Origin of the sequence: Pseudomonas sp. NBRC 111127, assembly GCF_001320345.1 — a bacterium.
Classification (GTDB): Bacteria; Pseudomonadota; Gammaproteobacteria; order Pseudomonadales; family Pseudomonadaceae; genus Aquipseudomonas; species Aquipseudomonas juntendi.
In genome coordinates this window covers 56,010-108,600 of record NZ_BCBD01000002.1, presented here as the reverse complement: position 1 = coordinate 108,600, position 52,591 = coordinate 56,010, and the positions used below count along the sequence as shown (strand labels likewise).

Below are 52,591 nucleotides of genomic sequence, written 5' to 3'. Positions count from 1 at the left end.
CTGCTGCTGGCCTGGCTGAAGCACGGCGAGGGTTCCGGGGCCTGGTGCGATGCCGTGCAGACCATGGACACCCTGCTGCTCAGCGTTACCCCGGGCCGTGAGCCGCAAACCCTGTTGCAGCAGGTGCCAGGCCTGCTCAAGGCGTTGCGCGACGGCTTGGCCAGCGTGGCGCAGGACTCGCTCACGACCCGCGCATTCTTCCAGCAGCTTGAGCGGTTGCACCTGTGCGCCTGCGGGGGAGGCCAGTGGCAACCCTTGGACCAGGTGCGGGTGACGCAAGCGATTGTCCTGGCAAGTGCCGAAGAACCACGCTGCCCGCCGCCAGGGGGCGACAGCGGGCACGCTGCGGCAGTGCGCCAGGCGCAGCGCCTGCGCGTCGGTACCTGGGTCCAGGTGCTGGATGAAGACCCACCGCTGCGCTGCAAGCTGGTAGCACGTGTCGAGAACAGCGACAGGCTGGTGTTCAGCAACCGCACCGGCCTGAAAGTGCGAGAGTGGAGCAGCGCCAGCCTGGCCAGGGCACTGCAGCGCGGCGAAGTGCGGGTGCTGGGGGACGGGCTGTTGTTCGAGCGTGCACTGGAGGCCGTACTTGACGGCCTGCGCCCGTGATCATTCACCTGCACAGGGCGTGAGCCGCAAGGCATACTGTTGTCCTGTTCAAGGCGTTTTCAGGATCTGCCCCATGCAATTGGACCGTGCCACTGGCTGGTTCCACGGAAACGGAATCACCCATTGCCCTTCGCCCAACTTCAATGCTCGGCCGGAGGGCGAAGCGATTTCCCTGCTGGTGATTCACAACATCAGCCTGCCGCCGGCGTGTTTTGGTACCGGCAAGGTTCAGCAATTTTTCCAGAACCGCCTGGACCCCCAGGAACACCCGTACTTTGCCAGCATCAGCCACCTGACCGTGTCCGCCCACCTGTTCGTCGAGCGTGATGGCGCGGTGACCCAGTTCGTGTCGCTGTGCGACCGCGCCTGGCACGCAGGTGTTTCGTGTTTCGACGGGCGCGAAGGCTGCAATGACTTCTCCATCGGCATCGAGCTGGAAGGCACTGACGACCTGCCCTATACCGATGCCCAGTACACCGTGCTGGAACAGCTTACGCGGCACATCTGCGGTGCCTGGCCGGCCATCGACCTGGGCCGTATCCAGGGCCATAGCGACATTGCCCCGCAGCGCAAGACCGACCCCGGCCCGGCATTCGACTGGCCGCGCTACCGTGAAGCGCTGCAGCACAACGAGGACAAGGCATGAGTTTTCTGGTGTTGGTGCTGGCGCTGTGGGTCGAGAAGTTCTCGGCCCTGCGCCATCAGGTGCAACGTGACGGTTTTTTCCTTGGTGAGCTGGTGCGCCTGGAACGCAGCGGCAAGGTTCACCCGTGGTGGACGCTGACGCTTCTGGTGCTGGCACCGGTCGCCCTGCTGGTCTTGCTGTTGCACGTACTGGAGCCCGTGGCCTATGGCCTGCTGGCGCTGCCGGTGCATCTGCTGGTGTTGGTCTACAGCCTGGGCCGCGGTGACGCCAAGGCGTCGCTTGGCCCGTTCCGTGACGCCTGGCGCCGGGGCGATGACCAGGCCGCCTTGCACGTGGCAGAGCGCGACCTTGGCCTGGCGGCCGATGAGCCGCACACGTTGTTGGTGCGGGTGCAGGGCAACTTGCTGTGGCAGGTGTACCAGGGCTTCTTCGCCGTGATCTTCTGGTATTTCGTGCTGGGGCCGGGGGCAGCGTTGGCGTATCGGTTACTGGCGCTGTGCGCTGGGCACAGCGGGCAAGCGGTGCTGAAGGCGCGCGCCGAGCAGTTGCGGCACATCATGGACTGGCTGCCGGTGCGCGTGCTGGCGTTGAGCTTTGCCTTGGTGGGTAATTTCCTGGCGGTGACGCGGGTGATGCTGCACGAGGTGCTCAACTGGCACATCAGCGCCGCACACCTGGTGGCCCGGGTCGGGCGCGTTGCCGACGACATTCCCGACGATGAAGACAGCCAGCGTGGGTTGGGGCGCCTGGACAGCCTGTGGGAGCTGCTGCTGCGCTGCGCGGTGTTGTGGTATGCCGCGTTCGCGCTGTGGACGGTGCTGGCCTGAAATCAGGCGGGCGGCAGCGCGGCTACCAGCCGAACAGCTCACACGCGTTGCGGGTACTCGCTGCAGCCAGCTCGCCGGCCTCGACACCCATCACTTGCGCCAGCGCACCGGCTATCTCGGGCAAATGCTCCGGGCTGTTTCTTACCCCTGGGAACATGGCCGGGGCCATGTCTGGCGCATCGGTCTCCAGCACCACGCTGTCCAGCGGCAGGCGCGCCAGGGTCTTGCGCAGCCGCAATGCCTGCGGCCAGGTCGCTGCACCGCCCAGCCCCAGCCGAAAGCCCAGCTTGATGTACTCGCGGGCCTCTTCATAACTGCCGGCAAAGGCATGCACCACCCCCGCCCGTGCCGGTTTGTAGCGCTTGAGCGTGGCAATTACCTGGGCATGGCTGCGGCGCACGTGCAACAGCGCCGGCAGCTGGAAATCACACGCCATCTGCAGTTGCGCTTCGAACAACGTCTGTTGGCGGGCCTTGTCCAGGTGTTCGAGGTAATAGTCCAGGCCAAATTCGCCCACTGCACACAGCCGTGGGTCACCGCGCAGGCGCTCCAGCCACTCGCGCAATTGTTGCAGGTGCTCGGGCCGATGCTGCTCCAGGTAGACCGGGTGCAGGCCCAGCGCGGCGTACAGGCCTGGTTCGGCGCCGGCCAGCGCCCACACCCGCTGGAAGTTCGCCTGGTACACCCCGAGCACGACCATTCGCTCCACCCCGCGCGCCGCTGCGTTGGCCAGCAGGCGCGCGCGGTCGGCGTCGAAGTCGGGGAAGTCCAAGTGGGTGTGGGTGTCGATCAGGCGCATGTTCAGCCTGCGGCGATACGTTGTTTGAACGTACGGCCTATGGCATGCACGCCGGGTTCGTAGCGCTTTTCCTCGATGGCGGCCAGGGCCAGTTCCAGCGCAGTGGCGGCGATCAGGCCGTGCTGCTGGGCCATGGCATTGACCGGCAGTGGCAGGAAGTCCAGCAACTGGTTGTCGCCAAACGTGCCCAACTGCAGCTGCCGGGAGCCGGCGGGGCGCGCCTGCAGTGTGTCGAATACCCCTTGCAGCAGCACATACGAGGTGGTCACCAGGGCATCGGGCAGGCCCCCCAGGTCGTCGATCAGTTGCTGCATCAGGCGCTGGCCGCATGCCCGGCTGAAGGCTTCGCCCTGGTAGCGGCGCACGTCACCGGCATAGCCTTGCAGCGCTTCATCGAAACCACCTGCACGGGCCTGGCTGACCGACAGCTCCGGGCGGGCGCCGAGCAAGGCAATGCTGCGTGGCGCGGCGCGCAGCAGGCTGGCGGCCAGCTGGCGGCTGGCGTCGCGGTCGTCGCTGATCACCGAACAGAAATGCGCAGGGTTCAGGCGGCGGTCGATGGCGATCACCGGCAGGCCTTTGTTCTGCAGTTCGCGGTAGCTGTCATCTTCGGCTGGCAGGCAACTGGCGACGAACAGCGCATCGCAACGACGGGCGCGGAACAGTTGCTGCAACTGGCGTTCGCTTTCGGGTTGGTCATCGCTGCTGGCGATCAGCAACTGGTAGCCGCGGGCGCGGGCGCCCTGTTCCAGTTGTTTGGCAATGCGCGCGTAGCTGGGGTTCTCCAGATCCGGGAGAATGAACCCCAGGGTACGGGTATGCCGGCTGCGCAGGCCAGCAGCCTGTGGGTTGGGGGTGAAGCCGTGGGCCTCGACCACCGCGCGCACCCTGTCGACCGTGCTGCTGCTGATGCGTTGCTGTTCAGCCTTGCCATTGATGACGTAGCTGGCGGTGGTCACGGACACACCGGCCAGACGGGCGATATCGCTGAGTTTCACCGAATTTTCCTTGTTGTTACCGGGGCTGGCGGGCAGGCCGGGCCGGCTAGTTTGACCGCCTACCGGCCATCCGCGCAGACGACTATTGTCGCAATTGTCCGACAAGATGGGGCTTTTTCCTTGGCAGATTATCGAGTAACGTGGCCGCCTGGTCAGATTAAACGTTTCAGCTGCCGATTTTCTGCCTCGGCCGAGAAAGCTGCAAGCGTTAGGCTGGCAGCCCCAAGCTGCAAATTTCAACTTGCAAGCTATAAGAAAAAGCGTGTCGGTGCACTGTCCGCTTTCGCTTGCAACGCGCAGCTCGAGGCCTGCAGCCCGCCGCTGGCCGTTACGTGAATTTCACAACAATACTCCAGTACCCCAACGGGAACTGCATAAGGAGAAGGTCATGCTCGAGCTCGCCAAGGAGCAGATAGCCATGGGTCAGACGGCAGCCGACAAGGCTGAGGCCTTGCGCCTGCTGGCCGACCGGCTGGTTACCGATGGCCTGGTTGCCGAAGGGTACTTGCAAGGGCTGCAAGCCCGTGAGGCGCAAGGCTCTACCTTCCTTGGCCAGGGCATCGCCATTCCCCATGGTACGCCGCAAACCCGTGACCTGGTGTATGCCACCGGCGTACGCCTGTTGCAGTTCCCTGAAGGGGTGGACTGGGGTGATGGGCAGATGGTCTACCTGGCCATCGGCATCGCTGCGCGTTCCGATGAACACCTGCGCCTGCTGCAACTGCTGACCCGTGCACTGGGCGAAACCGACCTGGCCGAAGCGCTGCGCCGCGCCAGCTCCGCCGAGGCGTTGCTCAAGCTGCTGCAAGGCGCGCCGCAAGCGCTGGCCCTGGATGCGCAACTGGTCGGCCTGAACCTGCCGGCCGAAGACTTCGACGAGCTGGCCTGGCGTGGGGCCCGGCTGTTGCAGCGCGCCGACTGCGTCGACAGCGGTTTTGCCGCCGTGCTGCAGCAGGCCGAGCCGCTGCCGTTGGGCGAAGGCCTGTGGTGGCTGCACAGCGAGCGCCAGGTGCGCCAGCCAGGCCTGGCCTTCGTCACCCCGCAACAGCCGCTGCGCTACCGTGACCAGCCGCTCAATGGCCTGTTTTGCCTGGCTAGCCTCGGCGCGGCCCACCAGGCCTTGCTGGAGCGGCTGTGCGAAGTGCTGATCGAAGGCCGCGGGCAGACGCTCTACCAGGCCACCAGTAGCCGTGCGGTGCTGGAGGTTCTGGGAGGCGAGGCGCCGCCAGACTGGCCCTGCGCCCGCGTGGTGCTGGCCAACCCGCATGGGCTGCATGCCCGCCCGGCCAAAGTGCTGGCGCAACTGGCCAAAGGCTTTGAAGGGGACATCCGCGTGCGCCTGGCCGACAGCGCCCAGCCAGCGGTGTCGGTGAAGAGCCTGAGCAAGCTGCTCAGCCTGGGCGCCCGCCGTGGCCAGGTGCTGGAATTGCTGGCCGAACCCGCGGTTGCCGCCGATGCCTTGCCAGCGCTGCTGGCCGCCATCGAGCAGGGCCTGGGCGAGGAAGTCGAGCCGCTGCCACAGGGCACCAGCGCTGAACCGGAGGCCGCGCCCGAGGTGGTACAAGCGCCACCGGCCGGGAGCCGCATTCAAGGCGTGGGCGCCGCCCCAGGCATCGCCAGCGGCCCCGCGCACGTGTGTGTCGAGCGCGAGTTCGACTACCCCCTGCGTGGCGAGTCGTGCACGCAGGAGCGGCAGAAGCTGCGCGACGCCCTGGCGGTCGTGAGCAGTGAACTGCAGGCGCTGGTGCAGCGCAGCGACAAAGCCATTGGCGAGATTTTCGTCACCCACCAGGAGATGCTTGCCGACCCCGCCCTGACCGACGATGTCGAACAGCGCCTGGCCCAAGGCGAGAGCGCCGCCGCCGCGTGGATGGCGGTGATCGAGGCCGCGGCCCGCCAGCAGGAGGCCTTGCACGATGCCTTGCTGGCCGAGCGCGCCGCCGACCTGCGTGACGTGGGCCGTCGCGTGCTGGCGCAGTTGTGCGGGGTGCAGGCGCAAGTGGAACCCGAGCAGCCCTACGTGCTGGTCATGACCGAAGTGGGCCCCTCCGATGTCGCCCGGCTGGACCCGAGCCGGGTGGCCGGTATCGTCACCGCCCAGGGCGGCGCGACCGCGCACAGCGCCATCGTCGCCCGGGCCCTGGGTATCCCCGCGGTGGTTGGCGCAGGGGCCGCGATACTGCTGCTGCAAAGCGGTACACCGCTGCTGCTCGATGGCCAGCGCGGTACGGTCAGCGTGGCGCCGCCGGCCGATGAACTGCAACGCGCGCTGGCCGAGCGCGACCAGCGCGAGCAGCGTTTGCAGGCTGCCTGGGCCAGCCGTTTCGAGCCCGCGGTTACCCGTGATGGGCATGCAGTCGAGGTGTTTGCCAACATCGGCGAAAGCACTGGCATCGCCAAGGTGGTGGACCAAGGTGCCGAGGGCGTGGGCCTGCTGCGCACCGAGCTGATTTTCATGGCGCACCCTCAAGCGCCGGACGTGGCCACCCAGGAGGCCGAGTACCGCCGTGTGCTCGATGGCCTGGACGGGCGGCCGCTGGTAGTGCGTACCCTGGATGTCGGCGGTGACAAACCGTTGCCGTACTGGCCGATTGCCGCCGAAGAAAACCCGTTCCTTGGCGTGCGCGGCGTGCGCTTGACCCTGCAGCGCCCGCACGTCATGGAAGACCAGTTGCGCGCGTTGCTGCGGGCCGCCGACCAGCGGCCGCTGCGTATCATGTTCCCCATGGTCGGCCAGGTGCACGAATGGCGTGAGGCGCGGGCCATGGTCGAGCGTTTGCGTGCCGAAATCCCGGTCGCCGACCTGCAACTGGGCATCATGGTCGAGGTCCCCTCGGCAGCCCTGCTGGCGCCACAGCTGGCCCGCGAAGTGGACTTTTTCAGCATCGGCACCAACGACCTGACGCAGTACACCCTGGCCATCGACCGTGGCCACCCGAGCCTCTCGGCCCAGGCCGACGGCCTGCACCCGGCGGTGCTCAGCCTGATCGACATGACGGTGCGTGCCGCCCATGCCCATGGCAAATGGGTAGGTGTGTGCGGTGAGCTGGCGGCCGACCCGCAAGCGGTCGCCGTGTTGCTGGGCCTGGACGTGGATGAACTCAGCGTCGCCGCGCGCAGCATTGCCGAAGTCAAGGCCCTGGTCCGCCAGGCCGATCACCAGACGGCCCGCGCCCTGGCGCGCGAGGCCCTGCAACAGGACAGCGCGGCAGCGGTACGCGCGCTGGTGGAGCGTTACTGAATGGCCAAGATCCTCACCCTTACCCTGAACCCGGCGCTGGATATCACCATCGGCCTGGGCACCTTGCGCCCAGGGCAAGTCAACCGCAGCCAGGCGCAGCACAGCCACGCCGCCGGCAAGGGGCTGAATGTCGCCCAGGTGCTGGCCGACCTGGGGCACAGCGTAACCGTGGGCGGCTTCCTCGGGGGTGACAACCTGCAACCGTTCGAGGCGCTGATCGAAACCCGCGGCTTCGCCGACTGCTTTGTCCGTGTGGCGGGTGAAACCCGCAGCAACATAAAGCTGGTCGAAGCCGATGGCCGCGTGACCGACATCAACGGCCAAGGCCCGCAGGTGGACCAGGCGGCGCGCGATGCCTTGCTCAGCCGCCTGGCCCAGGTCGCGCCAGGCCACGATGCGGTAGTGGTGGCCGGCAGCCTGCCGCGTGGGGTCAGCGCCGAGTGGTTCCAACAATTGCTCGAACAGCTCAGGGCCCAAGGCCTCAAGGTGGCCCTGGACAGCAGCGGTGAAGCTTTGCGGGCCGGTTTGCAAAGCGCGCCGTGGCTGGTCAAGCCCAACACCGAAGAGCTGGGCGAAGTGCTCGGCGAGGCTGTGGTTACCCAGGCGCAGCAAGGCGCCGCTGCCGAGCGCCTGTTGGCCAGCGGCATCGAACACGTGGTGGTATCGGCGGGTGAGCAGGGGGTCAGCTGGTACATGCGCGACCGCGTGCTGCACGCAGTCCCGCCCACGGTGCGGGTCGCCAGCACGGTGGGGGCAGGGGATTCCCTGGTCGCCGGCATGGTGCATGGCCTGCTGCAGGGCGAAGCGCCCGCGCAGACCTTGTCCCGGGCCACCGCCATCGCCGCCCAGGCCGTCACCCAGGTTGGCTTCGGCATCTGCGACCGCGAGCAAATGGCTCGGCTGCAGGCGGCCGTGCAACTGACAGAACAACAAGAGGGTTGCCGATGAACATTGCCATTGTCACCGCCTGCCCTAATGGCCAGGTGTCGAGTTTGCTGAGTGCCCGCTTGCTGTCTGCTGCAGCCCAGCGGCGCGGTTGGAGCACCAGTGTCGAGGTGCAGGATGCCGAACACCCCGAGCGGCAACTGAGCGCGACGCAAATCGCCGAGGCCGACTGGGTGCTGGTGGTCAGCACCGGCCCGGTTGACCTGTCCCGCTTCGTCGGCAAGCGCCTGTTCCAGAGCACGCCGTCGCAGGCCCTGGCTGACCGCGAAGGTTTCCTCGATGAGGCGGCGGCCAACGCCCGCTTGCTGACGGATGTGCCAGGCAAGCCGGCGCTGGAAGAGCGTTCTGCCGGCGTTAAGATTGTTGCAGTCACAGCCTGCCCGACCGGTGTGGCTCACACCTTCATGGCCGCGGAGGCTTTGCAGCAGGCAGCGCAACAAGTGGGCTACCAGCTCACCGTGGAAACCCAGGGCTCGGTCGGCGCACGCAACCCGTTGTCTGCCGAAGCCATCGCCCAGGCCGATGTGGTGCTGCTGGCCGCCGACATCGAGGTGCCCACCGCCCGCTTTGCCGGCAAACGTATTTACCGCTGTGGTACCGGGGTCGCCCTCAAGCAGGCGCGGGCCACGCTGGACAAGGCCTTGGCCGAAGGCAAGGTGGAAAACAGCGCCGATGCCGCGGCGGCCGCGCCCGCCAAGGGTGAAAAGACCGGGGTGTACAAGCACCTGCTGACTGGCGTGTCGTTCATGCTGCCGATGGTGGTGGCGGGCGGCCTGCTGATCGCGCTGTCATTCGTGTTCGGCATCGAGGCCTACAAGGAGCCCGGCACCTTGCCGGCGGCGCTGATGCAGATTGGTGGCGAAGCGGCCTTCAAACTGATGGTGCCACTGCTGGCGGGCTATATTGCCTGGTCTATCGCCGACCGCCCCGGGTTGGCGCCGGGCATGATCGGTGGCCTGCTGGCGAGCACCCTGGGTGCCGGCTTCATTGGCGGTATCGTGGCCGGTTTCCTGGCGGGCTACAGCGCCAAGGCCATCGCCCGCTGGGCTCGTTTGCCCAGCAGCCTGGAGGCGCTCAAGCCGATCCTGATCATCCCGTTGCTGGCGAGCCTGTTCACCGGCCTGGTGATGATCTACGTGGTCGGCCAGCCGGTTGCAGCCATGCTGGAAGGCCTTACCCGCTTCCTGGACAGCATGGGCACCACCAACGCCATTCTGCTGGGGCTTTTGCTGGGCGGCATGATGTGTGTCGACCTTGGCGGGCCGATCAACAAGGCCGCCTATGCGTTCTCGGTGGGGCTGCTGGCCTCGTCGAGCTACGCCCCCATGGCCGCTACCATGGCGGCGGGCATGGTGCCGCCCATCGGCCTGGGTATCGCCACCTTCATCGCCCGGCGCAAGTTCGCGCAAAGCGAGCGCGAGGCCGGTAAGGCGGCCCTGGCGTTGGGGCTGTGCTTCATCTCGGAAGGGGCGATCCCGTTTGCTGCCAAAGACCCGCTGCGGGTTATTCCGGCCAGTGTCGCCGGTGGTGCGTTGACCGGGGCATTGTCGATGTACTTCGGCTGCAAGCTGATGGCCCCGCATGGCGGCTTGTTCGTGCTGCTGATCCCTAATGCGATCAACCACGCGCTGCTGTACCTGTTGGCGATCGTCGCGGGCAGTTTGCTCACGGCAGTGGTCTATGCCGTGATCAAGAAGAGTGAGCGGGTAGAGCTGGCTGTGGCGCCCGTTAAAGGCTAGCGGTTTGTATAGGCAGTACTGGCCTCTTCGCGGGTAAACCCGCTCCTACAGGAACTTCGCAGGCTTGCAGATTGCGCGGGCCACCTGAGGGAGCGGGTTCACCCGTGCTTCTGCCGCAATGGCTTTAGCAGATCACCCAGGCCGTTATGGTCGATCTCATGCATCAACGCCAGCAACCCCCCCAGTTCCCCCGTAGGGAAACCCTTGCGTGCGAACCAGGCCAGGTAGTCTCCCGGCAGGTCGGCAATGCATCGCCCCTGGTATTTGCCGAAGGGCATCGTGCGGGTCACCAACAGTTCCAGGGTTTCGGGTTTCATCAGAAGAGACCGGGTTGTGACGAAGCGCCGACCATACTGCAATCTGCACGAGCGCCCAAGCGGTAATCATGCAGAACACCGGTATCCGGCTTTTTTGCGTATGATGTAAGTCATTGATACTAAAGGGCATTCATGATAGTTCCAGGTTGGCATGAACACTGCTCCTATCCAGATGACTATCACCTGCCAAGGAGCTTTACCATGAGCAACCCGAACAAAGACGTGATCGATGTACTGAACGACCTGATCGAGTACAGCAAGGACGGCGAGAAAGGTTTTCGTGAGTCGGCCGATGATGTCAAGAATCCAGAGCTGAAAGCGTTCTTCGTACAGCGTGCTGGAGAATGTGCCAATGCGGCTGCTGAGCTGCAGAGCGAGGTTCGCCGCCTGGGTGGCGATCCGGAAACCTCCACCAGCATCAGCGGCGACCTGCATCGCGGCTGGGTCAGCCTGAAATCGATGGTTACCGGTAAAGACGAAGAGTCCGTGCTCAATGAGGTCGAGCGTGGCGAGGACCATGCGCTCAAGGCATACAAGGAAGCCCGCGAGAAGCTGGTAAAACTGGGCCGTATTGCTTCCGACAATTCCTATGCCCTGGTGGAAAAACAGCTGCAAGGCGTGCAGCGCAACCACGACCAGGTGAAGGCACTGCGCAACGCTGCCCGCGCTCGCTCTTAAGCCTCTGGCCCTTCTACCCGGTTACGGCCTTTGGCCTTGGCCCGGTAGAGGGCCTCGTCCGCAGCACCCAGCAACCTGGCCAGGTCGTACTGGGTGCCGGACAAACCGATGCCGATGCTGACCGTGACCCCACGGGCATCATCGGCAAACGGTGCCAGCCCCTCCACGCTCAGGCGGATGCGTTCAGCCATCAGTTGAGCACCTGCCAGGTCGGTTTCCGGCAGTACTACCTGAAATTCCTCCCCACCATAGCGCGCAGCCAGGTCTGCAGGGCGCCTCAGGCATGCCTCGATTGCCTTGGCCACCTCGCGCAGGGCATGGTCGCCACCGGCATGACCATGGCGCTGGTTGAATGCCTTGAAATGGTCGACATCCACCATCAGCAACGCCAACGGCGTGTGATTGCGCTGCGCCCGCGCCCACTCCTGCCGCAATACCTGGTCTAGCCGCCGGCGGTTTGCCAGGCCGGTGAGGCTGTCGGTGGCTGCCAGTGTCGCCAAGCCCTGTTCGGCTTCGTGGCGGCGGCGCAATTCCCGGCCCAGCAGCAAGGTGAGCCAGAGAATGCCGATGCACAATACGCCCGTGGCGACACTGACCACCGTGGCGGTACGGCGCCACGACTGGAACACCTCGTCAGCTGAATGCTGCACCAGCACGATCAGCGGTAACTGCGCTACCCGGGCGAAGGTGAACATGCGTGGCTGACCATTACTGGTCGCAGGGGCGGTGAAACTCCCGTGCTGCTCGCGGAGAATGCGTTTGAAATTCGGCCGAGTGGCAAAATTGGTACCGATCCCAAGCGTTTCCGGGCGCGAGGTTTGCCGGGCGAGCAATTGCCCATCCGTGTTCAGCAGGCTGATGCTGCTGTCGTCGCCGATGTCCAGGCGCCGGAACAGGTCGTTGAAGTACGACAGGCGCAGCGCCCCGGCGGCGACCCCGGCAAACTCGCCCTGCGGCCCGGAAATACGCCGGCTGAAGCTGATGCACCAGTCCAGGTCACCCAGTTTGGCCTTGAATGGCGGGCCCACCAGCAGCCCCAGGTGAGCATTGTGCTGGTGCGCCCTGAAGACCCCGGTATCGCCAAAGTTGGCCTGGCGCGGCACGCTGCTGGTGGAGTCACCGACCACGTTGCCTTGCTTGTCCAGCCAAAGCACGTCACCGCGTTGGCGGTCGACGAACGCCTCGTTGAACAGCAGACGCTGGCGCAACGGGCCGGGAATTTCCGGGAGCTCCTTGCGCCCAACGGCCCAGATCAACCCTTTGAGCGATTGGTCGTAGAGCTCGGCATTGCGCAGGATGTCGCTTTCGATCAGTTGCACGATGTTGTTGGCTGAACGCACGGCCGACTGTTCGACGCTGTCCCGCTCGCGGGCCAGCAGGTAGCTGACGATCGTCACGATAGCGAGCACGGCGAGGCAACTGCCCAAATTGAGGGTCAGCTCGGGGTGCGACCTGTAAAATGCTCGAGGCGGGGATTGGGTGGGCATGGTCGCTACTGCAGGGGCAGGGCCATTCGCGGCGGCGGTATTCTAGGGAAGCATGGATTGTCGGACAAGATTTCTCCGACGGAATCACGCTGTACTGCAGTTGGATTTACGCTGAACCCTGTGGGAGCGGGCGTGCCCGCTCCCACAGGCGTTCAGGTGTGCTGCCTGCAAACGAGGGTCAGAACACGTTCACGGGGTAATCGACGATCACCCGCAGTTCATCGTTGTCGCTGTTGCTGTCGATCGAGGCATAGCCCTGGCTGCCACGGTGGGTGGCATAGCGCACCAGCACCGACAGGTCCTTCAGGTCACCCTCCTGGAACACGTACTTCAAGTCCAGGTCGCGTTCCCAATGCATGGCGTTCTTGCCATCGGCACGGTAGTAGTCGTAATGGGTAGTGTCCTGGGTGGCCTTGGTCAGGTCCGCTTCGCCGCGCGAATAGGACAGCGAGCTGGTCAGGCCAGGCACGCCGACACCTGCGAAGTCATAGTTGTACTGCAGCTTCCACGACCGCTCGTTGGGGGCGTTGAAGTCCGAGTACATGCGCGAGTTGTCCAGGTACACGCTGTCGCCCAGGTTGATGTAGTCGAACGGGGTGTTGCCATTGACCCGCTGGTAGGCGGCGGTGACGCTGTGGTACCCGGCGTTGACGGTGAAGTGCACGCTGTAGGTGTTGTTGTCGATCTTGCCCAGCAGGGCCTGGCCGGTGTCCTGGGTGTGATAGAAGTGCACACCGGGGTTCAGGCTGACCAGATCGCTGACCACGTAGGTGTAGTCGAAATCAGCGTAGTACTGGTTCCAGATGTCCTTCAGTTCGGCGGCGTACAGGTTGGCGGTGATGTTCGGCGTACCGCTCCAGGAGGCACCAGCCCAGTTCAGGTGCTTGCTCTTGTCGTGTTCGTCGAGCGAGCCGTAGTAGGTGTCGATGCGGCGGTGGCCACTCTGGTTGTACGGGTGGGTGAAGCTCACCTGGCCGCCTTCGAGCAGCAAGCCGTCGACGCTGGTGTTGGTCAGGCTCACACCGCGGAAGGTTTGCGGCAGCATGCGGGTTTCGCCGCCGGCAATCACCGGGTTGGTGAGGAACAGGTCACCGGCCTTCAGTTCGGTGTCGAAGGCTTTGAGCTTGACTGCAGCGCCAGCGGTGGAAAACGAATGCGGCGCAGCACCCAGTTCGCCGTCGTCCTTGATGTGCGCTGGCAGGATGCTGGTGCCGGCATGGCCGCCGCCACCGTCGAGCTTCAGGCCCAGCATGGCATGGGCGTCCAGGCCGAAACCGACCGTGCCTGGGGTGTAGCCCGACTCGAACCGCGCCACTGCGCCCTGGCCCCACTCGCGGGTATCGCGCACGCCGGCGTTGTGATTGTCGCGATTGAAGTAGGCATTGCGCAAATGCAGATTGAAGGACGACCCTTCGATGAAGCCATCAGCCTTGTCTTCATCTGCCTGGGCGGCGCAAGGGATCGTTGCAGTCAATGCAATGAAAAACGGGGTGAAACGAAACGCGGAAGGCACCGGTAGAAGCTCCTTTGGTCTGACGGTGGGGCAGTTTTTATTTTGAATGTGCGTCTTTCTTATAGGTAAACGTTACAGCCGGGCTGAGAGTTACGGGCACATAAAAAAAGCCGCTGATGGGCAGCGGCTTTAAAAGGCTAACATATCGGCACAGGCTGTGCCCATGGCGTAGCCAAGGGAAAGTGGAAGCAACAACAGCGCCTGATCAGCTGTCGGCTTTGGCATCGACAGAGGCCTTGGAAGCTGTCTGTTCAGCATCTTTCATCACGTCGGCCTTATGTGCGGCAACGCTTTCGCGGGCCTCCTGGTGCACGGCGGCGAGTTCGCTGTTACGGTTGACGAACGCCGGCGATTCTTCGGCCATGGCCAGGGGCGACAACAACAGGGACGACAGGACGAAAACGCTGGCAATACCCATACTGTTGGACATTTGAAACTACCTTCTTGCTGTGCAAGTGCTAATGAGGACGGGCTAAAGTTAGTCCTTTCATTGCACCTGATACAGAGCGAAGTGCGATAAGCACTGTTGCGCAAAAGGTAACGATCTACGCAAAAAGCAACGGGGCTTTCGTCTGCAAGCCGCAGGCTAGACGCGGCCTTTGCAGCCCCGACAATTGCCGCCCGGTCACTGAGCCAGGGGCTGCTTCGCACCCCATCGCGACGCAAGGCCGCTCCTACAGGTCGGGAGCCGGATACCGAATGTATTCGCCCCGGCTTCACTGCGCACGAACACGTCCCCGCCATGCATCAGTGCAATCGCCTTGACGATGGCCAGGCCCAAGCCATGGTTCCCGCCCCCGCTGTTGCTGCGCGCCGCATCCACCCGGTAGAAACGCTCGAACAGCAGCGGCAGGTGCTCGTCGGCAATCGCCGGTCCCGGGTTGCTCACGGCAATGCTGACCTGCTGGGGCCCGGGGACGATCCTTACCTGGATCACCTGGTGCGGCGCCGTATGCTGTACGGCATTGTTCAGCAGGTTGATCAACGCCCGGCGCAATTGGGCTTTTTCGATGGGAACCTGGGCATCGCCACTGACGCTGACGCTGACCTGCGCGTCTTCGAGAATGTAGGAGCGGCCTTGTGTCGCGATGGGCTGCATGGCAGCCCCGGCAATTGCCGCCCTGTCACTGAGCCAGGGGCTGCTTCGCACCCCATCGCGACGCAAGGCCGCTCCTACAGGTCGGGAGCCGGATACCGAATGTATTCGCCCCGGCTTCACTGCGTACGAACACGTCCCCGCCATGCATCAGCGCAATTGCCTTGACGATGGCCAGGCCCAAGCCATGGTTACCGCCCCCGCTGTTGCTGCGCGCCGCATCCACCCGGTAGAAACGCTCGAACAGCAGCGGCAGGTGCTCGTCGGCAATCGCCGGCCCCGGGTTGCTCACGGCAATGCTGACCTGCTGCGGCCCGGGGACGATCCTTACCTGGATCACCTGGTGCGGCGCCGTATGCTGCACGGCATTGTTCAGCAGGTTGATCAACGCCCGGCGCAATTGGGCTTTTTCGATGGGAACCTGGGCATCGCCACTGACGCTGACGCTGACCTGCGCGTCTTCGAGAATGTAGTCAAGGTAGTCGAGGGTGGTCGCCACCTCTTCGGCCAGCGATGCCTGGGTCAGGGCAGTAGCTTTGCTGCCCTGGTCGGCACTGGCCAGGAACAGCATGTCGTTGATGATGCTGCGCAGGCGCTCCAGCTCTTCCAGGTTCGATTGCAGCACTTCGAAGTAGTGCTCGGCGCTGCGCCCGCGGGTCAGCGCCACCTGGGTCTGGCCGATCAGGTTGGTCAGCGGCGAACGCAGCTCGTGGGCAACGTCGGCATTGAACGCTTCCAGCCGTGAATAGGCCTGGCTGACCCGGTCGAGCGCGGCGTTGAAGGCACTGGCGAACTGTGCCAGCTCAGGGGCCAGGGCCTGGGTTTGCAGGCGCCCGTCCAGGCGTGGCGGGGCCAGTGCCTGGGCCTCCCTGGAAAGCGCCAGCAAAGGGCGCAAGCCGATGCGCGCGACCCAGTAGCCCAGCACCGAGGCCAGCAGCACGCCAAGCACTGCCAGCCCGATGATCGCCAGCAGCAGGCTGTGCTGGGCCTGCCAGAAGGTTTCGGTGTCGATGCCGATCATGAACCGCAGTGGCGGGCGCTGGCTCAGCGCCGGCAGCTCGCTGACCAGCACTTTGTACGGGTAGGGGTGGTCCGGCAGGCGCAGGTCGCGCATGCCCTGCGCGCCCTCAGCGAACTGGCGCACCAGCGCGCTGGGCTGGCCATATTCATAGGCGGGGTCGCTACCGACCACCCAGAACCGGATGCGCTTGTCTTCCTCGCTCAGCAGGTTCAGCTTGTTGATGATCTTGGCCCAGTGCTCGGGCGTGCCGTAGCGGTTGAGTGTGGATTCGAGCACGCTGAAGCGCGCCTCCAGCTCGGCTTGCGGCAGCAGGTCGAGGCTGCGGTCGACCTGGCGATACAGGGCCGAGCCGATCAGCAGGAACACGGCCAACGCCACCAGGATGAACAACGCCGACAAACGCAGCGCAATCGAGTTACCCCGCACGGTTTTCCAGGACATAACCCATGCCTCGAATGGTGTGCAGCAGTTTCTGGTCGAACGGCCCGTCGAGCTTGGCCCGCAGGCGTTTGATCGCGACCTCGACCACGTTGGCGTCGCTGTCGAAATTGATGTCCCAGACCAGTTCGGCAATTGCCGTCTTCGACAGGATTTCCCCCTGCCGGCGGGCCAGCACGCTGAGCAGCGAGAACTCTTTGGCGGTCAGATCCAGGCGCTGGCCGGCCCGCGTGGCCTTGCGTGCCATCAGGTCGATCCACAGGTCGGCCACCTGAACCTGCATGGGCTCATGGCTGCTGCGGCGGCGGGTCAGTGCCTGCAGCCGGGCCACCAGTTCCAGAAACGAAAATGGCTTGCCCAAGTAGTCATCGGCGCCTTCGCGCAGGCCACGGATACGGTCTTCGACCCGCTCACGGGCGGTCAGCATGATCACCGGGGTCTGCTTGCGCGCACGCAGGGCGCGGAGCACGCCGTAGCCGTCCAGCCCGGGCAGCATCACATCCAGCACAATGACGGCATAGTCGCCCTCCAGGGCCAGGTGCAGGCCATCGATGCCATCGCGCGCCAGGTCCACACTGAAGCCTTGCTCGGTGAGGCCGCGATGCAGGTAGTCGGCGGTTTTTTCTTCGTCTTCGATGATCAGCACACGCATGGTCTTGTCCTAACTGGCACTTGGCGCTGCCGCGCGGGCAGCCTGACGGCGATGGAACAGGCGCTCCAGGGCCAAGTATATGACCGGGGTGGTGAACAGCGTCAGCGCCTGGCTCACCAGCAGGCCGCCGACCACCGCAATGCCCAGTGGCTGGCGCAATTCGGCGCCGGTGCCAAAGCCGAACATCAGCGGGACCGCGCCGAGCAGCGCGGCCAGGGTGGTCATGATGATCGGCCGGAACCGCGTCAGGCAGGCCTGGTGGATCGCCTGTTCCGGGGAAAGGCCCTGCTGGCGCTGGGCTTGCAAGGCAAAGTCGATCAGCAGGATGCCGTTTTTCTTGACGATGCCGATCAGCAGCACGATGCCGATCAGCCCCATGATGCTGAAATCCTGGCCCATGGCCCACAGCAGGATCAACGCGCCAAGGCCCGCCGAGGGCAGGGTGGAGATGATCGTCAGTGGGTGGACAAAACTTTCGTACAACACGCCGAGAATGATGTACACCGCCACCAGTGCCGCCAGGATCAGCCAAGGCTGGCTCGCCAGCGAGCTTTGGAAGGCCTGCGCCGCGCCCTGGAAGTTGCCGCTGATCGAATCGGGCATGCCCAGCTCGCGCTGGGTGCGTTCAAGGATGCTCACCGCATCGCCAAGGGCCACGCCGGGGGCCAGGTTGAACGACAGGTTGGCGGCCGGGAACAGGCCGTCGTGGCTGATCGACAGCGGCCCGGTGCTGGGCGGCGCCACATGGGCCACGGCCGCCAGGGGCACCATTTCATTGCTCAGGGGCGAGCGCAGGTAGAAGTAGTTGAGGCTCTCGGCTTTACCACGCTGGCGCGCATCCAGTTCCAGAATGACCTTGTACTGGTTGGTGTCGGTCTGGAACTCGCTGATCTGGCGCTGGCCGAAGGCGTCGTACAGTGCCTGGTCGACGTCTGTAGTGGTCAGGCCGAAACGGGCGGCGGCCTGGCGGTCGATATCGATGCGCGTGACGCTGGCCCCCAGTTGCAGGTCATTGGACAGGTCGCGCAGCGCCGGGTTGTTGCGCAGCCGCTCGGTCAGGCGCTGGGTCCACAGGTTGAGCGCCTCGGCGTCGTTGCTCTTGAGCACGTACTGGTACTGGGTGCGTGAAGGGCCGGAGCTGAGGTTGATGTCCTGGCCGGCGCGCATGTACAGCACGATCCCCGGCACCTGGGCCAGCTTGGGGCGCAGGCGGTCGATCAGTTCGCTGGCCGAGACATCCCGCTCGCCACGGGGCTTGAGGGCAATCCAGAAACGGCCGTTGGCGATGGTCTGGTTGCTGCCGGTAACGCCCACCGAATGCGAGAACGCGCGCACCGCCGGGTCGGCACCGATGATTTTCGCCAGCGCCTGATGTTTCTCGATCATCGACGGGTACGACACATCCGCGGCCGCCTCGCTGGTGCCAAGGATGAAGCCGGTGTCCTGCAGCGGGAAAAAGCCCTTGGGGATGGCCACGTAGCCCACGACCGCCAGCGCCAGGGTCACTGCGAACACGCCCAGCGTTACGCGCTGGTGGGCGAGGGCACGGTCCAGGCCCCGCTCGTACCAGTTAACCAGGCGTTCGCCGAAACCGCCCTGGTGCCCGCCAGGTGGGCGGTGCATGAACAGCGCACACAAGGTCGGCGCCAGGGTCAGCGACACCACCACTGAAATCAGGATGGTGGATGTGGCGGTCAGGGCGAATTCCTTGAACAGCCGGCCAACCACCCCGCCCATGAACAGCAGTGGGATGAACGCTGCGATCAGCGACAGGCTGATCGAGACCACGGTGAAGCCGATTTCCCCTGCACCCTTGAGCGCTGCGGTACGGCTGTCGTCGCCGGCTTCCAGGTGGCGGTGGATGTTCTCCACCACCACGATGGCATCGTCCACCACGAAACCCACGGAAATGACGATGGCCACCAAGGTCAGGTTGTTCAGGCTGAAGCCCAGCACGTACATCAGTGCGCAACTGGCGATCAGCGATACCCCGAGTACGCTGGATACCACCAGCGTCGCCGACCACTGGCGCAGGAACAGCGCCATCACCCCGATGACCAGCGCCACGGCGATCATCAAGGTCAGTTCTACCTCATGCAGCGAGGCGCGGATGGTTTGCGTGCGGTCTTGCAGCACCGACACCTCGACCGAGGCCGGCAGCATTTCCTGCAGCTTGGGCAGCGCGGCCATGACCCGGTCCACGGTGTCGACGATATTGGCGCCGGGCTGGCGGAAGATCACCAGGTTCAGCCCCGGCTGGTCGCCGGACCAGGCCTTGACGTAGGCGTTTTCCGCGCCGCTGACGACCGTGGCCACGTCGCGCAGGTACACCGGGCTACCGTTGCGGTACGAGACGATCAGTTGCGCGTAGTCCTCGGGGTGGAACAGCTGGTCGTTGGCGGCCAGGGTCGACACGCTGTGTTCGCCGTACAGGGCGCCCTTGGCCAGGTTCAGGCTGGTTTGCGCAATGGCCTGGCGCAGGTCGGCCAGGGTCAGGCCGATGGCGGCGAGTTTTTCCGGCTGCGCCTGCACGCGGATCGCCGGGCGCAGTTGCCCGGTGATGTTGATCAAGCCGACCCCTTCGATCTGGCTCAACTGCCGAGCCAGCAAGGTTTCGGCGTAGTCGCTGAGGTCGTTGCCGGGCATCTGGCTGGAGCTGACTGTCATCACCAGCACCGGGCTGTCGGCCGGGTTTACCTTGCGCCAGGTGGGCGGGTTGGGCAGGTCTTGCGGCAGGCGCGCAGTAGCGGTGTTGATCGCCGCCTGCACTTCCTGCGCGGCCGTGTCGATGTTCTTGTCGAGGGTGAACTGCAGCACCAGGGTGGTCGAGCCCAGCGCGCTGCTGCTGGTCATCTGGGTCATGCCGGGGATGGCACTGAATTGCACCTCCAGCGGGGTTGCCACCGACGAGGCCATGGTTTCCGGGCTGGCGCCGGGCAGTTGCGCGGACACCTGAATGGTGGGGAAATCGGCCTCGGGCAAGGGGGCGACCGGCAGCCGTGGGAAGGCGATGGCGCCCAACAGCACCAGGGCGAAGGTCAGCAACAAGGTGGCGATGGGGTGGTCGATGCACCAGGCCGAAACACCGTTGCGCGTGTTCATGGCTGGCTCCGCTGGTCTGCCATGGCCGGCGCTGGAGGCGCATCGGGGCTGACCTCGACCCGTGAACCGGGCTTGAGCCGCGACTGGCCATCGAGCACCAGGCGCTCACCCGGCTTGACCCCGGCAATGACGTTCAGCTCGCTGTCCTGGTACAGCACCTTGACCGGCACGCTGGTGACCTTGTCGCCGTCCAGGCGGTAGACGAAGTGCCCGTCCACCCCACGTTGCACCACCGGCGGCGGGACCACCAGGGCGTTTTCTTGCACGGCGGTGCGCAGGCGGACGGTGACCAGTTGCCCCGGCCACAGGCGGCCGTCCTTGTTGTCGAATTCGGCTTTGACCCGCACGGTGCCGGTGGTGGCGGAAACCTGGTTGTCGATCAGCGCCAGGTGGCCTTCGCCAAGCAGGCTGCGTTCGCCGTCAGCGTCCATGTACGCCTGCACCAGCGCAGGTGCCGGTGCCGTGAGCAGGCGTTGCAGGGTTGGCAGCATTTGCTGGGGCAGGGCGAACTCGACGGCGATCGGGTCGATCTGTGTCACGCTGAACAAGCCTTGCGTGTCGCTGGTGCGTACCAGGTTGCCCGGGTCGACGTTGCGAATGCCCACCCGGCCAGTCACCGGCGAGCGGATCCGAGTGTACGACAGCTGCACCTGGGCGTTGGCGATGGCTGCCTGGTTGCCTTTGACGGTGGCCTGCAACTGGTTGACCAGTGCCTGTTGCTGGTCGAGCTGTTGCCTGGACACGCCGTTATCGCGGCTGAGTAGGCGGTAGCGCCGCAAGTCCACTGCCGCCACCTGGATCTGTGCCTGGCTTTGGCCGAGCAGGGCACGCGCCTGGTCGAGCTGGGCCTGTATGGCGCGGTCGTCGAGGGTGGCGAGCAAGTCGCCCTGCTTGACCCACTGGCCTTCCTTGACCAGAACCTGGGTCAGTACCCCCTCGACCTGCGGGCGCACCTCGACGCTGTGCAGCGACAGCACCGAACCGATGGCGCTGGCGTAGCGGGGTACGTCCTGTTGGGCAACGGTTACCACCCGCACCGGGATGGCCGTTTGCGAGCGGGCGGCGGGGGCAGGCTGGCGCTGGGCGAACCAGGTACCCGCTGCTACCAGGGCGAGCAGTACCAAGGCGGCAAGCAAGGCAGAGCGGAACGGACGTCGCATTGGTGCGGGCACCTTGGCCAATGGGGAGGGTGGTCAGTCATTCCATCTTATAGCCGCCGAACCGGGTCGGCAGCGTGACCGCTGGCTGACAACCGTGTCAGTTTCAGATAACCAGCTGCACGGTCTGCTCCCTCGCGGGTGAACCCGCGCCCACCACCTGCAGGGCTAGAAACCGATAAAGGCGTAATACACCGGGGGCTCGTTGGTGGTGTGCAAACCATGCCCCTGCAAGCCCGCCGCCAGCGTCTCATCCTCCACATGCAAGGTCCACTGTGTACCGTCATCATCCGGCACCTGCGCCAGCGCCCCGGCAAACGCGCCCATGTCCGGCAGGTAGGCGGTAAACCCGTTGCCCTTGAGCGCACTGGTGGTCATGCCCAGTGCCTGGCACACCGCCACCTTGGCGGCAATGTCGTCACGGTCGGCCTGGCGCGAAGCCTGCACCAATGCCTCCAGCCCGGCATCCACCAGTTGCGTGCCGTGAAGCAGCGCAGGCCCCTGCTGCCAGGCCTCTGGCGGGCAGTCCTTGGCCTCTGGGCGCAGGGGGAGGTGTGGGTTGATTTCCACCGGGTAGATGCGGCAAACCAACGGCCGTTGCTCGTAGATGCTGCACCGGTCGTTGTCGTCCAGGTTGCGGCAGCGGCCGGGGTTGAACGCGGCAAAGGTCACCGACACCCGCGCCTCGCCATTGCCACAGGCTACCGGGTACGACCGGCGCAGCACATGCTCACGTTGCTCCACCGGCATGCCCGGGCCATCGGTGACGAAGGCTTCGATCAGCACAACCACCTGACCGCCGTCATGTGCCCAGCGGCCTGCCTCGGCCAGGGTCAGGGGGACATGGTGGCCGCTGCAGCATTTGCCGCATCCGGTGCAGCCAAAACGCAAGGTGGCGGTCACTTGGCTTGCGGGCTCCATTCGCTGACGAAGGCACGCTGCTGTTGGCGGTCGTACAGGCACAGCTCGGTGCCAGTGCGCTGCTGCATGTGCTTTTGCGGGTAGACACCTTCGACCAGCAAGGCACTCATGCCTACCTGGTCATCGAATTCGGCGGGCTTGCCGCGGGCGTGGGCGTCCTTGAACTGGCTGGCCGCCAGGCAGGCTTTGAGCATCTGCTGGCGCTGCGTGTTCCAGGCCTGGCTGCTGGAAGCCTGGGCGAGACCGCTGAAAAGGGCGCAGCCGATCAGGATGGAGCTGAGATACTTCATGGCGGGTTCCGGCAAATTTTTTGCGAGGGCGCGAATTATGCCCGACTTGCCCCCGGCAGCAAGCCGGGGAGTTTGTCGCTGAATATATCAGTGCTCGGCGAACACCACGGCGCGTGCTGCCACCACCAGACAATCGGTCAGCTCCGGCGAGGAAAACTTGGTGAGGATGGCATTCGCCCCGGCCTGGGTTGCCTTCTCGCTGCTCATGGCGCTGTCCAGCGAGGTGTGCAGCAGCACGTACAGGTGCTGGAAGTCGGGGGTTTCACGCAGGGTTCGGGTGAAGGCGTAGCCATCCATCTCGCTCATTTCGATATCGGAGACGACCACGTTGATCTCCTGTGCAGTGCCTTGCAGTTCCAGCAGCACATTGATCGCGTCCTTGGCGCTGCGCGCGGTGTGGCATTCGATGCCCAGGTTGCGCAGGGTGTGCACCGACTGCTGCAGGGCCACCTGGCTGTCGTCCACCACCAGGATATTGGTGGCGGCCAGCAGGCTGGCGTCTTCTGCGCTTACTGAGCCGCGCGCTGGCTCTGGCGCAGGCGGGGCAATGCCGTGGATGACCTTCTCGATATCCAGCACCTGCACCAAGGTGTTGTCGACGCGGGTAACACCGGTGATGAACGAGCGGTTGCCCGAGGCATAGGGCGGCGGTTTGATGTCGGTGCTCAGGCAATGCACGATGCGGCTTACGGCCTGCACGTGCAGGCCTTGGCGCGAACGGCTGATCTCGGTGACGATCAGGCAACCGCCTTGCGGGTCCTCCAGCGGCTGCTCGCCGATGGCACGGGACAGGTCGATGACCGACAACGAATGGCCACGCAAGGTGGCTACGCCTTTCACGTGGGGGTGCGACTCGGGCAGCTTGGTCAGCGGCGGGCAGGGGATGATCTCGCTGACCTTGAGCAGGTTGATTGCCATCAGCTTGCCGCTGCGCAGGGTGAACAGCAGCAGCGACAAGGAGTCCGCGCGGGCTTTTTGCGTGGCCATGGTGACCTTCGGTGGGAAACGGGGGGGATAACCGGTTATCGGCCAGGTCAGGCTGGGCTTTAGAGCGCAATCCGCCGCAGATCAAGAAGGCTGAGCAACCCTGTAGGAGCGGCCTCGTGTCGCGAAAGGGCTGCAAAGCAGCCCCGGGGTTTCAGCACAGATGCACAAACTGCAGGGGCTGCTTTGCAGCCCTTTCGCGACACGAGGCCGCTCCTACAAGGGCCAGCGCTTGGCAGCAGTGTGGATCAGCGCTCGCGCAGGGCCTCCTTGGCCCGGTTCAGCGGTTTGATCAGGTAATCGAGGATGGTTTTTTCACCAGTGCGGATATCCACTGTGGCAATCATCCCCGGGACAATCGCGAAGTGCTTGCCGGCCTTGTTCTTCAGGCTGTCCTGCTCGGTACGGATGAACACGCGGTAGTAGTAGATTTCCGGTTTCACCTCGTCTTGCAAGGTATCCGGCGAAATACCCACCACCTTGCCATCCAGCCCGCCATACACCGAATAGTCATAGGCACTGATCTTGACCTTGGCCGCCTGGTCCGGGTGGATGAAGGCAATGTCGCGCGGGGCGATGCGGGTTTCGATCAGCAGGCGCTCGTCCATCGGCACGATTTTCATCACCTGGCCACCGGGCTGGACCACGCCGCCCAGGGTGTTCACCTCGATGTCCTTGACGATGCCGCGCACCGGCGAACGCAGGGTCAGGCGCGTGAGCGAGTCGCTGCGCCCGCGGATCACCTCTGACAGACTGTCGGCCTCGGCGCTGGCCTTGGCCAGCTCCTCCCGGGCGCGCACCAGGTAGTCGGACCGGGCCTCGTTGGCTTTGAGTTCAAGCTCCGAACGCTGGCGGTTCAGGCGGATGACCTCGACCCGGCTGGAGGCGCCCATTTTCGCCAGGTTTTCGGTGATCTTCAGCTCGCTGCGCACCAGCCGCAGCGAATCCTCGATGCCGGCCAGGGTCTGCTCCAGGCCACGGCGGCGGGTCTGGTACAGCGCCGTTTCCGCTTCGATCAGCTCGGGCGAGTCGCGCAGGCTGGCCGGGAAGGTCAGCGGCTTGCCGGTCACCTCGGCTTGCAGCCGGGCCTGGCTGGCCTTGGCGGCGCGGTACTTGGCCTCGCTTTCGCCCACGCTGGAGGCGGTCTTGGTCGGGTCCAACTGGGCCAGTACCTGGCCGCGCTCGACCAGGTCGCCTTCGGCCACGTTCATCTGCGCGACGATGCCCCCTTCGAACGACTGGATCACCTGCTCCCGGGAGCTGGGGATGACCTTGCCGGTACCGGTGGAAACCTCGGTCACCTCGAACCAGGCGGCCCAGGCCAGGAACGCGGCCAGCATCAGTGCGCTGAGGGTGATGAGGCGCCCGGCGCGGAATACGGCCTGGTCGTCCTGCCCGTCCAGGTAGGACGCCGGGAGTTCGTGGTTGCTCATGCCTGCGCTCCTTGCAGTTTGGCCAATGCGGCATCGCGGGTGTCATCGATGACGATGCGCCCACCGTCGAGCACCACAATGCGCTCTACCCGTTGCAGCACGCTCAGGCGGTGGGTAGCGATCACCAGCGTGCGGCCCTGGCAGAAGCGCTCCAGGTTATCCAGCAGTTTGCGCTCGGTCATGTCGTCCAGCGATGCCGTAGGTTCATCCAGCAGCAGCACCTGTGGCTGGCGCACCAACAGGCGCGACAGCACCAGCGCCTGGCGCTGGCCGCCAGACAGGCCCAGGCCGCCTTCGAGGATCAGGTGGTCCATGCCCTTGGGCAGGCGGCGGACAAAGTCCAGCGCCCCGGTGGCAGCCAGCGCGGCCACCAGTTCCTGGTCGCTGGCCTGGCCGGCGCCGAGGGTCAGGTTTTCCCGCAGGGTGCCGTGGAACAGCCGCGCGTACTGCGGCAGCAGGCCTACGTCGCGGCGCAGGTCGGCAGGGTCGAGGTGGGCCAGGGCGATGCCGTCCAGGCTGACCTCGCCCTGTACCAGGTCCATGGCCCCGCCCAACGCCTGCAGCAGGGTGGACTTGCCCGCGCCGTTGCGGCCGAGCACTGCAATGCGTTCGCCCGGCTGAATATCGAGTTGGCCAATGTTGAGCACCGGGGGGGATTCTTCGCTGTAGCGGAAGTTGGCCTGGCGCAGGCGGTATTCACCGCGGATTGCCGGCAGGTGCACGCGCGCTTCGCCTTCGGGGTGGTCGACCGCCGACTGCATCAGCTTGTCCAGGCCTTGCAGGGCGACCTTGGCCTGCTGCCAGCGGGTCAGTACATGGGTCAGCTGGGCCAGTGGCGCCATCATCCGCGACGACAGCATCGACGCTGCCACCAGGCTACCGGTGGTGAGGTCGCCGGCGATCACCATCGGTGCACCGACCACGATGACCACGGCAAAAACGGCACCTTGCACGTTCTGGGTCCAGGTCACCAGGCCGTTGGTGAGCGTGCGCAGGCGCAGGTTGGTGTGTGCACAGGCTGCGTTGTACTGGTTCCACTGGCGCTCGAAGCGTGCCTCGGCCTGCAGCGCCTTGATTTCGTCCAGGCCCTGGATGCTTTCCACCAGCATGGCGTTACGCAGCGCCGACTCGCGCATCGAGGCGTTGGCCAGCCGCGCCAGGCGCCGCTGCGCCAGCAGGCCTGGCAGCAGCATGGCCAGCAGCGCCACCAGCGGAATGAACACCAGCACGCCGCCGATCAGCCAGAACACGAACAAGAACAGCAGGAAGAACGGCAGGTCGGCCAACGCCGTGGCAGTACTGGAGGTGATCAAATCGCGGATCGACTCCAGCTCGCGCAGTTGCGAAATGAACGAGCCGGTGGACTTCGGCCGCACCGAGTTGCGCAGGCGCAAGGCATGGCCGTAGACCAGGTCACTCACCCGCAGGTCGGCGCGTTTGCCGAGCAGGTCGGTGACCTTCAGGCGCAGCAGGCGCATGCTGAAGTCGAACACCAGCGCCAGCACCACGCCGCCGAACAGCACGTACAAGGTGGGCAGCGATTCTGCCGGGATCACACGGTCGTAGACCTGCATCGAAAACAGCACCCCGGCCAGCGCCAGCACGTTGGCCACCAGCGAGGCGACCATCACCTGCCCATAGGGGCGCAGGTCGCGCAGCACGATACGGGCGAACCAGTGGCGGTCGTAGGGGGCGGTGTAGTCATCGGTGCGTACATCGCGCAACGGCCGCGCCGGGCGCAACAGCGCAACCCGGGTGATGCGGCCCTTGAGCGTGTCGCGGGGCAGGCGTGTGGTCAGGCCTTGGTCACCGGCGAACACCACCGCCAGGTCATCTTCTTCGGTGACTGCCTCGACCACGGCCAACTGGCCATCGTCCAGCTCCAGTACCAGCGGTGTACGCCATTGCCGCAGGCCCTTGGCATCGAAGCGCACGAAGCGCAGTGCCAGGCCGGCCTGGCGGGCCATGTGGCGAAGAATTTCGTCCAGCGGCCGGGCATCCTCCACCGCCGCCAGGCGAATACGCTGGGGCGACACGTCCAGGCGGTAGTGGTGCGCCACCTGCAGCATCACCTCCAGCCACGGCCCCAGGTCTGGGCGGGGGGCCGCCTCCGGAGCTGCTGCCGCTGGCTGGGTGGGCAGGGTTACATTGATCGAATCGCTCATGGCTGGATCTCCACACCTTGCAGGTTGCGCCCCTCAAGGCCAAAGGCCGCGCGCAGCGCGCCGGTGTTGTACAGGCAGTCGACATCCAGGCGCAGCAGGTCGGAGCGGGTGCCGGCAAGTTCGAACCGTGACTGGTAGATCTCCTGCTCGGCGTTGAGCAGGTCGAGCAGGGGCCGTGTGCCCAGGTCCAGATACTGGCGGCCATAGAGCATGCGCGCCTCCTGGATGCTGACCTGGCGCGCTTCCAGCGAACTCAGCCGGCGGCCCAGCCCGGAGGTTTGTGCCTGAGCCTCGGCCAGGCCACGCCGTGCCTGCAGGCGTGCGGCATCTTCGGCGGAGTCGGCGGCGCTCAAGGCGTGGCTGGCAGCGCGGCTGCGGGCGCTGATCGCACCGCCTTGGTAGATCGGTACCTCGACGTTGAGGTAGATGCCCGCCTGGGTGCGGTCCATGCGTGAGTTGTCGCGGTTGTAGTCGTTGTCCAGGTAATGGTTGACCTGAGGCTGCAGCGACACGGTCGGGTAGGCCTCGGCCTTGGCCTGGGCCAGCTCTGCCTGGCCTTGCGCACGCTGGGCCAGGGCCATGAGCACGGCCGGCAGGCGATCATCGCCTTGCGCAGGCCGCTTGCAGGCCTGGTTCAACGCCGCAGGCGACTGCTCGGCCAGGGCCGGCGGGGTCACGCGGCCCATCAGCGCGGCCAGGGTGGAGCGCCAGCGCTCGTATTGCGACTGGTACTCCTCCAGGGTGGCGCGGGCGCTTTCCACGCGGGATTCGGCCTGTACCACGTCGGAGCGGGTGCTGGCGCCCATGTCGCTGCGCTGGCGAGCCATCCCGGCAATGTCCCCCACCCCGCGGATCTGCTCGCGGGCAATGGCCATCAACTGTTCGTAGCGGCGGGTTTCGATCCAGGCATAGGCGGTGTCACGGGCCAGGTCGTCCACCACCAGCAGGATATTGGCCTGGGCCCGTGCGGCGGCGGCCTGCGCGGCACTGACGGCGCTGTCGACCTTGCCGAAATCGTAGAGCATCTGCTTGAGCGACAGGTTGAGGGCCTGGCTGTTGCGATCGCCCCCGTAGCCGGTGTCATAACCGGTGCGGATACCTCCGGAAATCTGCGGGTAGTAACCCGCGCGGGCGACGTTGATGCCTTCGCCCTGTTTGTACAGGTTGCCGATCGCTTCGGCGATGCTGGGGTGCCATTGCGCGGCCTGCAACACCGCCTCGGTCAGGCTCAGGCGCTCGCCACTGGCGACCGGGGCCATGCCGGTGGGCGGCCGCGCAGGCACCGCCGCGGGCGCATCGCGAAGCAGCGATGGCCCGATGTGGCGCAGGTGGGGGTCTATATCATCGGCTGCCTGGGCAACCGGTTGGAGATTCAGGGCCAGGAGCCCGCAGGCTCCAAGCAACAACGGTGACAGCAGACTGCTTCGCTTCACATAGTTCCCTTACTGCTGGTCGTCCATGCCGCCGGGCGTTTGCCCGGCGGGTTTGCCGGGGCGTCAGACGACGTGAATGCCGTTCTGCACCCACAGGTGGTGGCTCGGGTCCTCCTGGGCCGTGTATTGGCTGTAGTCGATCCCGTCGGCGGTCTGGTTGCCTACCAGGTTCCAGCTGTCTGTCATGTGCACCGAGTCGTGGTTGTCGCCCTTGATGATCAACGTGTCGGTGCCGGTTTCGGTGATGGCCACCACGTCGGCCAGGTTGAGTGTCAGGGCCACCGCGCTGGTGTCGTTGAGGTCGATGGCCTCGATGCCGTGCACGCGGCCGACCAGGTTGCCCAGGTCGATGCTCACATCGCCGCCACCCCATTGCAGGGTGTCGGTACCCGTGCCACCGTCGACGCTGGCGAAGTTCTGGTCGACGATCACCAGGGTGTCGTCACCCGCGCCACCTTCCAGGGTGATATGCCCGCCCTGGCTGCCCACCAGGTGGTCGTTGCCGTCGCTGCCGGCAACCACATCGCTGACGGCGGCCACACTGGCCAGGGCGACTGCCTCTTCACCACTGTCGGCCAGCAGCGACGTGCTGCTGACCAGGCCAGCGGCGTTGTCCAGATTGATGGTCAACGTTGCCGTGTCGGTACTGCCGTTAGGGTGCGTCAGCTCGTAGGTGAAGGTATCGTGCTGGCCGACCGCTGCGGCGCTGACCCCCGAGTTGAGGGTGTAGGTATAGCTGCCATCGGCCTGCACCAGCAACGTGCCGTAGGTGCCCGCTACGCTCACCCCGTTGTAGCCGGGTATGGTGTAGGTGTTGGCTGCGGTCAGCACGCTCAGCACGGTCAGTGCCGAACCCAGGGTATCGTCCGCCAGCAGGTTGCCGGTGGCCGCCGTGGCGCCACTGACCACGAACTCGTTCAGGTGGGTGGTGGTGGCGTTGACACTGGTGGTGATCGAGCTGGCCAGGCCAATGCCGCCAGCGCTGACCCGCACGTGGTAGGTGCCGGCGGCCTGGTTCTGGAAGGTATACCCTGCGCCACCGCCCAACAGGCTGATCAACGAGCCACCGCCTACCGATTGCACCAGCACGTACTGGCCCGTGGCCGGGTTGAGCTTGAGCAGTTCCAGGGTGGTGCCGTTGAGCAGGCTCAGCAGGTTGGCGGAGTTGAGTACCACTTGCAGGTCAGCCGTGGTATCGGCAGCCACCGTGGTGGTGTAGGTGGCCTGGCGGCTGCCGATCAGCGGCAGGCTCAACGAGCCCAGCGTACTGCTGCTGGTGTCCACCCGGTTGGCCAGGGTCAGGTTGCTGAAGCCTACGTCATTGACCGCGTCGAGTACCGTGGCGGGCGCCGCGTAGTTGCTGTCGCTCCAGACTTCCGTGGCTTGCGGGCTATCGATGCGCACATACAGGTTGGCGCTGTCGGACAGGCCGTTGGGGTGCACCAGCTGGTAGCTGAACACATCCACTTTGCCGACGCTGGCCGGGCTGCCGTTGGGCGTATAGGTGTAGTTGCCGTCGCCGCGGATCACCAGCGTGCCGTACAGGCCTTGCACCGTGGTGGCACTGCCGGCCGAGACGTAGCTGCCGCCTTTGAGCACCTGCAGCACCGCGGCGCTGTCCGGGCCCCGCGCATCCACCACGCCATCGGTGCCCACGTCGGTGATGACGTTGCCAGAGGTGGCTGTGCCAGTACCGGTGAACTCGGTCAGGCTGGTGGAGGTGATATCCAGCGAGGTACTGACATTGGTGATCAGGCCAATGCCACCGCTGCCCACCGTCAGGCGGTAATCGCCCGCCTGCAGCACGTCGATGTCGACTTGCAGGCCTTGGCCCAACGGCAACAGGATCAGGTCCAGCAAGCCCTGGCTGTTACCGGTGGCCAGCGTGACCCAGGTTCCGCTGGCATTCTTCACCTGCAGGGTGAAGGTGGTGTTGTCCAGCAGGGCCAGTGCACTGCTGGTGGTCAGGGTCAGCGTGGGGTCGGCCGTGGTGCCGGCGGCTACCGTCCAGGTGTAGGTCTTGGTGAACCCCGCCAACAGGGTGGTGAAGCTGTCGGTGTAGGTCCTGCTGGCGGTGACCGCGGCCAGGTCGACCGTCGCGGTGGCCAGGTTATCGCTGGCGATGACCGGGGCGTTGGCATCCACATCCGGCGCAGTGATGCTGGCGTTGCCCGACACGTTGCCGCGTGGGTCGCTCAGTGTCACCGCAAGCACCTGCCCGTTGTCCTGAGGGGGGCTCAAGGTCACGGTAAAGCTGCCATCGGCTTGCACGGTGGCGGTTTGCAGCACGGTGCCGCTGGCGCTGCGCACGGTCACCGTGGCGCCCACTTCACCGGTACCGGTCAGGGTGCTGCCGTCGGCACTGATCGCCAGGTTGGCGGCCGCAGCCGGCGGGGTCAGGTCCGGGGCGGTCAGTGCGGTACCAGTAGACTCATTGCCGGCACTGTCGGTGAGCGTGACGCTGAGTGCCTGGTTGTCGATCTGCGCGGCATTCAGGCTGACCACGAACAAGCCGGTGCTGCCCACGGTTGCCGTACCCAGCACGGTCCCGGCACTGTTGCGCACGGTAACCGTGCTGCCAACCTGGCCAGAGCCGCTGACCATTGTGCCGTTGGTATTGATGGTGGCCAGCGGCGCCGCCGGCGGGGTGGTGTCCGGGGCGTTGAGGTTGACGCTGCTGGACAGGTTGCCCGCAGCGTCCGCCTGGCGCACCACCAGCAATTGCCCGTCGTTCTGTGGCGTGGTCAGCGTGATGCTGAAGGTGCCGTCGGCTTGCACCACGCCACTGCCCACCGGTCCGTTGGCGCCTTGCACGGTGACGGTGGCGCCAGCTTCACCATTACCGGTCACCACGGTACCTGCGCCGTTGATGGTGACATTGGTCGGTAGTGCAGGCGGTTGCAGGTCGGCAGCGGTGTAGCGGGTGCTGCCGGACGTATTGCCCGCAACGTCGGTCTGGCTCACCGCCAAAACCTGGCCATTGAGCTGCGCGGCGTTGAGGTTGACGGTGTACACGCCACCGCCATTGACCACGCCGCTGCCCAGCACGTTGCCACCGGCATCGCGCACGGTCACCGTGGCACCGGCCTCGCCGGTACCGCTCAGCACCAGGCCGTTGGTCGACAGGCTGGTCACCAGCGGGTCGGCTGGTGCGGTGGTATCGGCTGCCTGCAATAAGGTTGGCTGCGACTCGCCGCCCACCAGGGCCACGGCGGTGACCTGCAGGTACTCGCCGTTGAGTTGCGCCGAGTCGAGCGTCAACGTGAAGGTGCCGTTCAATGTCGCGCCGCCGGTACCGATCACGTTGCCTGCGGCATCGTACACACGGATGCCTACGCCGCTGGGCGCGTTACCCGACAAGGTCAGGCCGTCGCTGCCCAGCGTCACGTTGGTCGGCGGTACTGGCGGAGCCACCAGCGGTGTGACATAGGTCGCCACCGCCGAGGTATTGATGCCTTCGGACTGGGTGATGGCCAGCGTTGCCAGCGAGCCTGCCGCCGGTGTCAGGTTGATCTGGAAGTTGCCCGCGCCGTCTACCGTGCCAGTGCCTATCACGCTGCCGCCCAGGCTGACGGTGACCGTGGCATTGACCTCGCCCTTGCCGGTGAGCACGTTGAAGTCGTTGTTGATTGCCAGGTTGGTCACCAGATCAGGTGGCGAGGTGTCGTTGGCCTGGTAGGGCGCAGCAACCGAGACGTTGCCGGCGGCGTCGGTAGACACCACGCTGAGCAACTGGCCGTTGTTCTGCGCCGGGCTGATGGGCACGGTGAACTGCCCGTCGGCACCGACCTCTACCTGGCCCACGAGGGTGTTGTCCGGGCCACGCACGGTGATCTGCGTGCCGGCCTCGGCAGTGCCGGTCATCGACGTACCGGTCGGGTTCAGCAGCAGGTCGCTTGGCTGCACCGGTGCGGTCAGGTCGGGGGCGCTCAGCTCCAGGGGTGCCGACGGGTTGCCGGTGGCGTCCTGGGCGATGATGGTCAGCGTTTCGCCGTTGACCTGAGGCTGGCTCAAACCGAGGACGAAGGTGCCATCCGGGTCGACCGTCACTTGGCCCAGCAGGTCACCGTTGTTGTTTATCACTGTGACCCGGGTCCCAGCCTCGGCGGTGCCGATCAGCTGGGTACCGCTGGCGTTGATGCTGGCAATGACGATGGCCGGCGGCGTTACGTCGACTGCCGTGACTGTACTGATCGGCGACACGTTGTCACTGGCGTCGGTCAGGGTTACTTGCACCTGCTGGCCATTGAGCTGTGCGTTGTCCAGGCCGACGCTGAAGGTGCCGTCGGCAGCGACCGTGGTGGTGCCGATTTGCGTTGTACCCACATAGACGCGCACTGTGGTACCCGCTTCGCCAACCCCGGTCAGCACATCGCCCGCCGCATTGAGCCGCAACTCGGTTGCAGCCGCGGGGGGTGTGAAGTCCGGTGCCTGCACGCTGACGGGCGCGCTGACGTTGCCGGGCGGATCGGCCTGCAGTACCGACAGCACCTGGTTGTCGACCTGGGCAGGCGACAACGCGACGCTGAAGCTGCCGTCGGCCAGCACCGTACCGGTTCCCAGTACGGTACCGGCGGCGTTGCTCACGATCACGGTGGCGCCGGCCTCGCCCAAGCCAGTGACCACACTGCCGTCGGCGTTGATCACCACTTGGGTGAGCGGGGCAGGTGGGGTGAAGTCCGGGGTCTGCAGGGTCGCTGCTGGCGACACGTTCCCGGCGGCGTCGGCCTGGGTGAAGCTGAGCAACTCGGCGTTGCCCAGTGCCGGGTTCAGGGTAATGGTGAAGTGCCCGCTGGCATCGACGATGGCGCTGCCGATCGGGGCGCCGCTCGGGTCGGTCACGGTCACCTCGGCGCCGACTTCACCGCGGCCGGTCAGGGTGACACCATCGCCGGAAACCGCCAGCTCGCTCGGCGCCGCAGGTGGCGTGGTGTCTGGTGCAGTGATGGTGCTGGCGGCCGACTGGTTGCCGGCCGCGTCGGTCAGTAGCACCTGTAGTAGCTGGCCATCGGCTTGCGGCGAGGCGAGCACGACCTGGAAGCTGCCGTCGGCGCGTACCACTGCCGTGCCCAGCACACTGCCACCGGCAGCCAGTACCCGCACGCTGGCGCCGGCTTCGCCGCTACCGTTGAGCAGGCTGCCGCCACCGGCGAATGCCAGATCTGCAGCGGCATCCGGTGCCACGCGGTCGGGGGCGGTGATGCTGACGCTGTTGGACTCGTTGCCGGCCGCATCGGCCTGGCTGGCGCTGAGCTGTTCGCCGTTGAGCTGCACGCTGCCCAGGGTGGCGCTGAAGTTGCCATTGGCATCGACCACTGCCGTGCCCAGGTCGATACCGCCTTCACCGACCACGGTAACGGTGGCGCCTGGTTCGCCGCGCCCGGTCAGGACCAGGCCGTCGTTGGACAGCACCAGGTTGCTGAGCGGCTGCGGCGCCGTGGTGTCCGGCGCCTGCAAGGTGGCCGGCAGCGACAGGCTGCCATCGCTGGCCATTGCGCTCACATGCAGCACTTCGCCATTGGCCTGGGCGCTGCCCAGGTTGACGGTGAAGGTACCGTCGTTGGCGACCGGGCTGCTGCCCAGCACCGCGCCGTTGGGGCCGTAAACAGTGACCGTGCTGCCCGCCGTGGCGGTGCCGGTGACCGATAGACCGTCTGCTGCCAGCACCAGGTTGTCTGGCGTGGCGGGGGCCAGAATGCCTGGCGCAGTCACGTTTTGCTCAGGCGAGGCGTTTTGCGCGGCATCGGTTTGCACCACGCCCAGGCGTTCACCGGTGAGCGCCGCAGGCGACAAGGCCACGCTGAAGCTGCCATCGGCTGCCACGGTTGCGGTACCCAGTATGGTCGCGTCCGGGGCGCGTACGGTGACTGTCGCACCTGCTTCGCCCTGGCCGGTAAGGGTGGCGCCGTCGGCAGACACCGCCAGGTTACTGACCGCCGCGGGCGGCGTGGTATCGGCGGCCGTGTACGGCGCCGCTGGCGATACATTGCCCGCCGGATCGGTGGCGGTTACCTGCAGGTTCTGGCCATTGGTCTGGGCACTGTTCAACGTGACCTGGAAAGTGCCGTTGCTGCTGGCCACCACGCTGCCCAGCACACTGCCGCCGGCATCGCGCACGGTCACGGTGCTGCCGGCTTCGGCGTTACCGGTCAGTTGCAGCCCGGTCGCCGACAGCGCCAACGCCGTGGGTGCTGCTGGCGGGGTGAAGTCGGGTGCGGTCACTGCCACCGCGCTGGAGGTGTTGTTGCCCGCATCGGTCTGGGTCACGCTCAGTTGCTGGGCGTTGAGCTGGGCAGTGGTCAAGGTCAGGCTGAAGCTGCCGTTGGCCGCGACCAGGCCGGTGCCGATGATGGTGCCGTCAGGCCCGCGCACGGTCACGCTGGCGCCGGCTTCGCCCAGGCCACTGAGGGTCAGGCCGTTGTTGTTCAGCACCACATTGGTCAGCGGTGCAGGCGGGGTCAGGTCTGGCGTGGCCACGTTCACCGCTGGCGAGGTATTGCCGGCGGCGTCGACTTGCGTCACACCAATGGCCTGGCCGCTGTTTTGCGGCGTGTCGAACGTCACGGTGAAGCGGCCATCGGCGCCCACCGTGGCGCTACCCAGCACGGTCCCGGCGGCATTGCTGACCTGTACCGTAGCGCCCACTTCACCGCTACCGGAAAGCTGCCTGCCGTCGGCACTGAGCAGCGGGTCGGCGATGGCGGCAGGTGGCGTGCGATCCGGGGTAGCCAGGCTGGCGGGGCCAGATACGTTGCCTGCGGCATCACCGAGGGTGACCTGCAGCGGGCTGCCGCTGACTTGCGCGCTGGGCAGGGTGATCTGGAACTGGCCGCTTTGGTTGACGGTGCCGGCAGCCAGGATGGCGCCACTGGCATCGCGCACAGTGACACTGGCACCGGCTTCGCCCTGGCCGCTGACCACGGTGGCGGCGGCGTTCAGGCTGAGGTTGCTGGCGGCGGCTGGGGCCTGCAGGTCGGGTGCCTGCAGGCTGGCGGCCAGCGACACGTTACCTGCAGCATCGGCCTGGGTGACGATCAGGTTCTGGCCGTTGGCCGCCGCCGGTGACAGGGTGATGCTGTACAGGCCATTGCTGCCGACCACGCCGCTACCCAGCACATTGCCCTGGGCGTCGGTGACCCGCACGTTGGCACCTACTTCGCCTTGGCCGGTCAGCGTGCTGCCGGTGCGGTCGATGGTGGCGCTCGGGGCTTCAGGTGCAGTGATATCGTTGGCGACCACGGTGGCCGGTACCGAGGGCTGGCCGTCGGCGCCGATCCGCGCGCTGACCTGCAAGGTCTGTGCGTTGAGCTGGGCGTTGCTGAAGAACACCCGGAAGACACCATCGCTGCCCACCGTCGCCGTGCCCAGCGTGGTGCCGGCGGATGTCACGGTGATCAACGCCCCCACCGTGCCGGTGCCCGTCAGCACGAAGCCGTCGGCGCTGATGGCCAGGTCCGCCGGGGTGGCCACTTCGCTGCCGGTCGGGCCAGTCAGGGTCACACCGTCGGATTCGTTGCCGGCCGGGTCGATGACCACCACGCTGACCTCTTCGCCAGCGGCCAGCGGCGGGTCGACCGGCACCACGAAGGTTCCATCCGGCCCTGCGGTGGTGGTGCCACGGTCACTGTTGTCCGGGTTACGGATGACCACGGTGCTGCCCGGCTCTGCAGTGCCGCCGACGCTGCTGCCGTCGGGGCTCACAGTCACGCCGCTGGCAGGTTCCGGGTCGGTGGTGTCGGGTGCGGTAACGGTAACCGGTGCCGAGCTGTTGCCCGCCGGGTCGGTGACGATCACGGTCACGCTTTCGCCGTTGTTCTGCGGGGTTGGCAGTGGCACGTTGAAGCTGCCGTCGGGGTTCACTTCAACCGTGGTTTCCACGCCTGCGCCGTCACGCACCGTCACGGTATCAGCGCCCGGTGCATTGCCGCTGACCGTGCTGCCGTCTTCGCTGACCACCACCCCGGTGGGCAGGGCCGGCGGGGTGAGGTCGGGTGCAGTGATCGGGGTGCTGTCGGAGACATTGCCCGCCACATCGGTCAAGGTCACCTGCAGCGCCTGGCCATCGAGCTGGGCCGGGCTGACCGCGACAATGAAGCTGCCGCCAACCGGCACCACCACGCTGCCCAGCAGGTCGCCGGCGGCGTTGCGTACCTCAACGGTGCTGCCTGCTTCGCCCGTACCCTGAAGGGTGTCGCCGCCCGCGCTTATGGTCAGGCCACCCGGTGCTTGCGGTGCAGTGCTGTCGTCGGCAGTGAACGCCACGGATGGCGACGTGTTGCCGCCAGCATCGACCACTACCACCGACACGGTTTCGCCGTTGGTCTGGGCGGGGGCCAGGGGCACGCTGAAGCTGCCGTCCTCTTCCACCTGCGCGGAGCCCAGCAGGTCGCCAGCGCCGTTGCGCACCTCCACGGTACTGCCTGGTTCGGCCTGGCCGGTGAGTGCCGTGCCCGTGCCATTGATGCCTAGGCCTTCAGCGGCTACCGGGGCTTCCAGGTCCGGCGCGGTGACGCTGCCGGCGGTGGAGGTATTGCCGGTCGCGTCCGCCTGGGTGACGGCCAAGGTCTGGCCATTGAGCTGCGGTGGGTCGATGGTCACCTGGAAGCTGCCGTCCGTTTGTACCGTGGCAGTGCCCAGCACGGCGCCGCCGGCGCCGGTCACGGTTACCTGCGCCCCCGGCTCGCCGCTACCGCTCAGGCTGCCACCGTCACCCGCCAGTACCAGGCCGGTGGGTGTGTCGGGGGCCTGGGTATCCGGTGCCAACAGATCGACCGCGGTCGACAGGTTGCCACTGGCGTCGCGCTGCTCGACGGTCAGGGCCTGACCGTTGGTTTGCGGGGTATCGAGGCTGATTTCGAACGCACCACCGGCGCCTACCACGATGCTGCCCAGTACGCTGCCGTCCGGCCCGCGTACGGTCACGGTCGCACCCGGTTCACCGTTGCCGGTGACCGTGACGCCGTCGCCATCGATGGCCGGGTTGGTCACTGCTTGCGGCGGGGTACTGTCTGGTGCGGTGAAGTCCACTGGCCCGGCGCTGTTGCCTTGGCTGTCGGTGGCTTCCACGGTCAGGCTTTCGCCATTGCGCTGCGGTGCGTTGAGGGTGGCGTCGAAGCGCCCGTCCCCGCCCACGGTGGCGGTCCCCAGCACATTGCCGTCGGCATCGCGCACGGTGACCAGCGAGCCGCTCTGGCCCTGGCCGGTGAGGTGGATGCCGGCGCTGTCGATGGCCAGACCCGACGGTTGCAGCGGGCCATCCAGGTCAGGTGCGATAACGGTGGCGGTCGAGCTGTTGCCAGCGGCGTCACGCAGCACCACGTCCAGCTCCTGGCCATCGGTTTGCGCCGGGTTCAGGACCACGCTGATCACGCCATCGGCGCCCACCTGGGCATTGCCCAGTACGTTGCCCTGGGCGTCCACCACCTGCACGCGGGTGCCGGGTTCGCCACGGCCGGTCAATACGCTGCCATCGTTGCTCAGTTGCAACTCGCTGGCCTCGTTGGGCGGGGTGATGTCCGGTGCGCCGATCTGGGTCGGCAGTGAGCTGTTGCCATCCGCGTCGATGGCTACCACATCCAGCAGCTCGCCGTTCGCCTGGGCAGGGCTGAGGGGGGTGTTGAAGCTGCCGTCGTTGCCGACTTGCACGCTACCCAGCACACCGCCTTGGGCATCCCGCACTTCCACCAGGCTGCCAGCCGGGGCCGTACCACTGATGGCGCTGCCATCGGCAGCTACCACCAGCCCCGTCGGGCTGTCCGGCACGGCGATGGCCGGTACGGTGACCGTCAGGGCAACCGAAAGGTTGCCGGCGGCATCGGTCTGTTGCAACGCAATGGCGTCGCCTGCGGCCAGTGGGCTGTCGAGGTCGATCAGGAAGGTGCCATTCGCTGCGACCACCCCGGTGCCGATCACGTTGCCATTGCCATCCCGGATTTCTACCGTGGCACCCGCTTCACCGCGGCCGGAAACGACCAGGCTGCCAGCACCCAGCACCACATTGCTGATAATGCCGGGCGGGGTGATGTCCGGGGTTACGTAGCTCAACGGCAGCGAGGTGTTGCCTGCGGCGTCGGTCACCTCCACGCTGACGGTTTCGCCATTGGCCTGCGCCGGGTCGAGGGTGAGGCTGAAACTGCCATCCGCTTCGGCGAGGGTACTGCCGATAACGTTGCCAGCAGCGTCGCGTACCTCTACCCGGGCACCGGCCTCGGCATTGCCGGTCAGGCTGACGCCATCGACCAGCGCCAGGTCGGTGGGTTGCAGTGGCGCCACCTGATCGGGTGCGGTCAGCGGGCTTGGGCTGGACACGTTGCCAGCAGCATCGGTCAAGGTCACTTGCAGTGACGAGCCATCCACCACCGGGGTGGGCAGGGTAACGTTGAAACTGCCGTCCTGCTGCACGGTGCCGCTGGCCAGCAGTTGGCCTTGGTCGTTGCGTACCTCTACGGTGGTGCCGGCTTCGCCGCGGCCGGACACGGTGCGGCCGTCATTGCTGATCGCCAGGTTGGTGGCAGGCTCTGGTGGCGTGGTGTCGCCGCCGTTGTCGATGACCGGTGCGGTAAGGCTGCCGGCCTGCGAGGCATTGCCGGCTGCGTCGGTGGCAACCACTTGCAACTGTTCGCCCGCCACCTGGGCAGGGCTAAGGGTGATTTCAAACGCACCACTGGCGCCCACCACCACAGTGCCAAGTACGGTGCTGCCATCGGCCGCCAGCACGCGCACGGTGCTGCCAGGTTCGGCACGGCCGCTGACGGCGGTACCGTCGGCGGTAATGGCCAGTTCGCTTGGCGCCACCGGTGGCGTGATGTCTGGTGCGCTGACCTGTACCGGCAGCGACGAAGTGCCGTTGTTGTCGATAGCTACCACATCCAGCAGTTGGCCATTGGCCTGGGCCGGGTTGAGGACCACGGTGAAGGTGCCTTCGGCGCCGACCACCACGCTACCGATCAGCGCACCCTCGGCATCATGCACTTCCACGCGGCTGCCCACGGGGGCCGAGCCACTGACGCTGGTACCGTCTTCGGCGACCACCAGGTCGCTTGGGCTGAGCGGTACGGTTACCAGCGGCACGTCATAGTCCAGCGCCAGCGAGGCGTTGCCGCTCGGGTCGGTCTGGACCAGGCTCAAGCGTTCACCCGGCAACGCGGCCGGGTCGAGTTCGAGCAGGAAGGTGCCGTTAGCGGTCACCACGCCGCTGCCGATCAGCGTGCCGTGGGCGTCGCGCACCTGCACGGTAGCGCCGGCTTCGCCACGCCCGCTCAAGGCCAGGCCATCGGCGCCGACCACGATATTGCTGACCTGCGCCGGCGCAGTGGTGTCTGGCGCCTGGTACTGCAGTGGCGAGGAAATGTTGCCGGCAGCATCCACCTGGCGAATGTCCAGCACTTCGCCATTGGCCTGTGCTGGGGTCAGGGTCACGCTGAACGTGCCGTCGTCGTTGACCTGAGCGCTGCCCAGCAGGGTGCCCGCGGCATCGCGCACCTGCACGCTGGCGCCTGGCTCGCCGCTACCGCTGAGGGTGACGCCGTCGACCAGCGCCAGACCGGTGGGCTGCGCGGGCGCCTGCAGGTCCGGTGTTACCACCGACGCAGGGGCGGAGGCATTGCCGGCGGCGTCGGTCAGCACCACTTGCAAGGTGCTGCCGTCCTTGACTGCAGGTTCCAGGGCCAGCGTGAAGCTGCCATCCGGGTTGACCGTGCCATTTGCCAGCACGTTGCCCTGGGCGTCGCGCACTTGCACGCTGGCACCGGCTTCACCGCGGCCGCTGAGCTGGGCACCGGCCAGGCCGACAAGCAGGTTGGTGGCGGCTTCCGGTGGCGTGTTGTCGCCACCGTCAATGTCTGGTGCGGTGACGGTGCCGGCCGTAGAAGCATTGCCGGCGGCATCGGTAGCGGTAACTTGCAGCACCTCGCCGTTCAACTGGGCGGGGTCCAGGGTAATGCTGAAGCTGCCGGTGGCACCGACTACCGCGGTGCCAAGCACAGTGGTGCCATCGGCCGCCAGCACGCGTACCGTGCTGCCAACTTCTGCGCGGCCGGTGACCACGCTGCCGTCGGCGCTGATTACCAGCTCGCTGGGGGTGACCGGTGGGGTGATGTCCGGTGCGGAGACCTGGGCTGGAAGGGACGAAGCACCGCTGCCATCGATGGCCACCACCTCCAGCAGTTCGCCATTGGCCTGGGCCGGGTTGAGAATGACCGTGAAGGTGCCGTCCTGGCCAACCTGCACACTGCCAACCAGCGTTCCGTCGGCGCCGTAGATCTCCACGCGGCTGCCGGCCGGCGCGGCGCCGCTGATGCTGCTGCCATCTTCGGCGACTATCAAGTCGCTCGGGCTGGCAGGGGCAGGGGTGACCGGCACCTCGAACTGCAGCGCTTCGGAGGTATTACCGCTCGGGTCGGTTTGCACCAGGCTCAACTGAGCGCCGGGCTGCGCGTCGGGATTCAGGTCGATCAGGAAAACGCCATTGGCAGCGACCACGCCGCTGCCGATCACGGTGCCGTCGGCATTGCGCACTTCAACGGTGGCGCCGGCTTCGCCACGCCCACTCAGCGCCAGGCCATCGGCGCCGACCACGATGTTGCTCACAGCCGCCGGTGGCGTGGTGTCGGGTGCGGTGAATGCCAGCGGCATCGAGCTGTTGCCGGCAGCATCGACCAGGCGCACATCCAGGGCTTCGCCATTGGCCTGGGCAGGTGACAAGGACAGGCTGAACGCCCCGTCCGCACCGACCACGCCGCTGCCGATCACGGTGCCATCCGCATTGCGCACCTGCACGGTGGCGCGAGGTTCGCCACGGCCAGTGAAGGTGACGCCATCGGCCAGGGCCAGGTCGGTCGGCTGGGCCGGGCCCTGCAGGTCCGGTGCGGTGACCGTGCCAGGTTGCGAAACGTTGCCGGCAGCGTCGGTCAGGGTCACTTGCAGGGCGCTGCCGTCGTCGACGGCTGGGCTCAGGGTGAGGACGAAGCTGCCATCCGGGTTGACCGTGCCGTTGGCCAGCACGTTACCTTGGGCGTCACGCACCTCCACGCGGGTGCCGGGTTCGCCGCGACCGCTCAGCTGGCCGCCGGCCAGGCCGATCACCAGGTCTGTGGGTGCCAGCGGTGCTGTGTTGTCGCCACCGTCAATGTCTGGGGCGGTGACGGTGCCGGCCGCAGAAGCATTGCCGGCATTATCGATAGCGGTAACTTGCAGCACCTCGCCGTTTACCTGGGCGGGGTCGAGGGTGATGCTGAAGCTGCCGGTGGCACCGACTACCGCGGTGCCAAGCACCGTGGTGCCGTCGGCCGCCAGCACGCGTACGGTGCTGCCGGCTTCGGCACGCCCGGTGAGCACGCTGCCGTCGGCGCTGATCACCAGCTCGCTGGGGGTGACCGGTGGGGTGATGTCCGGTGCGGAGATCTGGGCGGGCAGGGACGAAGCACCGCTGCCATCAATGGCCACCACGTCCAGCAGTTCGCCATTGGCCTGGGCGGGGTCGAGGGTGACGGTGAAGCTGCCATCGTCGCCTGCAACCCCACTGCCAAGCAGCGTGCCATTGGCATCATGGACCTCCACGCGGGTGCCGGCCGGCGCGGTGCCGCTGATGCTGCTGCCATCTTCGGCAACCACCAGGTCGCTGGGGCTGGCAGGCGCAGGCGTGGTCGGCACTGCGAACTGCAGGGCCTCGGAGGCATTGCCACTCGGGTCGGTCTGCACCAGGCTCAGTTGCGCGCCGGGCTGCACGGCCGGTTCGAGGTCGATCAGGAAGGTACCGTTAGCGCTGACAACGCCGCTGCCGATCACGGTGCCGTCGGCATCTCGCACTTCAACGGTGGCGCCGGCTTCACCACGCCCACTCAGAGCCAGGCCGTCGGCGCCGACCACGATGTCGCTTACGGCAGCCGGTGGCGTGGTGTCGGGTGCGGTGAATTCCAGCGGTATCGAGCTGTTGCCAGCAGCATCGACCAGGCGCACATCCAGGGCCTCGCCATTGGCCTGGGCAGGTGACAAGGACAGGCTGAACGCCCCGTCCGCACCGACCACGCCGCTGCCGATAAGGGTGCCAGCCGCGTCGCGCACCTGCACGGTGGCGCCGGGCTCGCCGCGGCCATTGAAAGTGACCCCACCAAGCAGGGCCAATTCGGTTGGCGGCGCAGGTGGCTGCAGGTCGGGTGAGGTGACCGAGCCGGTGGGCGACTGGTTGCCGGCAGCATCGGTCAGGGTCACTTGCAGGGCACTGCCGTCGTTCACCGGCGGGTCCAGGGTGATGGTGAAGCTGCCGTCGGCACCTACGCTGCCGGTGGCCAGGATATTCCCGGCCGCATCACGGACTTGCACGCTGGCGCCCGGTTCGCCACGCCCGCTCAGCTGGCTTCCGGCCAGCGCTATGGCGAGGTCGGTCGGCGCTGCTGGTGGCGTGGTATCCACCCCATCAAGGTCCGGCGCGGTCACCGCGCTGGTGGCTGAAGTGTTGCCCGCGGCATCGGTGGCGGTGGCTTGCAGCACTTCACCGTCGGTTTGTGGTGGGGCCAGCTCGATGCTGAACACCCCGGTCGGGCCGACCACGGCGCTGCCCAGCTCGGTACCATCGGCAGCCACGATGCGCACGGTGTTGCCGGGTTCGGCGCGGCCGGTGATCACGCTGCCGTCGGCACTGACTGCCAGCTCGGCAGGTGCCGCGGGTGCCGTGATATCGGGTGCGGTGATCTGGGTGGGCACGGAGGACACGCCCTCGGCATCGAGGGCCAGTACGTTCAGCAGTTCGCCGTTGGCCTGGGCAGGGGTGAGCTCGATGCTGAAGCTGCCGTCGGCGTTGGCTACGGCGCTGCCAATCAGCGTGCCGCTGGCATCGCGTACTTCCACTCGGCTGCCGGCAGGGGCGCTGCCCGTGAGGGTAGTGCCATCGGCATCGATGGCCAGCCCGCTGGGGCTGGCCGGGGCAGTGGTGAGCGGTACATCGTACTCGACGGCCACCGAAGCATTGCCGCTGGGGTCCACTTGCAGCAGGGTCAGCTGGTCGCCGGGTTGCACGGCCGGGTCGAGGTCGATCAGGAAGGTGCCGTTGGCCGTGACCACGCCACGACCCAGCAGGTTGCCGTCGGCATCCCGCACTTCCACAGAAGCCCCGGCTTCACCATGGCCACTGAGGCGGGTGCCGCCCGCACCGACCAGGATATCGCTGACGGCATCCGGCGCAGTAATGTCCGGGGCGTTGAATTGCAGGGGGGGCGAGCTGTTGCCGGCGGCGTCGACCAGGCGTACGTCAAGCGCTTCACCGTTGGCCTGGGCAGGGGACAGGCTGAGGCTGAACGTTCCGTCCTGGTTGACCACGGCCGAGCCGAGCAGGTTACCGGCAGCGTCGCGCACCTGTACGGTAGCCCCCGGTTCGCCGCGGCCGGTGAAGGTCACCCCGTCCGCCAGTGCCAGGTCGGTGGGCTGTGCCGGTGGCAGCAGGTCGGGTGACGTCACTGCGCCTGGCTGCGACACGTTGCCGGCAGCGTCGGTAAGGGTGACTTGCAGGGTGCTGCCATCCTTGACGGCCGGGTCCAGGTTAATGGCGAAGGTGCCATCCGCGCCGACGGTGCCGGTCGCGATGACCGTGCCTGCGGCATCACGCACCTGCACGGTGCTGCCGGCTTCGCCACGGCCGCTGAGCTGGCTGCCGGCCAGGCCGATGGCCAGGTCGCTGGGTGCTTGCGGTGGGGTGGTGTCGCCGCCGTCGACGCTCGGCGCGGTCACCGAACTGGCGGTAGAGGTGTTGCCAGCTGCGTCGGTGGCCGTGGCTTGCAGTGTTTGGCCATCCACTTGCGCCGGGCTGAGGTTAATGCTGAATACGCCCGTGGCGCCGACCACTGCGGTGCCCAGCTGGCTGCCGTCGGCGGCGAGGATACGTACGGTGCTGCCGGGTTCGGCACGGCCAGTGAGTACCGTACCGTCCTGACTGACCACCAGTGCGCTCGGTGCAGCCGGGGCGGTGATATCCGGGGCTGTGAACACCAAGGGTGTCGAGCTGTTGCCGGCGGCATCTACCTGGCGTATGTCCAGGGCTTCACCGTTGGCTTGTGCGGGGGAAAGCGTGAGGCTGAAAGTGCCGTCGGCGTTGACCACGCCGCTGCCAATCAGGTTACCGGCAGTATCGCGCACCTGCACGGTGGCACCCGGCTCGCCGCGACCGCTGAGGGTAACGCCATTGGCAAGGGCCAGGTCACTCGGCTGGTCAGGGGCCGTGGTGTCGGGCGTGTCGATATCTGGCGCGTTGATGCTGGCCGGCGGTGAAACATTGCCGGCGGCGTCGCGGGCACTGACCTCCAGGGTTTGACCATCGGTTTGCGCAGGTTGCAGGGTGATGCTGAACTGGCCGTCGGCGCCGGCTACGGCAGTGCCCAGCACTGCGCCGTCGGCCCCGCGTACGGTTACCGTCGAGCCGGCTTCGGCACGGCCGGTCAGGCGCAGGCCATCGGGCGATACCAACAGGTCGATGGGCGTGGCCGGTGGGGTGGTGTCCGGGTCGGCGCCACCCCCGCCACCGCCACCCCCGCTGCCGGCCGCCGCCGCCGCACCGCCGGCACCGAGCAGGCTGAGCCCGGCAATCGCCCAGGTGGGCATGGCGCTGCCAGCGGTACCCAGGCCTGCAACCAGCTCATCCAGGGAGTTTACGTCTTCGAAGGTGAAGCCCTCGAATGCCGCCGCATTGTACTGGGCGTGCCACAGGGTGCCGTCCTCGCCAACGAAGACAATGTCGCTGCCGACACCGGCCTGGTCCACTGCGAAGAAATTGCCGATGGTGATTTTTTCCCCGGACTTGAGGGTGAGGACCAAGTCCTGCCCGCGCTGGGTGACGGTGGCCAGCTGATCGGGAGCCACGGGCATCTGCACGACGCCTGGCCCTTTGAGATTGATATTGCCCCAGGCGCTCTGAGTGGCGACTTCAGTTTGCTTATCGGCGACGACGATGTTGTCCATGGATGCTCCCTGCTGGTGTCCGGATCCCCCAGCCCGTTATCGGGCTACAACCGCAGTAACAGGACCCGTGCAGGGATGTTACGCACAGCCTCGACCAGGCAGCCGAGAGTGGGGTGGTTAGGGAGATATAGCAGCCAGGCGGGAAGCAACCAGATGGCTTTCTGGGTTAATCCTTTTGTAGATAAACCTCAGCGAAGCCCCAGCCGACGGGCCAATCGGCTGAGGTTGGCACGGTCCAGACCCAGCTCGCGCGCCGCTGCCGCCCAGTTGTCCTGATGCCGTTGCAGGCACGCTTCGATCACCTGGCGCTGGTAGCTGTCGACGGCCTCGCGCAGGCCACCCTCGGGCAGGTTGGCTAGCGACAGCGGCGGGGCAGGGAGGGGCGTGGCTGCGGCCGCCGGTGCCGTTGTACGCACGTCCAGGTCGCTGGCTTCAAGGGTCAGGATACGTGGCCGGTCGGGGTGTTGGCCCAGCGCCTTGAGCGCCGAACGGCCGATCAGGTGTTCCAGTTCGCGCACGTTGCCAGGCCAGGCATACGCCAGCAGCGCGGCCTGGGCCTCACTGCTCAGGCGCAGGCTGTTCAGGCCCAGGCGCGAACGGTTCTGTTCGAGGAAGTAGCCGGCCAATAGCAGCACATCACGCCCACGTTCGCGCAGTGGCGGTACCTGCAGCGGGTACACGCTGAGGCGGTGATAGAAGTCGGCGCGGAAGTTGCCGTTGCGCACCTCGGCCGCCAGGTCACGGTTGGTGGCGGCGATCAGGCGCACGTCCACGCGGTGCTCGCGGTCCGACCCCAGGCGTTGCAACTGACCGCTTTGCAAAACGCGCAGCAGCTTGGCCTGCACGGTCAGCGGCAGTTCGCCGACTTCGTCGAGGAACAGCGTGCCGCCGTTGGCCAGTTCGAACTTGCCGCGGCGCTCGCCGTGCGCGCCGGTGAAGGCCCCGCGCACATGGCCGAACAGCTCACTTTCCACCAGGGTGTCCGGCAGGGCTGCGCAATTGAGGCTGACCAGCGGCTGGTTGGCGCGGCTACTGGCCTGGTGCAGGGCCTGCGCCACCAGCTCTTTGCCAACACCGGTTTCGCCGGTGATCAGTACGGTCAGGTCGCTGCCACCGACCAGGCGGATCTCTTCCACCAAGCGTTTGTGGGCCGGGCTTTGGCCGATCAGTTCCTGGTGCTGGCCACTGGCCTGGCGGTAGATTTCGGCGCGGTGGTGTTCGTCTTCGGCACGCAGGGCCAGGTGGTGGATACGCTCGGCCACGGTTACGGTCGCGGCGGCCAGGCTGGCGAAAGCTTGCAGGGCATCCAGCTCCAGGCTCTGGAACTGCCCCGGCGTCAGCGCATCGAGGGTGACCAGGCCCCATGGGCGCTCATCGACCATCAACGGGCAGCCCATGCAGTCGTGAACTTCGAGCGAGGCCGCGACGGCGGTCACCAGGCCATCATAGGGGTCGGGCAGCTCGGAATCGCTGGCGAAGCGGGTGGGCTCGGGGCGGCTGAGCAGGATCTGGAAGCGCGGGTGTTCGCTCACCCGGAACCGCCGGCCGAGGGTATCGGGGCTCAGCCCGTCCACGGCCAGCGGTACCAGCCATTCGCCGTCCAGGCGCAGCAGCGCGGCGGCATCGCATGGCAGCAGGCTGCGCATGGCCTGCAACAGGCGGCGGTAGCGCTCCTGGTCGGGCAATTCGCGGGACAGGTCACTGACCAGTGGCAGCAACGTGGTGAGCAAAGGCTTTGTGGTCATATGGACTCCAGTAGGTCTTTATGACTATACGGCCTACTGCGTCTTTTTGACATGGTTGGTCTCAAGTGTTTGATTTAATTGGAAATTTAAGTTGGCATGATTGGTGTAATGACCTAGGCATCATTTGAAGCCCTAGGCCCAGGAGTCACCGCAATGCTCAATGCCGACCAACGTGCGATCATCAAGGCCACCGTCCCACTGCTGGAAAGCGGCGGGGAAGCGCTGACCACTCACTTCTACAAGATGATGCTCAGCGAGTACCCCGAGGTGCGTCCGCTGTTCAACCAGGCCCACCAGGCCAGTGGCGACCAGCCGCGCGCGCTGGCCAACGGCGTGCTGATGTATGCCCGCCACATCGACCAGCTGGAGCAACTGGGAGGCCTGGTCGGGCAGATCATCAACAAGCACGTCGCCCTGCAGATTCTGCCGGAGCACTACCCGATCGTCGGCAGTTGCCTGCTGCGCGCCATCGAGGAAGTGCTGGGCAAGGACATCGCCACCCCGGCGGTGATCGAGGCTTGGGGCGCTGCCTATGGTCAGTTGGCCGACATCCTGATCGGTGCCGAAGAAAACCTTTACCAGCAAAAGGAAGCGGCCGAGGGTGGCTGGCGCGGGACCCGCGAGTTCCGCCTGGTGCGCCGCGAACAGGAAAGCAGCGAAATCGTTTCGTTCTACTTCGCCCCTGTAGACGGCAAACCGGTGCTCAAGGCCGAGCCCGGGCAGTACATTGGCCTGAAACTGAACATCGACGGTGCCGAACAGCGCCGCAACTATTCGCTGTCGGCGTTGTGCGACGGCAAGGAGTACCGCATCAGCGTCAAGCGCGAGGCGGGCGGCAAGGTGTCCAACTACCTGCATGACCAGTTGCAGGTTGGCGATACCCTGCAACTGTTCCCGCCAGCAGGTAACTTCACCCTGGCAGCCAGTGCCAAGCCGCTGGTACTGATCAGTGGCGGTGTGGGCATTACCCCGACCCTGGCGATGCTGCAGGCCGCCCTGCACACCGGGCGTCAGGTGCATTTCATTCACTGCGCACGCAATGGTGCGGTGCATGCCTTCCGTGACTGGATCGATGGCCTGGCGGCGCGCCACCCGCAGCTCAAGCGCTTCTACTGCTATGCCGAGGCGGATGGTGGTGCGGCCGATGCCGTGGGCGTGCTGAGCGAAGACCTGCTGGCCGAGTGGCTGCCGCGTGAACGGGACGTGGATGCGTACTTCCTTGGGCCGAAGGGCTTCATGGCGGCGGTCAAGCGCCAGCTCAAGGGCCTGGGCGTGCCGGAACAGCAGAGCCGCTACGAGTTCTTCGGGCCGGCGGCGGCGCTGGAGTGATGTAGTGGCCGTACCGGCCCTATCGCCGGCAAGCCGGCTCCCACGGGGACTGAGCAGGTTTTGGGGCTTGTAATGTTCCCTGTGGGAGCCGGCTTGCCGGCGATAGGGCCGGTCCAGGCTTATGCATTTCCAGCGGCATGCCACGCATCACACCTTTCTGCCTATATATAAAGGAAAGATGAAAGCACCAGCGCCGCTTTCATTCTTAATCATCCTTTAATCACGGTATCCTTCACTCCCGGGTGTCGAGGGGCTTGCCCCTGCGCGGCGCCCGGGCACTGGTTTTTTGCCGCCTGCCGTTGAACCGACCTCGTTCCGGCCGGTCTCAGCCACACCGGATAGCCCTGCGCAGTGCTATCACGCCGCTTCCTCGGCACGCTCACAGGCCCCGCTCAGCGTGTAGACTTGCGCCAGGGCAGGCGGACCACGCTGCCACTTTCCATCGAAGGAACCGGTAATGAACGAACAAACATCGCGCCTGAATCGGGAACGGCGCTTTCTGGTGCTGCTGGGCCTGATCTGCATTTCGCTGATCGGCGGCGCGCTCTACATGCAGGTGGTACTGGGCGAGGCGCCGTGCCCGTTGTGCATCCTGCAGCGCTACGCACTGCTGTTCATTGCCGTGTTCGCGTTCATCGCGGCGGCCATGCCCGGGCGCCGTAGCCTGACGTTCTTCGAGGCCCTGGTGGTGCTCAGTGCCATTGGCGGAATGATTGCGGCTGGCAACCATGTGTATATACTCGCCAACCCGATGGTCAGTTGTGGTATCGATACGCTCCAGCCGATCGTCGATGACCTGCCGCTGGCCAAGCTGTGGCCCTTGGCATTCCAGGTCGATGGCTTCTGCAGCACGCCATACCCGCCGATCCTCGGTTTGTCGCTGGCGCAATGGGCGCTGGTAGCCTTCGTTCTGACCGCTGTGCTGGTGCCGCTCGGCATCTACCGAAACCGCCGCCAGGCTTAGACAAAAGTCCCGATTTGCGTGGGGTCTTTTACAGCCCGCGAGAACAGGGAAAAGTTGCCGCCCGCTTGATCTGGATCAATCTCAAAGCCTTGCAGCATGCGGCTTTGAGGCCTGGCAAGCGGGGTGCGACAAACTGTCGCGAAGTTGAATAATCAGTCGCCATTGTTGCAGATTCTGTAAAAGACTGTTGCTCAATAAGTCATAGTCAAGGGTTGGCGACCTAACTACAATCGCCCCCAATTCCCGTTCGGCACTGCTTGCGAGTCGCAGGATTGAAGGAAGCCCCAGCGCTTCTTTTTGCTGACTTCGTCAAGTTTCGCCCAACGGCGATACCGGGCGGACCCCCCTCCGCGTTTTCCCGCACCAAATGGACTTGGTCTGAAGTACAGGCCTGTTGCCTACGAAACCAAAAGCACCGCTAACCCGCTTGAGCCAAGGTCCTGCAGTCAGACCCAGGCAGGAGCGAGTACGGGCGCGACATGCCTCACTTGGCAGGACGAAGTGTTGGCTACCAAAACACAAATTGCATTGAAGCAAGCTGATCTAGAGGTCGTGAGATGAGTAAAAAGCGTTACCCCAGACTGTTTGGCATATTGCCCTTTTTAGGCATGCTTTTACTCAGTGGGTGCAACTGGACCCTGCTCGACCCGAAGGGCCAGGTCGGCATTGAGCAAAAGAACCTGATCCTGATCGCTACCGGGCTTATGCTGCTGGTGGTGGTGCCCGTCATCATCATGACCCTGGCGTTCGCCTGGAAGTACCGTGCTTCCAACAAGGCTGCCACCTACACCCCTGACTGGTCGCACTCGACCAAGATCGAGGCCGCGGTGTGGATCATCCCGATCCTGATCATCATCGCCCTGGGTTACGTCACCTACAAGTCCACCCACAAGCTGGATCCGTACCGTCCGCTGGACTCCGACGTCAAGCCGGTACAGATCGACGTGGTCGCGCTGGACTGGAAGTGGCTGTTCATCTACCCGGAGCAGGGCATTGCCACGGTCAACAAGATCGTCTTCCCGGCTAACACCCCGGTCAACTTCCGCGTCACCTCCGACGCCGTGATGAACTCGTTCTTCATCCCGGGCCTGGGCGGCCAGATCTACGCCATGGCCGGCATGACCACCAAGCTGCACCTGATCGCCAACGAAAACGGCGAATTCGACGGTATCAGCGCCAACTACAGCGGTGCTGGCTTCACCGGCATGAAATTCAAGGCTACTGCCACTTCCCAGGAAGACTTCGACAAGTGGGTCGCCGAGGTCAAGCAGTCGCCGAAGAAGCTGGACAAGGCCGAATACGAAGCCTTGGCCAAACCAAGCGAAAACAACCCAGTCGCGCTGTATAGCGAGGCATCGCCAGAGCAGTTCCAGCTGATCGTAGACAAGTACGAAGGCATGAACCGCGGCCGTAGCCACGAAGAAGCTGGCAGCAAAGATCTGGCCACAACCAAGGGTGTGGAATCGAGTATGCAACCAGCTGCCGGTGCAGAGGAGTAAGAGATGTTCGGTAAATTAAGCCTGGAGGCGATACCCTATCACGAGCCGATAGTCATGGTGACGCTTGCCATGATCGCGCTCGGCGGTATCGCTGTCGTCGGTCTTATCACCTATTTCCGCAAGTGGACCTACTTGTGGAGCGAGTGGCTGACTACTGTCGACCACAAAAAGATCGGCGTGATGTACATCATCGTCGCGATGGTCATGCTGCTGCGCGGCTTTGCCGACGCCATCATGATGCGTACCCAGCTGGCTGCCGCAACCGGTGGCTCCGAAGGCTACCTGCCGCCTGAACACTATGACCAGATCTTCACCGCCCACGGTGTGATCATGATCATCTTCATGGCGATGCCGTTCTTCACCGGCCTGATGAACCTGGCGGTTCCTCTGCAGATCGGTGCACGTGACGTTGCCTTCCCGTTCCTGAACTCCCTGAGCTTCTACCTGCTGCTGGCAGGCGTGCTGCTGGTCAACATCTCGCTGGGCGTTGGTGAATTCGCCAAGACCGGCTGGGTTGCCTATCCGCCGCTCGCAGGCATCCAGTACAGCCCTGGGGTAGGTGTCGATTACTATATCTGGGCGCTACAGCTATCCGGATTGGGTACGACGCTTACCGGCGTGAACTTCCTCGTCACCGTGATGAAGATGCGCGCACCTGGCATGAAGCTGATGGACATGCCGATCTTCACCTGGACCTGCACCTGGGCCAACGTCCTGATCGTTGCATCGTTCCCGATCCTGACTGCTGCACTTGCGCTGCTGACTGTTGACCGTTATCTGGACTTCCACATTTTCACCAACGAGCTTGGTGGGAACCCGATGATGTACGTCAACCTGTTCTGGGCGTGGGGTCACCCTGAGGTTTACATCCTGATCCTGCCGGCCTTCGGCGTGTTCTCGGAAGTGACTTCGACGTTCTCTGGCAAACGCCTGTTCGGCCACCACTCGATGATCTACGCATCGGGCGCGATCGCCATCCTTGGCTTTGCGGTATGGCTGCACCACTTCTTCACCATGGGTGCCGGCGCCAGCGTCAACACCTTCTTCGGCCTGGCGACGATGCTGATCTCCATCCCGACCGGTGTGAAGCTGTTCAACTGGCTGTTCACCATGTACCAGGGCCGCGTGCGCTTCACCCCGCCGATGCTCTGGACCCTGGGCTTCATGGTCACCTTCTCCATCGGTGGCATGACCGGCGTACTGCTGGCCGTTCCTGGTGCTGACTTCGTTCTGCACAACAGCCTGTTCGTTATTGCGCACTTCCACAACGTGATCATCGGTGGCGCGGTATTCGGCTACATCGCCGGCTTCGCCTTCTGGTTCCCGAAAGCTTTCGGCTTCACCCTGAACGAGAAGTGGGGCAAAGCTGCCTTCTGGTTCTGGCTGTCGGGCTTCTACGTTGCGTTCATGCCGCTGTACGCCCTGGGCTTCATGGGCATGACCCGTCGTCTGAACCACTCCGACAACCCACTGTGGGAACCCTACCTGTACGTAGCCGTTGTCGGCGCCGTGCTGATCCTGTTCGGTATCGCTTGCCAGCTGATCCAGCTGTACGTTTCGGTCCGCGACCGCAACCAGAACCTGGACGTGACCGGCGACCCATGGGGCGGCCGTACCCT

29 protein-coding genes and 1 pseudogene (1 of these 30 running past the window's edge) are annotated in these 52,591 nt (G+C 65.6%); 11 read left to right on the top strand and 19 right to left on the bottom strand.

Going from position 1 to position 52,591, the window contains the following annotated elements:
* From APH30_RS00975 to ampE, 3 genes are all read left to right on the top strand, one after another.
* A partial coding sequence (locus APH30_RS00975; RefSeq protein WP_156326351.1) for a DUF1631 family protein occupies positions 1–609 on the top strand: 609 nt, incomplete at its 5' end.
* 73 nt (positions 610–682) lie between these two features.
* Positions 683–1,255: a 1,6-anhydro-N-acetylmuramyl-L-alanine amidase AmpD gene (ampD, locus tag APH30_RS00970; RefSeq protein ID WP_054911440.1), complete on the top strand. Its 573-nt coding sequence runs from the start codon at positions 683–685 to the stop codon at positions 1,253–1,255.
* Entirely contained in the window at positions 1,252–2,082 is an 831-nt protein-coding gene (gene ampE / locus APH30_RS00965; RefSeq protein WP_054911439.1) for a regulatory signaling modulator protein AmpE, read from the top strand. Before ampD ends, ampE begins: the two co-directional genes overlap by 4 nt.
* Before the next feature lie 22 nt (positions 2,083–2,104).
* Here the strand turns inward: ampE and APH30_RS00960 are convergent, their stop codons facing one another.
* Entirely contained in the window at positions 2,105–2,881 is a 777-nt protein-coding gene (locus APH30_RS00960; RefSeq protein WP_054911438.1) for a TatD family hydrolase, read from the bottom strand.
* A gap of 2 nt (positions 2,882–2,883) precedes the next feature.
* Positions 2,884–3,879: a catabolite repressor/activator gene (gene cra, locus APH30_RS00955; protein ID WP_029886926.1), complete on the bottom strand. Its 996-nt coding sequence runs from the start codon at positions 3,877–3,879 to the stop codon at positions 2,884–2,886.
* Between the two features lie 388 nt (positions 3,880–4,267).
* Here cra and ptsP point away from each other — a divergent pair, with 388 nt between their 5' ends.
* The 3 genes from ptsP to APH30_RS00940 are packed head-to-tail and all read left to right on the top strand — an operon-like array spanning position 4,268 to position 9,804.
* The gene (ptsP, locus tag APH30_RS00950; protein ID WP_054911437.1) at positions 4,268–7,120 is read left to right on the top strand and encodes a phosphoenolpyruvate--protein phosphotransferase; all 2,853 of its coding nucleotides are present in this window, start codon (positions 4,268–4,270) and stop codon (positions 7,118–7,120) included.
* On the top strand, positions 7,121–8,068 hold the full coding sequence (pfkB, locus tag APH30_RS00945; RefSeq protein ID WP_054911436.1) for a 1-phosphofructokinase: 948 nt from the start codon (positions 7,121–7,123) through the stop codon (positions 8,066–8,068).
* Positions 8,065–9,804 carry a PTS fructose-like transporter subunit IIB gene (locus APH30_RS00940; protein WP_009682710.1) on the top strand — a complete coding sequence of 580 codons (1,740 nt, stop codon included), beginning with the start codon at positions 8,065–8,067 and terminating at the stop codon, positions 9,802–9,804. The genes pfkB and APH30_RS00940 overlap by 4 nt, the downstream gene beginning before the upstream one ends.
* A 98-nt stretch (positions 9,805–9,902) precedes the next feature.
* Here the strand turns inward: APH30_RS00940 and APH30_RS00935 are convergent, their stop codons facing one another.
* Entirely contained in the window at positions 9,903–10,121 is a 219-nt protein-coding gene (locus APH30_RS00935) for a DUF3820 family protein (protein WP_009682711.1), read from the bottom strand.
* 201 nt (positions 10,122–10,322) lie between these two features.
* On the opposite strand from APH30_RS00935, the gene APH30_RS00930 reads away from it, so the two are divergent.
* The gene (locus tag APH30_RS00930) at positions 10,323–10,799 is read left to right on the top strand and encodes a PA2169 family four-helix-bundle protein (protein WP_054911435.1); all 477 of its coding nucleotides are present in this window, start codon (positions 10,323–10,325) and stop codon (positions 10,797–10,799) included.
* On the opposite strand, the gene APH30_RS00925 is transcribed toward APH30_RS00930, so the two are convergent.
* The 16 genes and pseudogenes from APH30_RS00925 to norR form a co-directional block, all read right to left on the bottom strand.
* Positions 10,796–12,286 (bottom strand): sensor domain-containing diguanylate cyclase, encoded by a 1,491-nt coding sequence (locus APH30_RS00925; RefSeq protein WP_054911434.1) that lies wholly within the window; start codon positions 12,284–12,286, stop codon positions 10,796–10,798. The two genes, APH30_RS00930 and APH30_RS00925, sit on opposite strands and share 4 nt — an antisense overlap.
* Positions 12,287–12,464: 178 nt before the next feature.
* Positions 12,465–13,799: an OprD family porin gene (locus tag APH30_RS00920; RefSeq protein ID WP_029888075.1), complete on the bottom strand. Its 1,335-nt coding sequence runs from the start codon at positions 13,797–13,799 to the stop codon at positions 12,465–12,467.
* 205 nt (positions 13,800–14,004) lie between these two features.
* Positions 14,005–14,229 (bottom strand): hypothetical protein, encoded by a 225-nt coding sequence (locus APH30_RS00915; protein WP_029888076.1) that lies wholly within the window; start codon positions 14,227–14,229, stop codon positions 14,005–14,007.
* Positions 14,230–14,424: 195 nt separating this feature from the next.
* Positions 14,425–14,868 (bottom strand): annotated as a pseudogene (locus APH30_RS00910) (ATP-binding protein); the annotation flags it as partial.
* 55 nt (positions 14,869–14,923) lie between these two features.
* Positions 14,924–16,357 carry a heavy metal sensor histidine kinase gene (locus APH30_RS00905; RefSeq protein ID WP_054911432.1) on the bottom strand — a complete coding sequence of 478 codons (1,434 nt, stop codon included), beginning with the start codon at positions 16,355–16,357 and terminating at the stop codon, positions 14,924–14,926.
* Positions 16,332–17,006: a heavy metal response regulator transcription factor gene (locus APH30_RS00900; RefSeq protein WP_054911431.1), complete on the bottom strand. Its 675-nt coding sequence runs from the start codon at positions 17,004–17,006 to the stop codon at positions 16,332–16,334. Before APH30_RS00900 ends, APH30_RS00905 begins: the two co-directional genes overlap by 26 nt.
* 9 nt (positions 17,007–17,015) lie before the next feature.
* Positions 17,016–20,108, bottom strand: a complete 3,093-nt coding sequence (locus APH30_RS00895; RefSeq protein ID WP_054911430.1) for a multidrug efflux RND transporter permease subunit — start codon at positions 20,106–20,108, stop codon at positions 17,016–17,018.
* Positions 20,105–21,268, bottom strand: coding sequence for an efflux RND transporter periplasmic adaptor subunit (locus APH30_RS00890; protein WP_054911429.1), 1,164 nt, complete (start codon positions 21,266–21,268; stop codon positions 20,105–20,107). Before APH30_RS00890 ends, APH30_RS00895 begins: the two co-directional genes overlap by 4 nt.
* A gap of 165 nt (positions 21,269–21,433) precedes the next feature.
* Positions 21,434–22,168 carry a YkgJ family cysteine cluster protein gene (locus tag APH30_RS00885; RefSeq protein WP_054911428.1) on the bottom strand — a complete coding sequence of 245 codons (735 nt, stop codon included), beginning with the start codon at positions 22,166–22,168 and terminating at the stop codon, positions 21,434–21,436.
* Entirely contained in the window at positions 22,165–22,476 is a 312-nt protein-coding gene (locus APH30_RS00880) for a hypothetical protein (RefSeq protein WP_054911427.1), read from the bottom strand. The genes APH30_RS00885 and APH30_RS00880 overlap by 4 nt, the downstream gene beginning before the upstream one ends.
* Positions 22,477–22,563: 87 nt before the next feature.
* Entirely contained in the window at positions 22,564–23,463 is a 900-nt protein-coding gene (locus APH30_RS00875; RefSeq protein ID WP_009685181.1) for a chemotaxis protein, read from the bottom strand.
* 245 nt (positions 23,464–23,708) lie between these two features.
* The gene (locus tag APH30_RS00870) at positions 23,709–24,893 is read right to left on the bottom strand and encodes an HlyD family type I secretion periplasmic adaptor subunit (RefSeq protein WP_054911426.1); all 1,185 of its coding nucleotides are present in this window, start codon (positions 24,891–24,893) and stop codon (positions 23,709–23,711) included.
* A complete protein-coding gene (locus APH30_RS00865; RefSeq protein WP_054911425.1) occupies positions 24,890–27,058 on the bottom strand; it encodes a type I secretion system permease/ATPase in 2,169 nt (722 codons plus the stop codon). The genes APH30_RS00870 and APH30_RS00865 overlap by 4 nt, the downstream gene beginning before the upstream one ends.
* Positions 27,055–28,491 (bottom strand): TolC family outer membrane protein, encoded by a 1,437-nt coding sequence (locus APH30_RS00860; RefSeq protein ID WP_054911424.1) that lies wholly within the window; start codon positions 28,489–28,491, stop codon positions 27,055–27,057. The genes APH30_RS00865 and APH30_RS00860 overlap by 4 nt, the downstream gene beginning before the upstream one ends.
* Positions 28,492–28,554: 63 nt before the next feature.
* Positions 28,555–45,435, bottom strand: a complete 16,881-nt coding sequence (locus APH30_RS00855) for a BapA/Bap/LapF family large adhesin (protein ID WP_054911423.1) — start codon at positions 45,433–45,435, stop codon at positions 28,555–28,557.
* A 188-nt stretch (positions 45,436–45,623) separates the two neighbouring features.
* Positions 45,624–47,180 (bottom strand): nitric oxide reductase transcriptional regulator NorR, encoded by a 1,557-nt coding sequence (gene norR / locus APH30_RS00850; RefSeq protein ID WP_054911422.1) that lies wholly within the window; start codon positions 47,178–47,180, stop codon positions 45,624–45,626.
* A gap of 153 nt (positions 47,181–47,333) precedes the next feature.
* Between norR and hmpA the strand changes: the two genes are divergently transcribed.
* From hmpA to cyoB, 4 genes are all read left to right on the top strand, one after another.
* Positions 47,334–48,509 carry an NO-inducible flavohemoprotein gene (hmpA, locus tag APH30_RS00845; RefSeq protein ID WP_054911421.1) on the top strand — a complete coding sequence of 392 codons (1,176 nt, stop codon included), beginning with the start codon at positions 47,334–47,336 and terminating at the stop codon, positions 48,507–48,509.
* A gap of 457 nt (positions 48,510–48,966) precedes the next feature.
* Positions 48,967–49,473 carry a disulfide bond formation protein B gene (locus APH30_RS00840; protein ID WP_009685199.1) on the top strand — a complete coding sequence of 169 codons (507 nt, stop codon included), beginning with the start codon at positions 48,967–48,969 and terminating at the stop codon, positions 49,471–49,473.
* A 557-nt stretch (positions 49,474–50,030) separates the two neighbouring features.
* A complete protein-coding gene (gene cyoA, locus APH30_RS00835; RefSeq protein WP_054890292.1) occupies positions 50,031–50,972 on the top strand; it encodes a ubiquinol oxidase subunit II in 942 nt (313 codons plus the stop codon).
* A gap of 3 nt (positions 50,973–50,975) precedes the next feature.
* Positions 50,976–52,591: the 5' portion of a cytochrome o ubiquinol oxidase subunit I gene (gene cyoB, locus APH30_RS00830; RefSeq protein ID WP_009685201.1), read on the top strand. Its footprint extends 403 nt past the window's final position; 1,616 of the gene's 2,019 nt are visible here — the first part of the coding sequence; it begins with the start codon at positions 50,976–50,978; its stop codon lies beyond the right edge, outside the window.

Excerpts from the sequence above, each read along its gene's own strand:
- ampD (WP_054911440.1), top strand. The coding sequence starts at position 683 with ATGCAATTGGACCGTGCCACTGGCTGGTTCCACGGAAACGGAATCACC.
- ampE (WP_054911439.1), top strand. The coding sequence starts at position 1,252 with ATGAGTTTTCTGGTGTTGGTGCTGGCGCTGTGGGTCGAGAAGTTCTCG.
- APH30_RS00960 (WP_054911438.1), bottom strand. The coding sequence starts at position 2,881 with ATGCGCCTGATCGACACCCACACCCACTTGGACTTCCCCGACTTCGAC.
- ptsP (WP_054911437.1), top strand. The coding sequence starts at position 4,268 with ATGCTCGAGCTCGCCAAGGAGCAGATAGCCATGGGTCAGACGGCAGCC.
- pfkB (WP_054911436.1), top strand. The coding sequence starts at position 7,121 with ATGGCCAAGATCCTCACCCTTACCCTGAACCCGGCGCTGGATATCACC.
- APH30_RS00940 (WP_009682710.1), top strand. The coding sequence starts at position 8,065 with ATGAACATTGCCATTGTCACCGCCTGCCCTAATGGCCAGGTGTCGAGT.
- APH30_RS00935 (WP_009682711.1), bottom strand. The coding sequence starts at position 10,121 with ATGAAACCCGAAACCCTGGAACTGTTGGTGACCCGCACGATGCCCTTC.
- APH30_RS00930 (WP_054911435.1), top strand. The coding sequence starts at position 10,323 with ATGAGCAACCCGAACAAAGACGTGATCGATGTACTGAACGACCTGATC.
- APH30_RS00925 (WP_054911434.1), bottom strand. The coding sequence starts at position 12,286 with ATGCCCACCCAATCCCCGCCTCGAGCATTTTACAGGTCGCACCCCGAG.
- APH30_RS00915 (WP_029888076.1), bottom strand. The coding sequence starts at position 14,229 with ATGTCCAACAGTATGGGTATTGCCAGCGTTTTCGTCCTGTCGTCCCTG.
- APH30_RS00905 (WP_054911432.1), bottom strand. The coding sequence starts at position 16,357 with ATGTCCTGGAAAACCGTGCGGGGTAACTCGATTGCGCTGCGTTTGTCG.
- APH30_RS00900 (WP_054911431.1), bottom strand. The coding sequence starts at position 17,006 with ATGCGTGTGCTGATCATCGAAGACGAAGAAAAAACCGCCGACTACCTG.
- APH30_RS00895 (WP_054911430.1), bottom strand. The coding sequence starts at position 20,108 with ATGAACACGCGCAACGGTGTTTCGGCCTGGTGCATCGACCACCCCATC.
- APH30_RS00890 (WP_054911429.1), bottom strand. The coding sequence starts at position 21,268 with ATGCGACGTCCGTTCCGCTCTGCCTTGCTTGCCGCCTTGGTACTGCTC.
- APH30_RS00880 (WP_054911427.1), bottom strand. The coding sequence starts at position 22,476 with ATGAAGTATCTCAGCTCCATCCTGATCGGCTGCGCCCTTTTCAGCGGT.
- APH30_RS00875 (WP_009685181.1), bottom strand. The coding sequence starts at position 23,463 with ATGGCCACGCAAAAAGCCCGCGCGGACTCCTTGTCGCTGCTGCTGTTC.
- APH30_RS00870 (WP_054911426.1), bottom strand. The coding sequence starts at position 24,893 with ATGAGCAACCACGAACTCCCGGCGTCCTACCTGGACGGGCAGGACGAC.
- APH30_RS00865 (WP_054911425.1), bottom strand. The coding sequence starts at position 27,058 with ATGAGCGATTCGATCAATGTAACCCTGCCCACCCAGCCAGCGGCAGCA.
- APH30_RS00855 (WP_054911423.1), bottom strand. The coding sequence starts at position 45,435 with ATGGACAACATCGTCGTCGCCGATAAGCAAACTGAAGTCGCCACTCAG.
- norR (WP_054911422.1), bottom strand. The coding sequence starts at position 47,180 with ATGACCACAAAGCCTTTGCTCACCACGTTGCTGCCACTGGTCAGTGAC.
- hmpA (WP_054911421.1), top strand. The coding sequence starts at position 47,334 with ATGCTCAATGCCGACCAACGTGCGATCATCAAGGCCACCGTCCCACTG.
- APH30_RS00840 (WP_009685199.1), top strand. The coding sequence starts at position 48,967 with ATGAACGAACAAACATCGCGCCTGAATCGGGAACGGCGCTTTCTGGTG.
- cyoA (WP_054890292.1), top strand. The coding sequence starts at position 50,031 with ATGAGTAAAAAGCGTTACCCCAGACTGTTTGGCATATTGCCCTTTTTA.